At 66.7% G+C, this 56013-nt stretch carries 51 protein-coding genes and 3 tRNA genes (2 of these 54 cut by a window edge); 23 read left to right on the forward strand and 31 right to left on the reverse strand.

What is annotated here, in order from left to right; all coding sequences use genetic code 11:
* Positions 1–6, forward strand: a tRNA-Pro gene (locus INQ43_RS04940) (it extends 71 nt beyond the left edge of the window).
* Between the two features lie 119 nt (positions 7–125).
* Here the strand turns inward: INQ43_RS04940 and dxs are convergent.
* The 6 genes from dxs to INQ43_RS04970 form a co-directional block, all read right to left on the reverse strand.
* Positions 126–2045: a 1-deoxy-D-xylulose-5-phosphate synthase gene (gene dxs, locus INQ43_RS04945; RefSeq protein WP_194037285.1), complete on the reverse strand. Its 1920-nt coding sequence runs from the start codon at positions 2043–2045 to the stop codon at positions 126–128.
* Between the two features lie 86 nt (positions 2046–2131).
* Positions 2132–3229 carry a hypothetical protein gene (locus INQ43_RS04950; protein ID WP_194037286.1) on the reverse strand — a complete coding sequence of 366 codons (1098 nt, stop codon included), beginning with the start codon at positions 3227–3229 and terminating at the stop codon, positions 2132–2134.
* Positions 3230–3358: 129 nt separating this feature from the next.
* Positions 3359–4066 carry an HNH endonuclease gene (locus INQ43_RS04955; RefSeq protein WP_194037287.1) on the reverse strand — a complete coding sequence of 236 codons (708 nt, stop codon included), beginning with the start codon at positions 4064–4066 and terminating at the stop codon, positions 3359–3361.
* Between the two features lie 76 nt (positions 4067–4142).
* Positions 4143–5933: an acyl-CoA dehydrogenase C-terminal domain-containing protein gene (locus INQ43_RS04960; RefSeq protein WP_194037288.1), complete on the reverse strand. Its 1791-nt coding sequence runs from the start codon at positions 5931–5933 to the stop codon at positions 4143–4145.
* Positions 5934–6025: 92 nt separating this feature from the next.
* Positions 6026–6490 (reverse strand): LEA type 2 family protein, encoded by a 465-nt coding sequence (locus tag INQ43_RS04965; RefSeq protein ID WP_194037573.1) that lies wholly within the window; start codon positions 6488–6490, stop codon positions 6026–6028.
* 157 nt (positions 6491–6647) lie between these two features.
* Positions 6648–6723 (reverse strand) — tRNA-Phe (locus INQ43_RS04970).
* 94 nt (positions 6724–6817) lie between these two features.
* Between INQ43_RS04970 and INQ43_RS04975 the strand changes: the two genes are divergently transcribed.
* On the forward strand, positions 6818–7327 hold the full coding sequence (locus INQ43_RS04975; RefSeq protein ID WP_228062622.1) for a DUF6491 family protein: 510 nt from the start codon (positions 6818–6820) through the stop codon (positions 7325–7327).
* A gap of 24 nt (positions 7328–7351) precedes the next feature.
* Here the strand turns inward: INQ43_RS04975 and INQ43_RS04980 are convergent, their stop codons facing one another.
* From INQ43_RS04980 to ftsY, 4 genes are read right to left on the reverse strand one after another with little or no spacing between them, the layout of a single operon-like run.
* On the reverse strand, positions 7352–7627 hold the full coding sequence (locus INQ43_RS04980; protein WP_193986712.1) for an oxidative damage protection protein: 276 nt from the start codon (positions 7625–7627) through the stop codon (positions 7352–7354).
* Entirely contained in the window at positions 7605–8702 is a 1098-nt protein-coding gene (gene mutY, locus INQ43_RS04985) for an A/G-specific adenine glycosylase (protein WP_194035359.1), read from the reverse strand. The genes INQ43_RS04980 and mutY overlap by 23 nt, the downstream gene beginning before the upstream one ends.
* Complete coding sequence (locus INQ43_RS04990; RefSeq protein ID WP_194037289.1) at positions 8699–10042, reverse strand: hypothetical protein; 1344 nt, start codon at positions 10040–10042, stop codon at positions 8699–8701. Before INQ43_RS04990 ends, mutY begins: the two co-directional genes overlap by 4 nt.
* A gap of 10 nt (positions 10043–10052) precedes the next feature.
* Complete coding sequence (gene ftsY / locus INQ43_RS04995; RefSeq protein WP_194037290.1) at positions 10053–11366, reverse strand: signal recognition particle-docking protein FtsY; 1314 nt, start codon at positions 11364–11366, stop codon at positions 10053–10055.
* A 67-nt stretch (positions 11367–11433) separates the two neighbouring features.
* Between ftsY and rsmD the strand changes: the two genes are divergently transcribed.
* The 7 genes from rsmD to INQ43_RS05030 all read left to right on the forward strand — a co-directional run bounded on the left by rsmD (position 11434) and on the right by INQ43_RS05030 (position 16996).
* Positions 11434–12123, forward strand: coding sequence for a 16S rRNA (guanine(966)-N(2))-methyltransferase RsmD (gene rsmD / locus INQ43_RS05000; protein ID WP_194037291.1), 690 nt, complete (start codon positions 11434–11436; stop codon positions 12121–12123).
* Positions 12120–12623 carry a pantetheine-phosphate adenylyltransferase gene (gene coaD / locus INQ43_RS05005; protein ID WP_194037292.1) on the forward strand — a complete coding sequence of 168 codons (504 nt, stop codon included), beginning with the start codon at positions 12120–12122 and terminating at the stop codon, positions 12621–12623. The genes rsmD and coaD overlap by 4 nt, the downstream gene beginning before the upstream one ends.
* 53 nt (positions 12624–12676) lie before the next feature.
* Positions 12677–13180, forward strand: coding sequence for a hypothetical protein (locus tag INQ43_RS05010; RefSeq protein WP_194037293.1), 504 nt, complete (start codon positions 12677–12679; stop codon positions 13178–13180).
* 68 nt (positions 13181–13248) lie between these two features.
* A complete protein-coding gene (locus INQ43_RS05015; RefSeq protein WP_043958503.1) occupies positions 13249–13503 on the forward strand; it encodes a YfhL family 4Fe-4S dicluster ferredoxin in 255 nt (84 codons plus the stop codon).
* Positions 13504–13507: 4 nt separating this feature from the next.
* Positions 13508–15265 (forward strand): gamma-glutamyltransferase, encoded by a 1758-nt coding sequence (gene ggt, locus INQ43_RS05020; RefSeq protein WP_194037294.1) that lies wholly within the window; start codon positions 13508–13510, stop codon positions 15263–15265.
* Positions 15266–15347: 82 nt separating this feature from the next.
* A complete protein-coding gene (locus INQ43_RS05025; RefSeq protein ID WP_194037295.1) occupies positions 15348–16238 on the forward strand; it encodes an MBL fold metallo-hydrolase in 891 nt (296 codons plus the stop codon).
* Positions 16235–16996, forward strand: a complete 762-nt coding sequence (locus INQ43_RS05030) for a TMEM43 family protein (RefSeq protein WP_194037296.1) — start codon at positions 16235–16237, stop codon at positions 16994–16996. The genes INQ43_RS05025 and INQ43_RS05030 overlap by 4 nt, the downstream gene beginning before the upstream one ends.
* Positions 16997–17073: 77 nt before the next feature.
* On the opposite strand, the gene INQ43_RS05035 is transcribed toward INQ43_RS05030, so the two are convergent.
* The gene (locus INQ43_RS05035; RefSeq protein ID WP_194037297.1) at positions 17074–18573 is read right to left on the reverse strand and encodes a catalase; all 1500 of its coding nucleotides are present in this window, start codon (positions 18571–18573) and stop codon (positions 17074–17076) included.
* Positions 18574–19114: 541 nt separating this feature from the next.
* Complete coding sequence (locus INQ43_RS05040) at positions 19115–20614, reverse strand: aminotransferase class III-fold pyridoxal phosphate-dependent enzyme (protein ID WP_194037298.1); 1500 nt, start codon at positions 20612–20614, stop codon at positions 19115–19117.
* 233 nt (positions 20615–20847) lie between these two features.
* On the opposite strand from INQ43_RS05040, the gene queA reads away from it, so the two are divergent.
* The 5 genes from queA (at position 20848) to secF (ending at position 26353) form a co-directional block, all read left to right on the forward strand.
* On the forward strand, positions 20848–21909 hold the full coding sequence (gene queA, locus INQ43_RS05045; RefSeq protein WP_228062623.1) for a tRNA preQ1(34) S-adenosylmethionine ribosyltransferase-isomerase QueA: 1062 nt from the start codon (positions 20848–20850) through the stop codon (positions 21907–21909).
* Positions 21906–23015: a tRNA guanosine(34) transglycosylase Tgt gene (tgt, locus tag INQ43_RS05050; RefSeq protein ID WP_194037300.1), complete on the forward strand. Its 1110-nt coding sequence runs from the start codon at positions 21906–21908 to the stop codon at positions 23013–23015. The genes queA and tgt overlap by 4 nt, the downstream gene beginning before the upstream one ends.
* Positions 23016–23106: 91 nt before the next feature.
* The gene (gene yajC, locus INQ43_RS05055; RefSeq protein ID WP_193986739.1) at positions 23107–23445 is read left to right on the forward strand and encodes a preprotein translocase subunit YajC; all 339 of its coding nucleotides are present in this window, start codon (positions 23107–23109) and stop codon (positions 23443–23445) included.
* 61 nt (positions 23446–23506) lie between these two features.
* The gene (gene secD / locus INQ43_RS05060; protein ID WP_194037301.1) at positions 23507–25372 is read left to right on the forward strand and encodes a protein translocase subunit SecD; all 1866 of its coding nucleotides are present in this window, start codon (positions 23507–23509) and stop codon (positions 25370–25372) included.
* Between the two features lie 15 nt (positions 25373–25387).
* Positions 25388–26353 (forward strand): protein translocase subunit SecF, encoded by a 966-nt coding sequence (gene secF / locus INQ43_RS05065; protein WP_194037302.1) that lies wholly within the window; start codon positions 25388–25390, stop codon positions 26351–26353.
* Between the two features lie 114 nt (positions 26354–26467).
* On the opposite strand, the gene INQ43_RS05070 is transcribed toward secF, so the two are convergent.
* Entirely contained in the window at positions 26468–27298 is an 831-nt protein-coding gene (locus tag INQ43_RS05070; protein WP_193986744.1) for an inositol monophosphatase family protein, read from the reverse strand.
* Between the two features lie 107 nt (positions 27299–27405).
* Between INQ43_RS05070 and INQ43_RS05075 the strand changes: the two genes are divergently transcribed.
* From INQ43_RS05075 to INQ43_RS05085, 3 genes are all read left to right on the forward strand, one after another.
* Positions 27406–28194 carry an RNA methyltransferase gene (locus tag INQ43_RS05075; protein ID WP_194037575.1) on the forward strand — a complete coding sequence of 263 codons (789 nt, stop codon included), beginning with the start codon at positions 27406–27408 and terminating at the stop codon, positions 28192–28194.
* Positions 28195–28270: 76 nt separating this feature from the next.
* The gene (locus tag INQ43_RS05080) at positions 28271–29200 is read left to right on the forward strand and encodes a phosphate/phosphite/phosphonate ABC transporter substrate-binding protein (RefSeq protein ID WP_194037576.1); all 930 of its coding nucleotides are present in this window, start codon (positions 28271–28273) and stop codon (positions 29198–29200) included.
* Positions 29197–31365: an EAL domain-containing protein gene (locus tag INQ43_RS05085; RefSeq protein ID WP_194037303.1), complete on the forward strand. Its 2169-nt coding sequence runs from the start codon at positions 29197–29199 to the stop codon at positions 31363–31365. The genes INQ43_RS05080 and INQ43_RS05085 overlap by 4 nt, the downstream gene beginning before the upstream one ends.
* Before the next feature lie 5 nt (positions 31366–31370).
* Here INQ43_RS05085 and INQ43_RS05090 read toward each other — a convergent pair whose 3' ends face one another.
* A complete protein-coding gene (locus tag INQ43_RS05090; RefSeq protein ID WP_194037304.1) occupies positions 31371–32012 on the reverse strand; it encodes an exopolysaccharide biosynthesis protein in 642 nt (213 codons plus the stop codon).
* Positions 31996–33336, reverse strand: a complete 1341-nt coding sequence (locus INQ43_RS05095) for a hemolysin family protein (RefSeq protein WP_194035757.1) — start codon at positions 33334–33336, stop codon at positions 31996–31998. The genes INQ43_RS05090 and INQ43_RS05095 overlap by 17 nt, the downstream gene beginning before the upstream one ends.
* 331 nt (positions 33337–33667) lie before the next feature.
* Here INQ43_RS05095 and INQ43_RS05100 point away from each other — a divergent pair, with 331 nt between their 5' ends.
* Positions 33668–34294, forward strand: coding sequence for a DUF47 family protein (locus INQ43_RS05100; RefSeq protein ID WP_194037305.1), 627 nt, complete (start codon positions 33668–33670; stop codon positions 34292–34294).
* A 10-nt stretch (positions 34295–34304) separates the two neighbouring features.
* Positions 34305–35432, forward strand: coding sequence for an inorganic phosphate transporter (locus INQ43_RS05105; protein ID WP_194035376.1), 1128 nt, complete (start codon positions 34305–34307; stop codon positions 35430–35432).
* Positions 35433–35489: 57 nt separating this feature from the next.
* Here INQ43_RS05105 and INQ43_RS05110 read toward each other — a convergent pair whose 3' ends face one another.
* Positions 35490–35900, reverse strand: a complete 411-nt coding sequence (locus INQ43_RS05110) for a hypothetical protein (RefSeq protein ID WP_194035377.1) — start codon at positions 35898–35900, stop codon at positions 35490–35492.
* Between the two features lie 35 nt (positions 35901–35935).
* On the opposite strand from INQ43_RS05110, the gene INQ43_RS05115 reads away from it, so the two are divergent.
* Both INQ43_RS05115 and INQ43_RS05120 read left to right on the forward strand, forming a co-directional pair.
* The gene (locus INQ43_RS05115; protein ID WP_194037306.1) at positions 35936–36268 is read left to right on the forward strand and encodes an MGMT family protein; all 333 of its coding nucleotides are present in this window, start codon (positions 35936–35938) and stop codon (positions 36266–36268) included.
* Positions 36269–36350: 82 nt separating this feature from the next.
* Positions 36351–37007, forward strand: a complete 657-nt coding sequence (locus INQ43_RS05120; RefSeq protein ID WP_193986755.1) for a rhomboid family intramembrane serine protease — start codon at positions 36351–36353, stop codon at positions 37005–37007.
* Positions 37008–37101: 94 nt separating this feature from the next.
* Here the strand turns inward: INQ43_RS05120 and INQ43_RS05125 are convergent, their stop codons facing one another.
* On the reverse strand, positions 37102–39111 hold the full coding sequence (locus INQ43_RS05125; protein ID WP_194037307.1) for a M13 family metallopeptidase: 2010 nt from the start codon (positions 39109–39111) through the stop codon (positions 37102–37104).
* A 62-nt stretch (positions 39112–39173) separates the two neighbouring features.
* Here INQ43_RS05125 and ispG point away from each other — a divergent pair, with 62 nt between their 5' ends.
* Positions 39174–40442, forward strand: a complete 1269-nt coding sequence (gene ispG / locus INQ43_RS05130) for a flavodoxin-dependent (E)-4-hydroxy-3-methylbut-2-enyl-diphosphate synthase (protein ID WP_194037308.1) — start codon at positions 39174–39176, stop codon at positions 40440–40442.
* Positions 40420–41271: a phosphatase PAP2 family protein gene (locus INQ43_RS05135; RefSeq protein ID WP_194037309.1), complete on the forward strand. Its 852-nt coding sequence runs from the start codon at positions 40420–40422 to the stop codon at positions 41269–41271. The genes ispG and INQ43_RS05135 overlap by 23 nt, the downstream gene beginning before the upstream one ends.
* A gap of 6 nt (positions 41272–41277) precedes the next feature.
* Here INQ43_RS05135 and INQ43_RS05140 read toward each other — a convergent pair whose 3' ends face one another.
* The 14 genes from INQ43_RS05140 to INQ43_RS05205 form a co-directional block, all read right to left on the reverse strand.
* On the reverse strand, positions 41278–42147 hold the full coding sequence (locus INQ43_RS05140; RefSeq protein WP_194035759.1) for a DMT family transporter: 870 nt from the start codon (positions 42145–42147) through the stop codon (positions 41278–41280).
* 47 nt (positions 42148–42194) lie between these two features.
* Positions 42195–43235: a UDP-N-acetylmuramate dehydrogenase gene (gene murB / locus INQ43_RS05145; protein ID WP_194035381.1), complete on the reverse strand. Its 1041-nt coding sequence runs from the start codon at positions 43233–43235 to the stop codon at positions 42195–42197.
* Positions 43232–44290, reverse strand: a complete 1059-nt coding sequence (locus tag INQ43_RS05150) for a quinone-dependent dihydroorotate dehydrogenase (protein ID WP_194037310.1) — start codon at positions 44288–44290, stop codon at positions 43232–43234. The genes murB and INQ43_RS05150 overlap by 4 nt, the downstream gene beginning before the upstream one ends.
* 2 nt (positions 44291–44292) lie before the next feature.
* Positions 44293–44556, reverse strand: coding sequence for a DUF4190 domain-containing protein (locus INQ43_RS05155; RefSeq protein ID WP_228062625.1), 264 nt, complete (start codon positions 44554–44556; stop codon positions 44293–44295).
* 86 nt (positions 44557–44642) lie between these two features.
* A complete protein-coding gene (locus INQ43_RS05160; protein ID WP_194037311.1) occupies positions 44643–46175 on the reverse strand; it encodes an aldehyde dehydrogenase family protein in 1533 nt (510 codons plus the stop codon).
* A 104-nt stretch (positions 46176–46279) separates the two neighbouring features.
* Positions 46280–46356 (reverse strand) — tRNA-Arg (locus INQ43_RS05165).
* 58 nt (positions 46357–46414) lie between these two features.
* On the reverse strand, positions 46415–48253 hold the full coding sequence (locus INQ43_RS05170; RefSeq protein ID WP_194037312.1) for a hypothetical protein: 1839 nt from the start codon (positions 48251–48253) through the stop codon (positions 46415–46417).
* Positions 48250–50475 carry a hypothetical protein gene (locus INQ43_RS05175; protein WP_194037313.1) on the reverse strand — a complete coding sequence of 742 codons (2226 nt, stop codon included), beginning with the start codon at positions 50473–50475 and terminating at the stop codon, positions 48250–48252. Before INQ43_RS05175 ends, INQ43_RS05170 begins: the two co-directional genes overlap by 4 nt.
* Positions 50472–51686 carry a BatA domain-containing protein gene (locus INQ43_RS05180; protein WP_194037314.1) on the reverse strand — a complete coding sequence of 405 codons (1215 nt, stop codon included), beginning with the start codon at positions 51684–51686 and terminating at the stop codon, positions 50472–50474. Before INQ43_RS05180 ends, INQ43_RS05175 begins: the two co-directional genes overlap by 4 nt.
* Positions 51683–52588 (reverse strand): DUF58 domain-containing protein, encoded by a 906-nt coding sequence (locus INQ43_RS05185; protein ID WP_228062626.1) that lies wholly within the window; start codon positions 52586–52588, stop codon positions 51683–51685. The genes INQ43_RS05180 and INQ43_RS05185 overlap by 4 nt, the downstream gene beginning before the upstream one ends.
* An 11-nt stretch (positions 52589–52599) precedes the next feature.
* Positions 52600–53598, reverse strand: coding sequence for a MoxR family ATPase (locus INQ43_RS05190; RefSeq protein ID WP_194037315.1), 999 nt, complete (start codon positions 53596–53598; stop codon positions 52600–52602).
* Between the two features lie 15 nt (positions 53599–53613).
* Positions 53614–54300, reverse strand: a complete 687-nt coding sequence (locus INQ43_RS05195; protein WP_228062670.1) for a DUF4159 domain-containing protein — start codon at positions 54298–54300, stop codon at positions 53614–53616.
* Between the two features lie 72 nt (positions 54301–54372).
* Positions 54373–55707, reverse strand: coding sequence for a TldD/PmbA family protein (locus INQ43_RS05200; protein ID WP_194037317.1), 1335 nt, complete (start codon positions 55705–55707; stop codon positions 54373–54375).
* Positions 55708–55741: 34 nt separating this feature from the next.
* Positions 55742–56013, reverse strand: the 3' end of a protein-coding gene (locus INQ43_RS05205) for a TldD/PmbA family protein (protein ID WP_194037318.1). Its footprint extends 1363 nt past the window's final position; only the last 272 of its 1635 coding nucleotides appear in the window; the start codon falls outside the window, past its right edge; the stop codon is at positions 55742–55744.

The following is a 56013-nucleotide window of genomic DNA, read 5'->3' on the forward strand; positions in this document are numbered from 1 at the left end:
CGACCAATTCCTGTGATTTGCCAGAATGCTCGCGGAGATTTCGCGGGCATTCTTTTTGCGCGATTGAACGGCACGCCTCTGCCCGCCGGGGATGGACGGCGCGGCCCCGCCGCGGCCAGGAAGGCTCAGATCGCCGCGGTGCGCGGCGGCGCGCTGTCGATGTCGTGCCAGCGCTGGACGATTGCAGCGCGGATGCCTGCGACATCCAGACCGGCCTCGGCCAGGAGTTCCTCGCGGCTTCCGTGCGGCTGGAACGCATCCGGCAGCCCCAGGTGCAGCATCGATACGCTCAGGCCCTCTGCCGCCAGCAGCTCGGCGACACCGCTGCCGGCGCCTCCGGCCACAACGTTGTCCTCCAGCGTGACGAATCCCTCGTGGTCTGCCGCAAGCTGCAGGATGAGCGCCCGGTCAAGCGGCTTGACGAAGCGCATGTTGACCACGGTGAGCCCCAGTGCCTCGCCGACCTCTTCCGCTGCAGGCAGCAGGGAGCCAAAGGCGAGCAGGGCGATACGCGAGCCGCGCCGGCGCAGTTGTGCCTTGCCGATCTGCAGGACATCCAGACTGGATTGCACGGCAACGCCCGGACCGCTGCCGCGAGGATAGCGAACGGCAGCGGCGCCATTGAAGCGGAAGCCGGTGGACAGCATCTGGCGACACTCGTTCTCGTCCGCCGGCGCCATGACCACCATATTGGGCACGCAGCGCAGGTAGCTCAGGTCGAGGTTGCCCGCGTGCGTTGCACCATCCGGTCCCACAACGCCGCCGCGGTCGATCGCAAACAGCACGTCGAGTTCCTGCAGCGCCACGTCATGAACCAGCTGGTCGTAGCCGCGTTGGAGGAAGGTCGAGTAGATCGCGACGATGGGCTTGGCGCCCTCGCAGGCCATTCCGGCCGCCAGGGTGACGGCGTGCTGCTCGGCGATGGCGACGTCGAAATAGCGCTGCGGATACTCCTTGCTGAAACGCACCAGGCCGGAGCCTTCACGCATCGCCGGGGTAATCCCCATCAGCTTGTCGTCGGCGGCGGCCATGTCGCAGATCCAGTCGCCGAAGACGTCGGTGTAGGTCACCTTTTTCGCGCCGGCCTTGCTGACCATTCCGAGCTCTGGATTGAACGGACCGACCGCGTGATAGCCGATCTGGTCGCCCTCGGCGCGCTCGTAGCCCTTGCCCTTGGTGGTGATGATGTGGAGCAGCTGCGGGCCCTTCATCCCCTGCAGGGTCTTCATGATGCCAACCAGGGCTTCCATGTCGTGGCCATCGATCGGGCCGGTGTAGTGGAAACCGAGCTCCTCGAACATGGTCGAGGGGACGAACATGCCCTTCCACTGCTCTTCCCAGCGTTTGACGAACTTCGCCGCCGGGCGGTTCTTGTCGCCAAGCAGCTTCTTGCCGCCCTCGCGCAGCGCGTTGAGGGTGCGGCTGCCGGTCAACCGTCCGAGCATGCGGGTCACGCCGCCGACGTTCTCGGAGATCGACATCTGGTTGTCGTTGAGGATGACCAGCAGGTTGGGTTCGATGCCGTCGGGTTCATCGCCCATGCCGCCGCCGTGCGCCAGCGCCTCGAAGGCCATGCCGCCGGTGATCGCACCATCCCCGATGACGGCCACTACCTTGCGCTCGTCGCCGGCGCGCTGGAGGGCAAGCGCCATGCCCAGGGCGGCCGAGATGCTGGTCGAGCTGTGGCCGACGCCGAAGGTGTCGAATTCCGATTCGCCGCGCTTGGGGAAAGGCGATACGCCGTCCTTCTGCTTGACGGTCTGGATCACGTCGCGACGACCGGTAAGGATCTTGTGCGGATAGGTCTGATGGCCCACGTCCCAGACCAGCCTGTCGGTGGGGGTGTCGTAGAGCCAGTGCAACGCCACCGTCAGCTCGATCACGCCCAGGCCTGCGCCAAAATGTCCGCCGGACTGCGCGACCTGCTCGATCAGGTACGCCCGCAGCTCATCGGCGATGGCTGGCAGTTCCTGCTCCGGAAACTCGCGCAGGTCGGCGGGCACCTGGATGCGCGAGAGGCGGGGGTAGCGTTGCGGATCGATCATCAATACGGTGTCGGACGGTGGTACGCCATTGTCCCGCCCGGGTCGCGGCGGGGCAAGGCGACCCGGCGCTGCGCTGCCGGTGGAGTTCAGCGGCCGCGGAAGCGTCCAAACAGGCCGGTGGGCTTGCGCGGCTCGGGTTCGGGTTCGGGCGGGCGTTCCACTTCGGCGAAACCGGTGGCCAGATTGGCATTGACGAAATCGGTGACGTCACCGACCGAGACGCCGCTCGCGTCGGCAATCTCGTCCAATGCCGCCGCGCCCTTCATCATCACCGTGGCGATACGGAAGTGGCGGGGAAATTCGCGTTCGGTTTGCGGCCACTTCAGCATCAGGAAGCGGGCTTGCGGGTCAAAGCCGGGGAGGAGCTTTCCGCCGCCGGACATGAGGCCACCAAACCAGAGCAGGCGTGACAGCGGTTGCGCAGCGCCGAGCCCCGCGACCTCCTTTTCCCAGTCGTTAATGACGGTGAAATCCGCGGAGTCCGTATCGGTGGTGACGTGCGCACCCAACGGCTTCAAGGTTGCCGGTCCGAAGTATTCGCGCCGGTCCAGGTCAAGCAGCAGCTTGAGCCCCTCTCGCTCGAAACCGACCTGGCCGGTAATACGGCCGGATGCAAGCCATTCGGTGAGCGTTCGCGGTTCGACTGGTGCCGGTGCAGGGTCCACCGGCGGAGTGTGCAGCGCTGGATTGGTCGCCGCTGGCATGATCGCCGCGGACGCCGCGCTGGCAGGTTCGGAAGGGTCGTTCAGCTCATTGGTCACAACCCGGGCAGCGTCAAGGCCGTCGCGCGCACTGGTCTCTTCGTCGGCGGGGACCTGCTGTTCTTTCGGCAGCTGATCCTGCGGCTGGGGCGCAGGGCTGAGACCGCTGGGCACAGGCTCGGCATGCTCGGATGCGCCGTTGACGACTTCAGGCGCCAGCTCCACGAGAAGCCGCTGCACCGATGCCGCGTCGAAGGGTTGCGCAAGGCGATAGTCGGCCTGGGTACGAGGCGCGGAAGTCAGCCCGATCACCGTTTTGCCGGCCGCGTGCAAACGCAGCCAGCTCATCGGGCCGTACATGCTGTCCATGTCGACGATCACATGGTCCGCCGTGTCATTGGCCAGCAACTCCCACGCTCCGGCGAGTTGGGAGTTGGCAATGGAGAAAGCCACCTTGAGCGACGCTTCCGTGGCCGGATCCATGCCGGTCAGGCCAAGTGTGAGGGCCATTGTCGAGTCCATGTCTTAACAATCACCCAGTGTCGCGGAGCATGGTACGGGCGTCAATGAAGCGTCCGGCGTTGGCCGAACGCAACTGCAGCGACCACGAATTCAAGCAGGTTGCGAACTCGGGACGAGCAGGCGGTCGCGGGCGTGTTTTTTCGGCAGCTGGCTCTTCAGGAATGCCATCTGGTCGGCAAGGATGTTGCGGTTGGACAGGATCAGGTGTTCGACCCAACTGGGCCGGTAGGGCACTGCGAGCAGTGGCATGTTCGCCTGTTGCGGCGTCCGGCTGCCCTTGCGCGAGTTGCAGTGGAAGCAGGCTGCGACGACGTTTTCCCAGACGTCGCGACCGCCGCGTGAGACCGGTTTCACGTGATCGCGGGTCAGGTGTGGACGGCTGAATTGCCCGCCGCAGTAGAGACAGAGGTGGGCATCCCGGGCAAAGAGCGCGGCGTTGGTCAGCGTCGGGGTCGGGTTGGCCGCGCGGGCGCTGGCGTGACCGCGCGCCGCCACAATCGGATGCAGGCGCAGGATGCTGGCCTCGCCGCTGCGGCGGTTGAGGCCACCGTGCACCGTCAGGCAGGGATCACCCAGGGTCCAGGCAACCGCATCGCGCGCGTAAAGGCAGGCTGCGTGCTGCCAGTTCATCCAGTCCAGCACCCGTCCGTGCGCATCAAGCGAAAGCAGGCGCACGGAATTGAGCTTTTCCAGCGCATGGCGCGGGGCAAGCGCCGAGACATCCGGGTCCCACCGGCGCTCAGACGTGGCGGGAGTTCCGGGCCCGGCCACGCGTTGCATCACTGTGTCGGTCTCCATGAGAAATCGAGCATATACCCGAACCGAAGCGATTTGTCTGCAGCGATTTCCCCGGCCCCGCAGCCGAATTCCGTCCTCAGGCGTCGAAGTGTTCCGCGTCGAGAGTCATCAGGGAGGCGCTGCCGCTGCGGATTGCCGCTGCGTGGGCAAGCGTCCGCGGCAGGATGCGGGCGAAATAGAACTTCGCCGTTTCGCGCTTGCCGGCCTTGAATGCGTCCGAACTGCTGCCCGCCTCACTGACGGCAACGCTGCGCGCCCACCAGTACGCCAGCGCCACATAGCCCGAATACATGAGGTAGTCGTAGGCGGCCGCGCCGATCTCTTCCGGATCGCGGCTGGCTTTTTCGACCACCTCCATGGTGAGCTGCTGCCACTGGGCGGCGTGCTTCTGCAGCGGGGCGATGAACTCGGCGACTTCGGGGTTGTCGGCATGCTCGGTGCACAGCTGCTGGACCATGCCCAGCATCACCTTGAAACCCGCACCTTGCAGTTGCAGGATCTTGCGGCCGAGCAGGTCGATTGCCTGGATGCCGGTCGTGCCTTCATAAAGCGTCGTGATGCGGGCATCGCGGGCGAGCTGCTCGACGCCGTTCTCGGCGATGTAGCCATGGCCGCCGTAACACTGCACCGCATTATAGGTGCACTCCACGCCCCATTCGGTGAGGCAGGCCTTGACGATCGGCGTGATGAAGCCGACCAGATCGTCGGCCTGCTTGCGCTGTGCCTCGTCGGGCGAGTTGTGGGCGACGTCGATCTGCAGTCCGGCGTGGTAGCTCATCGCGCGGCCGCCTTCAACGAGGGCCTTGCAGGTCAGCAGCATGCGGCGCACGTCGGGGTGGACGATGATCGGATCGGCCGGCTTGTCGGGGAACTTCGGTCCGGACAGCGAGCGCATCTGCAGGCGTTCGCGGGCGTAGGCAAGGGCGTTCTGGTAGGCGCGATCGGACAGTCCCAGCCCCTGCAGCCCCACGGCGAGGCGGGCAGCGTTCATCATGGTGAACATGCCGCTCATGCCCTTGTTCGGCTGACCGACCAGGTATCCCTGGGCGCCGTCGAAGTTGATCACGCAGGTCGCCGAGCCGTGGATGCCCATCTTGTGCTCGATGCTGCCGCATCGCACATGGTTGGGCTCGCCCATGCTGCCGTCGCGCCCCACGCGAAGCTTGGGCACGACAAACAGGGAAATTCCCTTGCTGCCGGCCGGGGAGTCGGGCAGGCGCGCGAGGACCAGGTGGACGATGTTCTCGGTCAGATCGTGCTCGCCGGCGGTGATGAAGATCTTGGTGCCGGTGATTGCGTAGCTGCCGTCCTCGTTGGGTTCGGCACGGGTCTTCAACAGTCCCAAATCGGTGCCGCAGTGCGGTTCGGTCAGGCACATGGTGCCCGTCCAGCGACCCTCGACCAGTGGCTTGAGGAACACCTCGCGCTGCCAGTCCTCGCCGTGATGCACCAGCGCTTCGGTCGCGCCGTGGGAAAGCAGAGGGAAGTTGCCCCAAGCAAGGTTGGCGGCGTCGATCATTTCCTTCTGCGCGAAGCCCACTGCCTGCGGCAGGCCCTGGCCGCCGAACTCGGTGGACGCGACCAGACCGGTCCAGCCGCCGTCGACATACTGCGAATAGGCTTCCTTGAAGCCCGTCGGGGTCGTCACATCGCCAGTCGCCTGGTCAAAAGTGCAGCCTTCGCGGTCGCCCACTTCATTAAGCGGCGCCAGCACTTCCTCGGAAAAACGGGCGCTCTCGTCCAGCACCGCGTCAACCAGCTCGCGGCTGGCGTCCTCAAAACCCAGGCGCTGGAATTCTGATTCCGCGCCCAACAGATCGAACAGGACGAAACGCATATCCCGCAGGGGGGCTTTGTACTGGCTCATGCCGGCCTCGCTTTATTTGAGGAAAGTGGGGTGGCGTCGTGCGGGTGCCGGATCTGCCGGCGCAGCCGGACGACGCAATATCGGGGCATCATTCAGCGCAGCACCCCGGGCAGACCTGGGGCAGGGCTGAGTGCGCTGGAGCGCTTGACCTTGAACTCCCGCTGGCGTTGCTCGTCGGGCGTTGCGGTCACGGTGCCGTCCAGCGAGTACTGCACGCCTTGGCGCCCTGCGAGTCCGTCGGCCACAGCCAGTTTGGCGGCGACCGTGGGCGAAACCACGACGCTGATGACGTCCGCAGATTCCGGTCCGATGGTCAGCGCAGGCTGCGCGCTCAGCGTGCCCGCGTCCTGTTCGGCGATTTTCATCGCGAACTGGAAGCTGTCAAAGCGCATCGGGATGCTGCTGAAGTTCTCGATGCGCAGATCAGCCGTCCAGCTGCCATCGGCGAGCACGGTGAGCTGCTGGATCCGGGCCGAGGGCTCTGACACCCGGCGTACCGGTCCACTGGCGCACGCGACCAGGGTCGCAACGCAAACCAGCCAACCCGCCCACCGCATCCCGCGTGTTGCCCGCATGTCGACCGCTCCGTCTTGAGTGCCCCGAGCATACTACGGCGCATGGTGCGGGCGCCGCAAAGTCCGGACCCCCGGAAACGCGAAACCCCGCATCGGCTGTGGCCGTTGCAGGGCTTGGGTCTTGCAGTGCCACCTAAACTGGTGGCCGGGGAGGGAATCGAACCCCCGACACGGGGATTTTCAATCCCCTGCTCTACCAACTGAGCTACCCGGCCATGTCACGGGCTGGCCGTGAAGGAGCGGAACTATAGCGGGGCAGTCGCTTGCCTGCAAGCCGCGGTGGTGGTGGTCGATCACGCTTCACGGACGATGAAGGCCGGTGACGTGATCATTGCTGTTCACAGGCCCGCGGCGAAGCGGGTCGCTGCCGAATCGGAGTCGGTCATGAGGAATCTGTTGTTTGCCATTGTGATTTCGCTGGTTGTGGGGGCGTGCGCGTGCGCGAGCGCGGGCTCACGCCTGACCGATGACCAGCGTCTGGAGATCCACCGCGCGCATGCGGGCGCGCCGGTCCGCAGCTTCCAGAATTTCGGCACCCTGTACAGCTGGACGGCGCTCGGTGACAGCGCACTGACGGTGTGGACGCGTCGCCACCAGGCGTATCTGCTGGAACTTGATGGCCGCTGCCCTGATCTGGATTTCTCACACACGATTGGCTTCAGCGCGCAGGGCGGGACCGTGTTCGCCGGCATGGACAGCGTGGTCGTGTTGGACCGTCAGAATGCCAGTTTTCCGTGCCGGATCAGGGAGATCCGCCCGGTAGACACCAAGGCGGTGGAGAACGCCGAGCGCCGTGCGCGAGAGAGTTCGACGCGTTGAGCATGGCGTCATCCGCCAGCCGGCTCAGTCCTGTTCGGGCGGGACGTAGCCGGCCACCTGGGTGACGTTGCCTTCGAACAGGAACGCGAGCATCTGTTCCTGCAGGAACCTGCGGTGCGCCGGATCCATCGGGGACAGGCGGTTCTCGTTGATGAGCATGGTCTGGTGCGCCAGCCATTTCGCCCATGCGGGTTTGCCGATGTGGGCGAAGACGCGCTGGCCGGCCTCGCCGGGCCAGGGCGCGAAGTCGAGGCCTTCGGCGTCGCGCTTCTCGAATTCACAGTAGACGGTACGGGTCATCGGATTCCTCGTGGGATGGTCGGCCGCCTTCCAGCAGGCGGCGGATGGGCGCGGGGATGCCCAGCGTGGCCAGATCTGCCGGTGCGACCCAGCGCGAATGGTTATTGTCCTGCACCGCGCTGCGCAGGGCGACTCCGCGCCACCGCCGGGGCAACAGGTCCAGCTTGTAGTGGCTGAAAGCGTGGGCGATCGGTGGCAACACATCCCCATCGCCGTTGGCGCCGTCGATATGAGCGCGCAGGAAGTCCGCCACCGTGGCGTCATCGTCGGCTTGCGGCAGGGTCCACAACGATGCCCAGATGCCAACGGGAGGACGTTTTTGCAGCAGGACGCGGCCGTTTTCGTCCTCCAGCCACATGATCCATGCTTGGCGGTGCGGCACGGCCTTCGCGGGTTTGCGTGTTGGCAGCTCCGCGGTGCGGCCATGAAGGTAGGCGGCGCAATCCGCGGACAATGGGCAGGAGCCGCATGATGGGCGGGCGCGGGTGCAGATCGTCGCACCCAGATCCATCTGCGCCTGGGTGTAGTCGGCCAGGCGGTCATGGGGCAGGTGCTGCTCGGCAAACACCCACAGCTGGCGCTCGACCGCAGGCGATCCGGGCCAGCCGTCCACGCCGTGGAATCGCGCAAGGACCCGTTTCACGTTGCCATCGAGAATGGCGTGGCGGTCGCCCCAGGCCTGGGCGAGGATGGCTGCGGCGGTGCTGCGGCCGATGCCCGGCAGCGCGACCAGGGCGTCAAGGTCACGGGGCAGTTCGCCGGCGTGCGCAGACATGCACTCCTGCGCGGCCCGGTGCAGGTTGCGCGCGCGGCTGTAGTAGCCAAGCCCCGACCACAGCGCGAGGACGTCATCCATCGGTGCGGCGGCGAGGGCCTGCAGGCTGGGCAGGGCGGCGACGAAGCGCTCGAAGTAGGGCGCGGCGGTCTTGACCTGGGTTTGCTGGAGCATCACCTCCGACAACCAGACCCGGTAAGGCGAGCGCGGATGCTGCCACGGGAGATCGTGGCGGCCGTGATCGTCGAACCAGTGCAGCAGGCGACTGGCGAAGCTGTCTGCCTTGACGGTCGCCTTCATCGGCCCGGTCCGGAATCCGGAATGCGATCGGGTTCCGGCAGCCCGTCGCTGCCCTCGTGGTCGCCGTCATCGATTTGTAGTCGCACGCCGGTCAGGGTCGCGCCGGTGACTTCAATCCGTGGCGTCGTCAGGGTTCCGGTGAGGGGCGGCAGCGGGGTGCCGACGGCCAGCTGCGCGATCCAGTCGGTCAGCTCGGGCAGCCGGAATTGTCCGTCGAAGCGGGTTTCGTCCCGGCTCAGTTGCAGGTTCAGCGGGTCGGACAAGTCGGTAGCGCCGGCGTAGTCCACGGTGAACGGGAATGGAGAGACCGATTCCCCCAGCGGTGCCGGCAGTGCCGGCCATTGCGCGGGCCAATCGGCAACTTGGCCTGAGAGGTGAAGCGCAAGCGCATCGCCGAGCGCGAGGGAACCGGTAGCGTCGACGCTCTCCGGGACCTTGTCCTGCCCACGGACGGCTGCAGCCAGCGGCGACACTTCCAGCTCGCCGCCGCGATAGCGCACGCGGCCGGACATGCCCAGCGCAAACGCAATCGTGGGCTCTTCGTCGGAGGACTCGCGAAGCCAGCGTGCGTGGACGCCCAGCCGGGTTGCATCCAGGCCGATTCCGTCCGCGGCGTCGCGCAGGACTCCCGACAGGTTCAGCGCCAGCGGCATCCGCGATTGCCCGCTTCGAACACTGGCGATGCCCGCAATGGCGGCACCGGCGCCGATCGCCGGTCTGGTCAGGGCCGACTGCAAATCGAACGGGGCGGTCGTGGTGGACATGAGCAGACGCCCGGTCAGGCGCGCAGCAAGTGCTTGGCTCGCCGATACGTGATCGGTGGCAATACTCAGACGATCCACCGACCAGCCATCGCCCGCCACAAGACCGCGGGTGATGCGCAGGCCATCGGTCAGCGTGGGAATGCGCAGCGGCCCGCCCTCTGGCCGGGTTGCCAACCAGTCCTGCAGCGCGCTCAGATCGAGCTGCGGCCCATCGAACTCGACCCGGCGGATGGTCAGGTCCTCGCCACCGGCCCACAGGGTTGCCCACGGCAATGCCAGATAAGCGCGCTCGGCGGTGAGCAGGGCCGTCGCGCTGCCGGGCTGGCGAACGTCAAGTCCGCGAACAGTCAGCATCGGCGTTCCGCGCAGGCGGTATTCACTTGTTCCCGATGCGGTGATCTGCAGTCCGAGCGAGGTGCCGACCTGATCCAGTATCAACGCACTGAGCCGCGCAGGACGCGAGATCCAGCCGATCGACGCGACGAGGCCCAGAAGCACCACCACACCGACGATCGCGGCGATTCGACCGCCGCGTCGCCAAGGGGAGCGGGGCGCGGGAGTGGCTTCCGCGGGCATGGCGCGCGCGTCAGCCGCCGAGCGTGTCCGGCAACAGCGCGTCGACGAACGCCTCGGCATCGAAGACCCGCAGATCCTCAAGCTTCTCGCCGATGCCCGCATAGCGGATCGGAATGCCGAACTCGCGCGCCAGGGCGAACACGACGCCGCCCTTGGCGGTGCCGTCCAGCTTGGTCACCACCAGCCCGGTTACGTTTACCGCCGCGTGGAACTGGCGCAATTGCGAGAGCGCGTTCTGGCCGGTCGTGCCGTCGATGACCATCAGCACCTCGTGCGGGGCGGCGGAGTCAAGCTTCTGCATGACGCGCTTGATCTTTCCCAGCTCCGCCATCAGGCCCTGCTGGGTGTGCAGCCTGCCGGCGGTGTCGGCGATCAGCAACTGGGTGCCGCGCGCCTTGGCCGCCTGCAGCGCGTCGAATGCCACCGAGGCGGCATCGGCATTCTGGCCCTGGGCGATCACCGGCACGCCGTTGCGCTCGCCCCATGTCTGCAACTGGGCGACCGCGGCCGCACGGAAGGTGTCGCCGGCCGCAAGCATCAGCGAGTGCCCCTCGCCTTTGAAGCGGCGCGCCAGTTTGCCGATGGTCGTGGTCTTGCCGACGCCGTTGACGCCCACGGTGAGGACAACGAACGGTTTGGCGGCGGCGTCGATCTTCAGCGGCACGGCAACGGGTGCAAGCAGGTCGATCAGGTCCTGGCGCAGGGCCTTCAGCAAGGCTGAGGAGTCGGCGAACTCGCGCGCTTTCATGCGCTTGCGCAGGTCTTCCACCAGATCGGTGGTCGCCGTCACCCCGACGTCGGCGATGATCAGTGCGGTTTCGATTTCGTCCAGCAGGTCATCGTCAAGGCGCGGGTTGCCCTGGAACAGACCGCCGAACGTGCGCGCGAACGCTGTGCCGCGCAGTCGTTCGCGCCAGCCGCCTTTCGCCGGAGCGTCGGTCCGGCCAACGGCCGCGACGGAGGCGCTATGGGCGGGCTCAGCGGTATCCGCATCTGCTGTTGGTGTCGCGACGGCCTCAACCGGGCGCGGCGCGTGCGAAGCGGGCCGGACTGGCGGCGCGGGCGGCACTGGCGGCACAGGCGGCACAGGCGGCGGCTCTGGAGTCGGCGGCTGCACGGGTGGTGCAGTCGGTGCGCGCGTCTCTAGCGGCGTCGGCGCCGCAGGGGCAGGCGCGGAACTCGCCTGCGGCACGTCGTTTTCCACTCTCTCAACATCACTTTTTTCCTGCTGCGCCCCCGGAAACGCCGCAGCGAGCTCCTCGGTGCTGTAGCGACGCTCGGAGGGTGCGGAACCGGGCTTTTTCCGGCGAAAGAAGCTGGCCATCGACAGTAGGATTCACGAATGCGCGAGAATGGCGCCCATGCTAGCACCGGCCTGATTTCGCGACCCCATGAAGAAGCCCGCCCGTAACGCTCCGCGCTCCGTCGCCAACGGTCCCGGCCAAGTCCGTGTGATCGGCGGGAGATGGCGTGGCAGCAAGCTTCCCGTCGCTGGTGCGGCCGGCCTGCGGCCAACCCCGGACCGGGTCCGCGAGACACTGTTCAACTGGCTCGCGCCGGTGCTCGATGGCGCCAGCGTGCTGGATCTGTTCGCAGGCAGTGGCGCCCTTGGCCTGGAGGCGCTGTCGCGTGGCGCTGCGTCGGCGGTACTCGTTGAGCGGGATCCCGTGTTGGCTGCGAGCCTGTTGGCGACCACGCAGCGACTGCAGGGCGGCCAGGCGGCCACGGTGGTGCAGGCCGATGCCTTGCATTGGCTGCCGGCCCAGCCACGCGCCAGCTTCGACATCGCTTTCGTTGACCCTCCTTTTGGCAATGGCTTGCTGGCGCCCGCACTGGCCGGTTTGCTGCCTTTGATGAGGGATAGCGCCTGGCTGCACGTTGAAGGCCCCGTGGACGAGCCGGTGACGCTGCCCGGCGGATGGAGCCTGCACCGCGAAGGCAGGACCCGGGAAGTCCGACATGCCCTTTATCGCCATCGCCCGGTACTGACGGCAGGCGACGGCAGCCCCGCCGGCGTTGATACACTCCGGGTTGATCCGGCCCACCCGGACGTCCCTCATCTGGAGCGTTTTGCCCAATGACCCCGGCCCGACACCGCACCGCCGTCTATCCAGGCACCTTCGATCCGATCACCAACGGCCACATCGATCTGGTTGATCGCGCCGCGCCGCTGTTTGATCGACTGGTGGTGGGCGTGGCGGAGAGTCCGTCCAAAAGCCCCGCGCTGCCGCTGGCAAAGCGCGTCGAACTGGCCCGCGAAGCGCTCGGCCATCACCCCAACGTCGAGATCTGCGGATTTGATTCGCTGCTCGCGCATTTCGTTTCCGGCATCGGTGCCGGAGTCGTGCTGCGCGGCCTGCGCGCCGTGTCGGACTTTGAGTACGAGTTCCAGATGGCCAGCATGAATCGCCATCTGATCCCCGACGTGGAGACGCTTTTCCTCACTCCCGCCGAGCAGTACAGCTTCATCTCTTCATCGCTGGTCCGCGAGATAGCCCGTTTGGGGGGCGATGTCTCCGGTTTTGTTCCGCCCGCGGTTGCCGAGGCGCTTCAGCGCGAATGGCAACGCAGCACCGCCTGATCGCCGGCGCCTCGCCGACGTCATATTCCAACCAAAAAAGAATGGGGAACGCCATGAACACCACCGCCCGCCTGATGCTTGTCGCCCTGCTGTCGCTGCCTTTGCTGGCAGCCTGCGACAAGGCGCCCACCGAGAACACCGAAGAAGCCGCGGTCGCACTCGCGCCTCTTTCGGCCCCTACCACCACCGATGACAACGAGTGGGGCACCTACCTGTCGGCGGTGGTCACCCGCAATATGGGTGAGGTGACCTCCAGTCCCTATCTGTACTACCTGCCCAGCAGCGACAGCGAAGGTTTCGAGGGCGCCCACGAGCGTCTGCGCGAGGAAATCGAGAATGCGATGCAGCGCGGCATCGTTGAGGGCAATCTGGTCGCTTTCGGATCGCCCGAGTCGGCAATGATGGCGGACATCATTGTTGGCGCCTTCGAGAAGGTCGGCCCGGGTTCGATGAAGGGTGTGCGTCTGCTCTTCATCGGCGCGCCCGCCGACAGCGAGCGTGTCGAGCAGGCGGTAACGCCGGCCGGTGTCGATTACGTTTTTGTCGAAGCCAGGTAATCGGCCTGGTTTCATTGCGAGTAACAGCGCGTGGTGGGGCTTGCCCCATCCGCGCATTGCGGTAGCCCATGTCTCTCAAGATCAACGAGCTTTGCGTCAACTGCGATGTCTGCGAACCGGCATGCCCCAACGAGGCCATCTCGCAGGGTGAGGAGATCTACGTGATCGACCCGGCGCGCTGCACGCAGTGCGTGGGCCATTTCGATGAGCCGCAGTGCGTGGTGGTGTGTCCGGTGGAATGCATTGACCCGGATCCCGATTTTCCCGAAACAACCGGCCAGCTGCTGGCCAAACTGGCCCGGTTGCAGCAAGAACAGGAGTGATGTGATGCGAATTGCGACGCGAACCGCAGTGGTAACCGGTTTCCTGGCGCCGTTGCTGGCGTTCGCCATCGGCGGCTGCGCGACGACCGCGGACTCTTCGCCTCGCGCGGCATCGGTGTCTCGCACCACGCCAGCGACCGCGGCGACTCCGCCTGGCGCGGCGATCGCAAGCGCGCACTCGCTGGCCACCGAAGCCGGCGCGCAGATCATCAATCAGGGCGGCAACGCCTTTGATGCGGCGATTGCCGTGTCTGCCGCACTCTCGGTGGTCGAGCCGATCAGCTCCGGGATCGGCGGTGGCGGATTCTTCCTTTTGCACGACGCGAAAACCGGCCGCGACGTTTTTGTCGATGCCCGGGAGACCGCGCCCGAATCGGCGACACCTGAGGCGTATCTGGACGAGAAGGGCGAGCTCAACCGCGACCGTGCCACCAATGGGCCCTGGTCGGCGGGGATTCCCGGCCTGCCCGCGGCGCTGGTGCATCTGGCCGATGAGTACGGCCGCCTGCCGCTGGCCACCTCGCTTGCGCCCGCTATCCGGCTTGCCCGCGAGGGTTTCCCCGTCTACGGCCGGCTCGAAAAAGGCTACGCAACCCGCAGCAAGGTGATGGAGCGCTATCGCGGTACGCGCGAGGTATTCCTGGCCAATGGGCGTGCCCCCCGGACAGGCGACATCCTCAAGCAGGAAGACCTGGCGCAGACGCTGGAGCTGCTGGCCCAGCGTGGCCATGCCGGCTTCTATCAGGGCCAGGTCGCCGATCAACTGCTGGCGGCGGTGGCCGAGGAGGGCGGCCGCTGGACTGCTGCCGAGCTGGCCGGCTACCGGATCCGCGAGCGCGAGCCGATCAGCTTCGACTACCGCGGCTGGAAAGTGGTCACCGCGCCGCCGCCGTCATCGGGCGGGGTCGCCCTGGCGGAAATGCTGCAGGTGCTGCAGCCGTGGAACCTCTCCAAGCTCGATTCCGCGCAGCGCACCCATCTGATCGTCGAGGCGATGCGCCGCGCCTACCGTGACCGCACCCTCTACATGGGCGATCCGGATTTCGTCGAGATGCCGATCGCGATGCTGACCGACCCGGCCTACGCCGCCGGCCTGCGGGCGACAATCCATCCCGACAAGGCGACGCCCAGCGAGCTGCTTTCCGGCCAGCCGACGCCGATGGAGGATGACGAGACCACCCATTTCTCCATCATCGATACCGACGGCAACATCGTCTCGGCGACCCAGACCGTCAACCTGCTGTACGGCTCGGGCATGATCGCGCCGGGTACCGGCGTGCTGCTCAACAACGAGATGGACGACTTTGCGCTCAAGCCCGGCACGCCCAACGCCTTCGGCGTGATGGGCTTTGACGCCAACGCGGTTGAAGCGGGCAAGCGCATGCTCAGCTCGATGACCCCGACCTACATCGATTCGCCCGACAAGCTCGCGGTGCTGGGTGCGCCGGGCGGCAGCCGGATCATTACCGAGGTGTTGATCGGCATTCTCGGCTACGACGCGGGCATGACCGCACAGGCGGTGGCGGCCGAGCCGCGCATCCACCACCAGTGGATGCCCGACGCCATCTCGGCCGAACCCGGCGCGCTGGACGCCGCGACCGTCAAGGCGCTGAAGAAAATGGGCCATACCGTGAATGCCGGCGAGGGCACCTGGGGCAACCTGCAGACCGTCGCCTGGGACAAGCGGACCGATGAGCTGTCCGGCGGTACCGACCCGCGCAACCCGGTGGGTGAGGTCGAGGTGGTGCTGGACCGGCCCTGAGTGGCGCCTGCTTTCGCCCATCGTGTCGATCACCGATGATGGTTGGTGAGGCAGCCGTGGCTGCGCAACGATGGAGTCGACGATGAAACTCTGGTCGCTGATGGGCAACAGCCAGAAGCTCGATGGCGGGGCCATGTTCGGCAACGCGCCGCGCGCGATGTGGAGCAAGTGGGTCGAGTCCGACGAGCACAACCGCATCGACCTTGCCTGCCGCGCGTTGCTGGCCAGCCCGCTGGGTGGCAAGACGGTCCTGTTCGAGTCGGGCATCGGAGCGTTCTTCGAGCCCAGGCTGCGCGAGCGCTACGGGGTGGTCGAGGATCGCCATGTCCTGCTTGAGTCACTGGATGCCGCGGGTTTCAAGCCGGAGGACATCGACGTCGTGGTGCTGTCGCACCTGCATTTCGACCACGCCGGCGGTTTGCTCGCCGCCTGGGAGGAGGGCCAGCCGCCCCGTCTGGTTTTCCCCAACGCGAGCTATGTGGTGGGGCGCGAGCACTGGCAGCGCGCCATCGAGCCGCACCCCCGTGACCGCGCCAGCTTCATTCCCGAGCTTCCCGGCCTGCTGGAGGCGACCGGGCGGCTGGAGCTGGTCGACGGCGAGTTTTCCGACACGCTCGGGAAGGACGTGCGGTTCCATTACAGCGATGGCCACACCCCCGGGCTGATGCTGGCCGAGATCATCGGTCCCGAACGCGTCGATGGTCAGGACATGGGTGGCCTGGTGTTCTGCGCCGACCTAATTCCCGGCCGGCCCTGGGTGCACGTGCCGATCACAATGGGGTATGACCGCAACGCGGAGCTGCTGATCGACGAGAAAAAACACTTCCTGGCGGACATGCTGGAACGCAACGTCCATCTGTTCTTCACCCATGACCCCGGCTGTGCGCTCGCCCAGGTGACCCGCGACGAGCGTGGCCGCTACCGCACCGAGCATGAGGTGGCCGAACTGCACGCGAGGACGCTGGCTGCATGAGCCTGCGGCGCCTGATGGTCGTCCTTGTCCTGGCAGGCGCGGCAGCCTCCGCGTCGGCCGACGAGGCACCGCGCAGCGACCCGCAACCGGCTGCGCCAATGGGCGAGCCGGTATCCGCCGCCCCAATCGAGGACACCGACTTCGGCGTGCGCACTCGCCAGTTCGGGCTCGAACGACGCGTGGAGATGTATCAATGGCAGCGCGACGGGCGCGGTGGCTATCAGCAGGTATGGAAGCCGGCGCTGGTGGACTCCTCCGCTTTCGAAGACGGTCATGAAAACCCGCGCAGCTTCCCGCTGGAGAACCGTATCTGGTGGGCGCGCGATGTCAGCATCGACGGCAAGCCGGTGGAGCTGTCGGTGATCAAGGCGCTGGGCCAGTGGCAGGAATTCCGCCCCGGTTTCACCCGCCTGCCGGCGAATCTGGCGGCGACTTTCCAGCCTGAAGGCGATGGGCTGGGAAGTGCCCTGAACCCGCTCGATCCCAACAACGGCGACATCCGCATCCACTGGCGCGCTCTGCACCTGCCGCCGCTGGCCGGAAAGGTGCAGCTGCGGGGTGGGAAGTGGCATTTGGTGGCTGCTGCCCCGTCGAAAGACCCGGTCAGTGCCACGCCCGTCGCGACCGACCCTGCACCAGCCGGGGAGCCATTGCCCAAGCGCGGCGAGGTTCGCCTGATCGGCAAGCTGATCCTGGCTGCGGTGCTTGCGCTCGGCGTCTTGCTGGTTGGCCGATATCGCCGTCGACGCCGCGCCTGACGCCGAGCCGGCGCGACGTGCTGAAACAAAAAACCCCGGGCCGGCGCCGAAGCGCCCAGCCCGGGGTCGGGTCCGGCTCAGCCTTCGCCCATGCCTTCGGCCGGCTCGGGTGCCATGCCGCTGCGCACCTTGTCCTCGATCTGCTGGCCGGTAGCCGGGTCGACGTTCTTCCAGTACTCGAACGCCCGCTCCAACACCGGACTGCGCACGCCGCCCAGCAAGCTGCCGGCGACCTGGTCGACGAACTGCGCGCGCTGGGCGTCATTCCAGACCTCGCGGACCAGCGTGCCGGGCTGGCCAAAGTCGTCGTCCTCGGCGTGCAGGGTGTAGGCGCTGCGGACCATGTCTCCGTCGGTCTCCCAGCCGTCGGGCATCGGACCGGTTTCGTCGGCCCAGCTGCGCTCGCCGCTGTTGGGGGCGTAAACCGGCGCGTTGCCGCTGTGGTGGTAGGCCATCTGGCCATCGAACATGTAGGTGTTCACCGGCACCTTGGGCTGGTTGACCGGCAGCTGGTGGAAGTTGGTGCCGATGCGGTTGCGCTGCGCGTCGGCGTAGGCGAATGCGCGGCCCAGCAGCATCTTGTCAGGCGAGAGGCCGATGCCGGGAACCGTGTTGCCGGGCGAGAACGCCGCCTGCTCGATCTGGGCGAAGAAGTTCTCCGGATTGCGGTTCAGCGTCATCGTGCCGACTTCGATCAGCGGATAGTCCTTGTGCGACCAGGTCTTGGTCAGGTCGAAGGGGTTGAAGCGGTAGTCCGTTGCCTCGGCATACGGCATGACCTGCACGGACAGGACCCACTCCGGGTGCTCGCCGCGCTGGATCGCATCGAACAGGTCACGGCGGTGGTAATCGGCGTCGCTGCCGGACATCTCGGCGGCCTCGGCGTTGGTGAAGAACGCCATGCCCTGGCGGGTGTGGAAATGGTATTTGACCCAGAACTTCTCGCCGGCCGCGTTGATCCACATGTAGGTATGCGAGCCGTAGCCGTTCATGTGGCGCCAGGTCCGCGGCAGCCCGCGCTCGCCCATCAGGTACGTGACTTGGTGCGCGGATTCCGGGTTGTTGGTCCAGAAATCCCACTGCATGTGGTTGTCGCGCAGGCCCGAGTCGGGCAGGCGCTTCTGGCTGCGGATGAAGTGCGGAAACTTCATCGGGTCACGCACGAAGAAGATCGGCGTGTTGTTGCCGACCAGGTCGTAGTTGCCCTCGTCGGTGTAGAACTTCAGCGAGAAGCCGCGCACGTCGCGCCACGTGTCCGGACTGCCCAGTTCGCCGGCCACGGTCGAAAAACGCGCCAGCATCTCGGTCGACGCGCCGGGCTGGAACAGCGCCGCGCGGGTGTAGCGCGACACGTCGGCGGTGGTCTTGAACACCCCGAAGGCGCCGGCACCCTTGGCATGCGGCCGGCGCTCAGGGACGTTTTCGCGGTTGAAATGCGCCATCTGCTCCAGAAAGTGCACGTCATGCAGCAGGATCGGGCCGTTCGCGCCGACGGTCAGCGAATTGCGGTCGCTGGGTGCTGGGCTGCCGGAGCCCGTGGTCGATCCGGTCGCGGTCTTGTCGGGTCGGTTACTCATGAGGAGACTCCTGGCGTAAATTGCGGGGGGGGGGCTGAATCTGTGACGGGGAGTTGCACTTCGTCCCGTTCGTTCCAGTCTGCCTCCGCCGCCGGACACTTGCCAGTTGATTGGATGGAATGGTTCGATAGCGCCGGTCTCTGGCGAGTGCGTGAATGAAATGCGTCGGCGGAGCAGCAGGTGGCGCCGGGGGTGGATGCCCTTGCTGCGAATGTCCCCCGGCACCGATGAAGCCGGTGCCTCCTCCTTTATTTCGCCGCAAGGGCATTCACCCCCGCCGTTCCAACATCGCTGGCGGTTGTAAAAGCGGATACCCGCCAATCCAGGGGTGAGCTGGATGCCTTCGGGGCGAAATAAAGGAGGAGGCCGCCGCCGCAGGCGGAGGCCGGGGGACATTCGCCCGGAAGGCATGCAGCTCACGCCCCCCTCCCGCCGTTGCGGTCGCCACCGGGAGTCTGGGAAAGAACAACAAAAAGCCGGGTTTCCCCGGCTCTTTGTGTGCTTGATCCGCGCGATCGCCCGCGAGTCGTTTTGCGCGACGTCAGTTGCTGGCGCGCGGACCTTCGCGCAACGCCCGACCGACCATGTTCACCAGCAGTTCGATCTCGGCGCTGGTGCTGGTGAAGGTCGGGGTGAAGCGCAGCGAATTGGCGCCGCCGTGGATCACGCCGATGCCGTGCTCGCGCAGCCATTCCTCGGTCGAATTGCTGCCGAAGCATTTGAAGTCGTTAGAGAGCTCGCACGAAAACAGCAGGCCGGTGCCTTGAACCTTGGTGATCATGCCGCCCAGCTCGGACTTGAGCGCTTCCAGCTTCTCCAGCGCTTCGGCGCCATGGGCACGGATATTCTCCTGCAGTTCCGGGGTGACCATCTCCAGCACCGCGCAGGCGGTATCCAGCGCGCGCGGGTTGGTGGTCATGGTGTTCCCGTACAGGCCCTTGCGATACGCGCTTGCGGCACGCTCGGTCACGGCCAGCACGGACAGCGGGTACTGGCCGGCATTGAGTGCCTTGGAGTAGGTCTCCATGTCCGGGGCTTCCACGCCCTCGAAGCCTGGGTAGTCGATGATCGACAGCACGCCGTTGGCACGCAGCCCTGCCTGGATCGAGTCGACCAGCAGCATCGAGCCGTGGTTGCGGGTCAGTTCGCGGGCGGCCTTGTAGAATTCGACCGGAACGCTGCGCCCCGGGTCGCCTTCGCCCATCACCGGCTCCAGGAACATCGCTTCGATGAACCAGCCCTTCGCCTCGGCGTCGGCAAATGCCTGCTTGAGCGCATCCATGTCGTAGGGCTCCACGACGATCACGCTGTCCTCCCCGCGGTAGCTGGCCAGGTACTGCTCGTAGGCCTTGCGGGTGGAGTTGGAATACAGCGCCGGTCGATCCGTGCGGCCGTGGAAGCCGCCCTTGACCACGAGCCGCTTGATGCTGTGCCCGGCGCGCTTGCCACCGTCGTCGGTTACGGTCTTGGCGTTGGCGTCGGCGATGCGCGCGGCCAGGGTGACCGACTCGGAGCCGGAGTTGAGGCACATGAAGTGGGTGAACGGACACTCGCGCTCGACACCGATCGCCTCGCGCAGCAGCGTGCTCAGGCGCAGTTGGGAGATGCTCGGGGTCATGATGTTGGCCATCGCCTGCGGCTTGGCCATGGCGGCGATCACCTGCGCAGGCGCGTGGCCGAAGCCGAGCATGCCGTAACCGCCCGAGTCATGGATCACCGCGCCCTTCAGGGTCACGATCCACGGACCGCGGGCGGCGAGGGCGACGTACGGGTTGACCGCGTCGTCCTGGTAGAAGTTGATGAAGCCGGCCTGCAGCTTCTCCATCTGGCTGGCTTCGTCCAGATCCAGAAGTTCGGCGAAACGGTTCTTTACCTCGGCGTACTCGGTCAGCGCAGCATCCACCGCTTCGCCCAGCTCGGCGTTGTCGGCGAACTGCGCCAGGACCGCATCATCCAGACCGACGGTGCGGCGTGAGCCGCCGTGGGCGCGCAAGGGCGCAAGCTTGCCGGCGATGGCGTTTGAGTGGGTGGTGCTGGGCATCGGTGTTGCTCCTCCACAGGGTTGATCGCAGTGGCAAGCCACCGCAAACAAAAATGCGCGGGCGCGCCGCGCAAGAGATTTACGTTGTATTTCAATCAGTTAGCCGATTCTAACACGGCGCGGAGATCGGCATAACCCCCGGGCTCTATACGGCGTATCGCTACACTATGCGATTTGCCGCAGGCCTCGTGTCCCGTCCTGCCATCTCGCCTGCACCCGTGAATCCACACGTCTTGAAAAAGTCCGACTTCGACTATCCATTGCCCCCGGAGCTGATCGCGCAGGCGCCGCTGGCGCGGCGATCGGCCAGCCGCCTGCTGCTGGTCCCGACGGCGCCGGCGGCGTTTTCCGACCATGTGTTCAGCGAGCTCCCGGCGCTGCTGCAGCCCGGAGACCTGCTGGTGTTCAACGACACCCGCGTGATCCCGGCCCGCCTGTTCGGCGCCAAGAGCACGGGCGGCCGCGTCGAGATCCTGATCGAGCGGCTGCTGGAGGACGACTGCGCCCGCGCCCAGTTGGGCGTCAGCAAATCCCCGAAGCAGGGCGCACGCATCCAGCTCGACGCAGGCGGTGAGGCCGAGGTCCTCGGCCGGGACGGGGAGTTCTACCGCCTGCAGTTTCATCTTGGCGAGCCGGTGGACGCCTATCTGGAGCGGGTCGGCCGCCTGCCCCTGCCGCCGTACATCCAGCGCGAGCCCGACGCGGAGGATCTGGAGCGCTACCAGACCGTATTCGCGCGCGAGACCGGCGCGGTGGCCGCACCGACGGCCGGGCTGCACTTCGACCCGGCGTTGCTCGAGGCGCTAGCCGCGCGCGGCGTCGAGTTCGGCCACGTCACCCTGCACGTGGGTGCTGGCACCTTCCAGCCGGTCCGCGTCGACGACCTGGCTGACCACGTCATGCATGCCGAGCGGCTGCACGTCGATACAGCGCTGGTCGGGCAGGTCGCCCGGGTGCGGGCAGCAGGTGGCCGCGTGATCGCGGTGGGCACGACGGTGGTGCGCGCACTGGAGACGGCGATGCAGCCGGGCGCGGAGAATCCCGACGGCGAGTTGCGGCCCTATATTGGCGAGAGCCGGCTGTTCATCGTCCCGGGCTACCGGATCCGCGCGGTCGACGCGATGATCACCAATTTCCATCTGCCCGAAAGCACGCTGCTGATGATGGTGTCGGCGTTTGCGGGCCGCGACCGGGTCTTCGCCGCCTATGCGCACGCGGTCGCGGCGCGTTACCGGTTCTTTTCCTACGGCGACGCGATGTTGCTGTTTCCCGATCCTGGAGCAACACGGCAATGAGCCGCATGGCATTTGAACTGCTGGGTACCGACGGCGCCGCGCGTCGCGGGCGTCTCCGTTTCCCGCGCGGCATCGTCGAGACGCCGGCCTTCATGCCGGTGGGCACCTACGGCACGGTGAAAGGCATCTATCCGCAGGCAGTGCGCGAGCTGGGTGCCCAGATGGTCCTGGGCAATACCTTCCATCTGTTTCTGCGCCCGGGCCTGGAGGTGATCGAGGCGCACGGCGGGCTGCACGGCTTCATGCGCTGGGATGGCCCGATCCTGACCGATTCGGGCGGCTTCCAAGTGTTCTCGCTCGCGCACAAGCGCAGGATCACCGAGGCGGGCGTGACCTTCGCCGCGCCGATCGACGGCCGCAAGGTATTCCTCGGTCCCGAGGAGAGCATGCATATCCAGAAGGTGCTCGGCTCGGACGTGGTGATGATCTTCGACGAGTGCACGCCGTACCCGGCAACCGAGGAGGTCGCGCGCACCTCCATGGAGCTCAGCCTGCGCTGGGCGGAGCGCTCGCGCAAGGCGCATGAAGGCAACGACGCCGCGTTGTTCGGCATCGTCCAGGGCGGCGTCCACCATGAGCTGCGCACGCGCTCGGCGGCCGGTCTCACCGGCATTGGATTTGACGGCTACGCCATCGGCGGGCTGGCGGTGGGCGAGCCGGAAGACGAGCGCAACGCCATGCTGGAGCACACCTGCCCGCAACTGCCGCCTGATCGTCCGCGCTACCTGATGGGCGTCGGCCGGCCGGAAGACCTGGTGGAAGGCGTCGCCCGCGGCATCGACATGTTCGATTGCGTCATGCCGACCCGCAACGCGCGCAACGGCCATTTCTTTACCGCGACCGGCACGGTGCGCATCCGCAACGCCAAGTACGAGCATGACCTGGGGCCGATCGAGGAGGGCTGTGACTGCACCGCCTGCGCCGGTGGTTTCAGCCGCAGCTACCTGCGCCATCTGGACCGCTGCAACGAAATGCTCGGACCGATGCTGGGCACCGCGCACAACCTGCGTTACTACCAGCGTTTGATGGCGCAGATGCGCGAGGTGATCGCCGCGGGAACTTTCGCGGCATTCCGTGAGTCCTTCTACGCGGCGCGCATGCCATAAGCGGCGACGCGCCATGCCCGCGTCGCCCGCGTGGGTGTTTGCAAGCCATGACATAATCTCCGGCTGTTTTTCGTCCTTACGGAATATCGACATGAACCTGCTTGATCTGGTGATCGCTCCCGCCCATGCCCAGGCCGCCGCTGCTCCTGCGGGTGGGATGGGAATGTCCCTGCTGTTCCCGGTCCTGCTGATCGGCGTGATGTACTTCCTGATGATCCGTCCGCAGATGAAGCGCGCGAAGGAGCACAAGGCAATGCTTGGCCAGCTGGCCATGGGTGATGAGGTGCTGACCAACGGCGGCGTTGCCGGCGTGGTCACGGCTCTGGGGGAGAACTTCGTCACCGTGGAAATCGCCGACAACGTCCGCATCCGCGTGCAGCGTGGCTCGATCGCCAACGTGCTGCCCAAGGGCACCTTGAAAGCCGCCTGATCGCGGTCGCCATTTTTTTCTAGAAGCAGGGGCGGCCGGACGGCCGCCGCGGGGGTAATCGATGCTCACTTACGCGCGCTGGAAATACGTCGTCCTGGTGCTGGCCATCCTGTTCAGTACGATCTACGCGTTGCCGAACCTGTACCAGAAGGATCCCTCGGTGCAGGTCACCGCCAACCGCGGCGCCCCGATCGACGAGGCGCTGGTCCAGCGCGTGTCCGAAACGCTGCGCAAGTCCGGGATTGCCACCAAGCAGGTCGCCATCGACGGCGACAACCTGCTGGTGCGCCTGACCGGCACGGACGACCAGTCCAAGGCCGCGGATGCGCTGGCGCCGGTGCTGGGCAACGATTACGTCACTGCCCTGAACCTGGCATCGACCGTCCCGCCGTGGCTGGACAACATCGGCGCCCACGGCATGCTGCTCGGCCTCGATCTGCAGGGCGGTGTCCACTTCCTGATGCAGGTCGACCAGAAGGCGGCGCTGGACAAGCATCTGGATGCGATCGTCGAGGACGTGCGCGTGGTCCTGCGGGACGGACGCGTGCGCTACGAGTCGGTCACCCGGCGCCCGGACAACTCGGTCAACGTGCGTCTTGTGGACGCGGCCGACGCGGCTGCGGCGCGCAAGAAGATCCTGGCCAGCCAGCCAAACCTGCGCCTGGACGGCAATGGACAGGTCCTGACCCTGCAGATCCCGGAGCCTGAACTGCAGCGGATGATGACCGACGCGCTGAACCAGAACCTGGGCACGCTGCGCAACCGCATCAACGCCCTGGGCGTGGCGGAGCCGCTGATCCAGCGCCAGGGCAACGACCGCATCGTGGTCGAGCTTCCCGGCGTGCAGGACACCGCGCAGGCCAAGCGCGTGATCGGTGCGACCGCCACCTTGGAATACCGCGCGGTGGTGGAAGGCGATGCGTACGACGCCGTGGCCACCGGCAACGTGCCGCCGCAGGCCAAGGTCTATTACCGCCGCGAGCTGGGAATCGACGGCAAGCCGGTACCCATCCTGCTCAACAAACGGGTGATCGCCTCGGGCGACCAGCTGGTCGGCGCGACCTCGGGTCTGGACCCGCAATCGGGCACGCCGTCGGTGTCGGTCAAGCTGGACAGCTCCGGTGGCCAGCGCATGTTCGACTTCACCAGTTCCAGCGTGGGCAAGCCCATGGCGGTGGTGTACATCGAGCGCATCCCGCAGGTCCGCATGGTCGATGGCAAGGAGATCCGCAGCACCAGGGTCAGCGAGGAGGTCATCTCGGTGGCCAACATCAATGGCGTGTTCGGCAAGGATTTCCAGACCACCGGCCTGGAAAGCATGAAGGAGGCGACCGACCTTGCCCTGCTGCTGCGCTCGGGCTCGCTGGCGGCGCCGATGGATTTCGTTGAAGAGCGCATCGTCGGCCCCAGCCTGGGCCGGGAGAACATCGAGCGCGGGCTGAAGGCGGTCATCTTCTCGTTCGCGTTCGTGCTGGTGTTTTTCCTCATCTATTACCGGATGTTCGGCCTCATCACCTGTGCCGCGCTGCTGCTGAACATCCTGATGCTGGTGGCGGTGATGTCGCTGTTCGGCTTCACCATGACCCTGCCGGGCATGGCGGGTATCGCGCTGACGGTGGGCCTGTCGGTGGATGCGAACGTGCTGATCAACGAGCGGATACGCGAGGAGCTGCGGCTCGGTGTGCCGCCCAAGTCCGCCATTGCGCTGGGCTACGAGAAGGCCACCAGCACCATCGTGGATGCCAACCTGACCACCTTGCTGGCCGGCGTGGCGATGTTCGCCTTCGGCACCGGGCCGGTGAAGGGCTTCGCGGTGGCACTGATCATCGGCATCATCACCTCGATGTACACCGCGGTGTCGGCGTCGCGCGCGATGGCAACGCTGCTCTACGGCAGTCGTCGCAAGCTCAAGTCCATTGCGATCTGACCGCAGGAACCGATCATGAAACCATTCACCCTCATCCCCAATGTCACCAACATCGACTTCCTGCGCCTGCGCGGGGCGTCGTTCGTGATCTCCATCGTCCTGCTGGCGGTATCGGTGGGCGCGATCGCGTTCAACGGGTTCAACTTTGCGCTGGACTTCACCGGCGGTACGGTGACCGAGCTGCGCTTCGAACAGCCGGTGGACGTCAATGACGCGCGCAAGCGCCTGGCTGATGCGGGCTACGGCAGCGCTGAGGTGCTGACCTTCGGTTCGGGCAACGATCTGCTGGTGCGCCTGCAGTCCGGCGAGGAAGGCGCGGACGGCGATCTGGAAACCAACGACCGTACCGCCCGCCAGATCACCAACGCGGTATCCACCCCGGACAACCCCGGCACGGTGATGCGCAGCGACTTCGTCGGCCCGCAGGTCGGCAAGGAACTCGCGCTCAACGGCATCTGGGCGTTGATCTTCGTGGTCGTCGGGTTCCTGGTCTACATCTCGACCCGGTTCGAGCGCAAGTTCGCGATCGCCGCGGTGCTGACCTCGTTGCAGGACTCGGTGATCGTGGTTGGCTGGTTTGCCCTGAGCGGCCACGAGTTCGACCTCACCGTGCTGGCCGGCATCCTGTCGGTGGTGGGCTTCTCGATCAACGACACGATCGTGGTGTTCGACCGTATCCGCGAGAACTTCCGCACGATGCGCACCAGTCCGTCCGCGATCATCAACGCCTCGATCAACCAGACGCTCTCGCGCACCATCATCACCTCGGTGGCTTCGTTCCTGACCGTGTTCGCTCTGTACATCTACGGCGGTGGGTCGCTGCAGGGCATGGCGGAGGCGATGATGATCGGTGTGGTGATCGGCACGATGTCCTCGATCTTCGTGGCCTCGCCGCTGTTGACCATCGGTTTCCTGAAGGTCACCAAGCAGGACCTGATGCCGAAGGCCCGCGACGAAGAGGCGCTGGCCCGCAGGCCGTGAGTCTGTAAACGCCGCAATCAAGAAAGGCCGCGCTGGAATGCGCGGCCTTTCTTGTTGGTCCGATCTGCTGGTCCGATGGAGCGGGGCCGGTCTGCTCCGCGTCCGCCCGCTGAATCAGTCGAACGTGGCGGCGTAGCCGGTATTGAGGATGCGCTGCTGCAGCAGGCCGGCCACCTTGAGGTTGCCGGCAATCAGCGGCCGGGGATTGATGCCGCGGCTGTCCATCGGGCCCGTGCTGCGATCGCGGAAGTCGCTGACCTTGCCGCCGGCCTCGCGCACCATCAGTGCACCGGCGGCGATGTCCCAGGGCTTGATCCCGGCTTCGAAGTAGGCGTCGGCGCGTCCGCAGGCGACGTAGGCCAGATCGAGCGCGGCCGAGCCGGAGATGCGGATGTCCTGGATTTCGGTGAACAGGGTGTCCAGCGTCGTCAGCTGCGCGCTGGCGCGCTTGCGCTCGCGCGGCGGGAAGCCGGTCAACACCATCGCCCCGTCCAGGTCCTTGCGGTCGGCGACGCGGATGCGCTTGTCGTTCAGGGTGGCGCCACTGCCGCGGCTGGCGGTGAACAGCTCGTTGCGCAGCGGATCGAAGATCACCCCATGCACCGGCTCGCCGTTCTCGACCAGGGCGATGGACACGCAGAAGTGCGGGATGCCGCGCAGGTAGTTGCTGGTGCCGTCCAGCGGGTCGATGACCCAGGTCGAGCGCGCGGTGCCGCTCTTGGGCGACAGCAGGCCGCCTTCCTCGCCCAGGATGGCGTAATCGGGCGTGGCGCGGCGGAATTCCTTGATGATCTCCTTCTCGGCCAGCTCATCGACTTCGCTGGCGAAGTCCATCCGGTCCTTCTCCACCACGTTCAGCGCATCCAGCTTGTGCATGTGCCGTAGCAGTACATTGCCGGCGGAGCGGGCGGCCTTGACCATGAGGTTGATGGCGGGTTTCTGCATGGCAAAACGGCCTCGAGCGGGGAGGTGGGGGAATGGGCGAAGGGAAAGAGCAACCGGCGATGGACGAACATGGTTCGTTGCCGGCCGCGCAGTTTACCATTGCCGCCATGACCGCCGACCATCCGCACGTTCCGCCTGATCCCTCCCTGGCACAGCGCATCCGCATCGTCCTGGTCGGTACCCAGCATCCGGGCAATATCGGCTCTGCGGCGCGGGCAATGAAGACAATGGGACTGGACCGTCTGGTGCTCGTCGCGCCGCAACGCGCGCCCGACGTGGAGTCCTTCGCGCTGGCGGCCGGTGCAAATGATGTGCTGGACGGCGCGGTCATCTACGACACGCTGGCCGAGGCCGTTGCCGATTGCCGGCTGGTGCTGGGGTGCACGGCGCGCAGCCGCCGGATCAGCCTGCAGGAGCTGATGCCCCGAGAGGGTGCCGAGCGGGCGGTTTCGATCGCCGCCGAGGCGGAAGTGGCGCTGGTGTTCGGTCGCGAGCGCACCGGCCTGGAGAACCATGAGCTGCAGCTGTGCCACGCGGCGATCCATATCCCGGCCAATCCGGACTACAGCTCGCTGAACCTGGCGGCCGCGGTGCAGGTCATCAGCTACGAGCTACGGCTTGCGCTGCTGGCGAGCCCTGAGGCCAATTCCCCCACGCCAGCAGTGTCCGCCGAGCGCAATCCGCCCGCCTCGCACGCACAGTTGGAGCACTTCTTCGCCCAACTGGCCGAGACCCTGGATGCGATCGACTTCCACAAGGGCAGGTCGCCAGACTCGGCAATGCGCAAGCTGCGCAGGCTGTTCTTACGCGCCGATCTGGAGGATCGGGAATTGCGCCTTCTGCGTGGAATCCTCGCCGATGCCAGCCGCATGGCAATGTTGGCCGGACAACGCTGATCATGCCCTGTACGCTCATCAGTGGGGCGTGGGGGAGCGAATGCAACTGATTCCAGAGCAGGACGGGCGCGGCCGCATGGCCGCCATCACGCGGCGGTTGGGCAATCTGTTTCTCGCAGCGATTCTGGTCGCTGGCCTCGGTATGCCAACGGCTTGGGCAGGTGACGCCGATATCCTGGTGCTGGGTCGCATCAGCGATGACCCCAGTACCCATTACGAACAGCTCAAACCATTGCTTGATTACGTCGTGCCGCGCATGGCGGAGGTCGGAATCCGCGAAGGTCGCATCCTGATGGCCAAGGATCCCCAGCAGATGGCCAGCTACCTGCGTCGCGAGCGCGTTGACTGGGTCACCGAGACCGCGGGATCGGCGGCGATGCTGGCCGAGCGCGCCGACGCGCGTCCGCTGCTGGTGACCGAGCGCGACGGGGAAAGCCGCTACCACAGCGTTTTTTTCGCCCGCACCGACAGCGGAATCACCGACATCGAGGCGTTGCAGGGCTTGCGCATCGCGTTCCAGCGGTCCACATCGACAAGTGCCTACTTCATCCCCGCCGGTCAATTGCTGCGCAGTGGCGCCGAGCTTGAGATCCTCATGTCGCCACTGGACACCGTCAGTTCCGATGCACTGGCATACCTGTTTGCGCGTTCGGAGCTGAACATCGCGACCTGGGTGCACAAGGGCCTGGTGGACGTCGGGGTGATGAGCAACCTTGACTGGGAGAATCCGCGACGCATGCCTGCGGCCTTCAAGCAGGACATGCGGTTGATCGGTCGCAGTGAAGAGTTCCCGCGTGCGCTGGAACTGGTGCGCAAGGACCTGGATCCCAAGGTGCGCACGCGTCTGCGCGAGGTCCTGCTGTCGGCCGCAGACGATCCGCAGGCATCCGCCGCGCTGCACGAGTTTTTCGGCACCACCCGTTTCCTGCCGGTGGATGAGGAGGCGCGACGGGAGCTCGCGGAGGTGCAGGCGCTGGTTCGCCTGGTCAGGGAAAAGGTTGAATGAAGGCAATTCTTTCCGGTCTTTTCAGCGGATTGCAGGCGCGGGTACTGGCCATGTTGCTGGCCGTGCTGGTGGTGTTTGGGGCTTTGACCGCCCTCATGCTCCACCGTCAGGCGCAGACCCAGCACGAGGTCGAGCGCGTCAGCAACGCTGCGATGCAGGAGGTCGCGGAAGAAAACCTCAAGCAGCGCGGCGAGAACATGGTTGGTCCCCTGGCCGAGCTACTGGTCAACCCGCTTTATTACCACGACCTGGACGGCATGGGCGCCCTGTTGCAGGGAGCCCTGAAGCAGCACTGGATCCGCTACGTCTACGTGTTCGATCCCCAGGGCAACGTGCTGCACGATGGCAGCGAATCCATACCCGGTTACGGGCTCGCGATGGAGGATGCGCTTGCACCGGCTGCCGTCGCGGCGCCCTCGTTGATCACCCAGTTCAGCGACTCGGTCATGGATGTCTCGGCGCCGATCATGATCGGCCGGGAGCGCCTGGGAGGAGTCCGTATCGGATACGACCTCGATGCGATGCGCACGCTGCAGCAGCGCGCTTCGCTCCAACTGGGCACTCGGCTGAAGGCATTGGCAGAGCAACAGTTGCTGTGGATGTTGCTGCTTGGCATCGCATTGATGGCGGTCGGTGGCGCGGTCCTGTGGGCGATCCAGCGCTGGCTGGTACGGCCGATCCGCAGTCTGGCCGACGCCGCCCGCAAGATCGAATCCGGCCACTACGACGTGCTGACCTCCGACAGTGCGCGCAAGGACGAGTTGGGCGAGCTGATCCGCGCCTTCCGCCACATGAGCCAGAGCGTCGCCCGGCACGACCGCGATATCCGCACCATGGCCTACACGGACGCGCTGACCGGACAGGCCAACCGGCTCGCGTTCCGCGAGGCGCTCGATGAGCGACTGACCAGGCTGCGCGGTACCGGCCGCCAGCTGGCGTTGCTGTTCGCCGATATCGACGATTTCAAGCGCGTCAACGACACCCTTGGCCATGACGTCGGCGATGAGGTGCTGCTGGAGGTATCGCGCCGGATCCGCGAGGTGGTCCAGCGCCTGGGAGGGCCGGGCGCCATGCTGGCCCGCTTCGGGGGCGACGAGTTCGTGATCCTGGTGGAGGCGTCCAGTCCCGGCATGGACGTCCGGGCGACGGCGACCGCGCTCGGCGATGCCCTGGTGGAAGAGCTCGGCGCACCGCTGGCGCTGCGCGAGCGCGAGGTGTTCCTGGGCATATCGATCGGCATCAGCATGTATCCCGATGACGCCGCCACCGCTGCGATGCTGATGAAGAATGGCGATATCGCCATGTACCAGGCCAAGCTGGCCGGCAAGAACTGCGCGCGCTACTACGACAACGTCATGAACCAGGCGGTGGAGCGGCACGTGCGGCTGGAGACGGAATTGCGCGGGGCGTGGGACCGCGGCGAGTTGAGCATGGTGTACCAGCCGGTATTCCGGGTCTCCGATAATGCGGTGGTGGGCGCAGAGGCTTTGCTGCGCTGGCACCATCCCGAGCTTGGGGAAGTGCCTCCGACGGTGTTCATCGATGTCGCCGAGAAGACCGGGCTGATCGAGATGATCGGCCCGAAGGTCATGGTCGCGGCCTGCCGCGACGCGGCGCGCTGGCCGTCAGTGGATGGTGGAGCGCCGCCATTCGTGTCGGTCAACGTCTCGGCCCGCGAGCTGCGCAGCGGCGACCTGCCGCGCAGCGTGGCCAAGAGTCTGGACTACAGCGGTCTGGATCCGGGCCGCCTGCTGGTGGAGTTGACCGAGACGGCCATGATCGGTGATGAAGCCCATGCCGGCAGACTCCTGCAGCAACTGCGGGCAACCGGCGTGCGGGTCTGGCTGGACGACTTCGGCACCGGCTTCTCCGGCCTGAGCCATCTGCGGCGGGTGCCAGTGGATGGGGTCAAGATCGACCGCAGCTTTGTTGCCGACATCCTCCACGATGCCGATGACCTGGCACTTACCACGGCGATCATCGCGATGGCGCGCTCGCTGGGAATCACCGTGATCGCCGAGGGGGTTGAGAACCGCGCGCAATATGAGCTGCTGCGCGAACGTGGCTGCGATCTGGCGCAGGGCTTCAGCCTGGCCTATCCAATGAGCGCCGACGAATTCATTGAGCTTTGCAAGCGGACGAGGACGGATGAGCTTCCGGTTTGAACGCTTCAGCCGTGGATCCACTGCGCGATCATCGTTGCCAGCTGACCCGAGATCAGGCTGAAGAACACCACCGCTGCCGTTCCGGCCAACCAGGCCACGATCATCAGGTAGCCGTCGCGCTCAAGCAGGGCGAGCGCGAACAGCAGCAGCAGCACCCCGAACAGGTAGTTGGTGAACGGGATCGGCAGGCACAGCAAGCACCCCAGAGCCACCAGCAGCAGGCCGGTGACGAAGTTGGCCAGCCGTCGCTCGAGCATCGCCGGCGCACGCGGCCGGGAGAGACGCTCCAGCCGTTCCAGCCACGGTGCGATGCGGTCACGGAAGCGGCCAATGGTCCGCCGTGCCGGTCCGCGGCGGGCGACAAAGCCCGGCAGCCACGGCACCCTCAGTCCGACCATAAGCTGCAGGCCCAGCAGAACCACCAGCAGCCCACTGGCGCCGCCGATCCCGGGTATCGGCAGGAACGACGGCAGGATGGCGATGAATACCAGCATTCCAAACGAGCGCTTGCCGAGCCCGCCAAACATCGTGCCCAGCGGCAGGATTTCTTCCGGATCGCCCACCGTGAACGACTCCAGGAGTGCGCGCGTGCCGACGCCGTCCCCGGAAGCCGCAGGACCGCCAGCGTCGCTATCCGCTGGTTTCATCGTTTTCAGGATCCTGCACGGGCTCGCTCTGCAGCAGCAGCTTGTCGATCCGGGGACCGTCCAGGTCGATCACCTCGATCCGCCACCCAGGCCAGGCGAACTGCTCGCCGACGTTGGGAATGCGGCCGAAGTGGGCTATCACCATCCCCGCCGCGGTGTGGAAGTCGTGTTCTTCTTCGCCGGGCACGGAACCGGACACCAGCTCATGAAGATCCTCCAGATGCAGGCTGCCATCGATCAGCCACGAGCCGTCGGCGCGCTGCACCACCGGTCCGGCGGTCTCGTCGTGATTCTCGCTGCTGCCGTTGCCCATGCCTGCCTGGACGCGCCCGATGACAGCGCCCATCACGTCATTGAGTGTCACCAGTCCGGTGACATCCCCGTACTCGTCCACCACCAGCGCAATTGATTGCTGCTCCTCGCGGAAGATCTCCAGCAGCTTCATCGCGTGGGTCGATTCGGAGACGAACAGCGCCTCGCGCATCTGGCCGAAAAGGTCGATCGGCACGCCGGGCATCAGGCCGCGCAGCAGTGATTTGGCCTCGACCACGCCGATCACGTCCTGGTCGGTGCCGCGCAGCACCGGGAAGCGGGACACCGGCGAGGTGCGCATCGTCTCCAGGTTGTCATCCAGCGGCGCTCCCGCGTCCAGCCAGGTGATCCGGGTGCGTGGGGTCATCAGGCTGTCGGCGGTGCGATCACCCAGTCCGAGGACCCGATTCATCATCTTGCGCTCGTCGGCATCGATCACGCCCTGCTCGTGGCTCTCGCTGACCAGCAGGCGGATTTCCTCTTCCGTCACGTTCGACGCCTGGGTTTCGTCCAGGCGCATCAGTTTGAGCATGCCCTGGGTACTTACCATCAGCAGCCAGACGGCCGGCGTGGCAATCCAGGACACCCAGTGCATCGGTGCGGCGACAAAGCTGGCGAGCTTCTCCGGTGCAAGCAGGGCCAGCCTCTTTGGCAAAAGCTCGCCCAGGACAATGCTGAGGTAGGTGATCAGCCCTACCGCGATGACCAGGCCGATCGTGCCCGCATAGTCGGCCAGGAACGGCAGTTGCAGCGCCAGCCACGCGCCGATGGCCGAGCCGATCGCCTCGCCACCGAACATGCCGGTGAGGATCGCGATCAGCGTGATCCCGACCTGCACGGTGGAAAGAAAGCGGTCCGGGTGCTCGGCCAGGTCCAGCGCCTTGCGGGCGCGCCGGCTGGTGACCGCCATGTGCCGCAGCCGCGCCTTGCGCGAGGTGACAACCGACATCTCCGACAACGCAAAAAATGCGTTGAACGCGATGAGCACCAGCACGATCCCGAACTTCAGCATGCCGCTGGCCTCGTTTGAGTGGGGCAGCGCACCGCTGGGCCACGGCGGCACGAGGGCGCCGTGGAGCATGTAGACGGAGGTTTTGGATCGTCGCCCATGGAGCGCAGGAGACCGTATTGACGCGTCCAAGCGACGCCGCCGGATTTTAGCAGGTAGGCCATGCCGGCCATGGAACGATCAATGACTGGGCGTGAAGCCGGTGAAACCGTCATAATCGCACCCCCCGGGTTGCCGCCCGGAACGCAACGAAGAAGCCCGGCGCGGTTTTTGCCGGATTTCGGCTCCCTCCACCACGACGCGTTGCCCTACGGCACGACGAGGTATTGCACCGATGTTTTCCCTGCAGACGATGTTCGGCCAAGGCAACCAGTTCTACGACCTGCTCGAGCAATCCGCCGTTGCCGCCCATGACAGCACCAAGGCGCTGCACGAAATGCTCAAGGAGGACCAGCGCGAACCTGCGCTGGATGCGTTCAAGCTGGCCCGTCAGCGCGAGCGCGACGCGTCCGAGAAGATCAGCCAGGAACTGGTGGACAGCTTCATCACGCCGATCGAGCGTGAGGACATCGAAGCGCTCAGCTCGGCCCTGCACAAGATCAACAAGCAGGCGGAGAAGTTTGCCGACCGCTACACGCTGGCGGTGCAGCACCTGGAGCACATCGATTTCGCCCCGCGCGCCGCGATGCTGGAGCAGGCGGCGAGCGTCGTGGTGAAGATGGTCAAGCAGCTGCGCAAGATCAAGCTGGGGCCGATGAAGGCGCTCAATGACGAGCTGCGCTCCATCGAGAACGAAGCCGACCGCCTGATGCTGGAGCTGTACCGCGAGATCTACTCAGGCGACCTGGAACCGTTGCAGATGTTCCTGCTGAAGGAATTCTTCGAGATCCTGGAGAAAGCGATCGACCGCTGCCGCGAGGCCGGCGTGGTGGCGTACGACATCGTCCTGAAGAACTCCTGAGGCGCCGCGCATGTTGACCCTGGTCATGACGGTGGTAATCGTCGCGCTCGTGTTCGAGTACATCAACGGCTTTCACGACACCGCCAACTCGATCGCCACCGTGGTTGCCACCAAGGTGCTTTCGCCGGCCCAGGCGGTGGCGATGGCCGCGAGCATGAACCTGATTGGCGCGCTCGTCGGCACCGCGGTCGCCAAGACGATTGCCTCCGGGCTGATCGATATCGGCGTGGTGGAGGTGGGCGCGCAACTGATCCTGTGCGCACTGCTGGGCGGAATCATCTGGAACCTGATCACCTGGTGGATCGGCTTGCCATCGTCCTCCTCGCACGCCCTGATCGGCGGACTGATCGGCGCGGCCCTGGCCGCCGCGTCCAACAATTTCGACGCGATCATCTGGTCCGAGCCTGCCGAGCCGATCTACCACAGCGCCGGCGTGCTGTGGAAAGTGGTTGTGCCGATGTTCAGCTCGCCGATCCTGGGCTTCGTTGCCGGCTTCCTGCTGATGGCCGTGTTGTTTGCGGTGATTTCCGGCATGGCCAGCAGTGGCGGTTTCCTGGCGCGCATGGCGCGGCCGCGCTGGGTCAACGGTTTCTTCGGCAAGGCCCAGATCGTCAGTGCGGCTGGCATGGGTTTCGCCCACGGCATGAACGATGCCCAGAAAACCATGGGTATCATCGCCCTCACCCTGGTGAGCGCACAAAGCACGGGCGTACTCGACAATCTCCCGGGCTGGCTGGCATTCCTGCACCCCTCGCCGGGCGCTTTGACCGACGGCGATATCGACCTGTGGATCAAGTTCGCCTGTGCGCTGGTGATGGCCGCCGGCACCGCGGCCGGGGGCTGGCGGATCATCAAAACGCTCGGTCACAAGCTGGTCAAACTGCACCCGATCCACGGTTTCGCCGCCGAGACGAGTGCCGCCTCGGTGATCCTGGCGGCGTCCTCGCTGGGCATCCCGGTGTCGACGACCCACAACATCTCCGCCGCGATCATGGGCGTGGGCACGGCCAAGCGCCTCAACGCGATCAAGTGGACGATCGTGGAGCGGATGATCTGGGCGTGGATCCTGACGATTCCGGCCGCCGGAGGAATCGCGTGGCTGGCGTTCCGCGGCCTGGCGGCATTGGGCTGGGCATAGTGCCCGCGGCTTGTGCCCTGGGGTGCACCTCGCTGGAGGACGCCCCTAGAGCACTTTCTAGAGCACGTCGCGCTCGCCCGAGAGTGCGCGTTCCATGCGATCGCTGGTGCCGCCGATGTCCAGCACCAGGCGGTGGACCTCGGCACCGTCCAGACCTTCAAACGGGCGGTTCTCGCACAGCTGCAGGTACGCATCCCCGCCCATCTCACCGATGGCCAGGTAGCCGACCCGGCTTTGCCAGTTGAATTTCAGCGCACGCGTGACGTCGACACCGTCGGCGACGGCCACCGCGCTGCTGACGCGCAGGTACGGACGCCCGTCCTCATCCTGCAGCTCGGAGAGGAAGATCGTCTGGTAGCGGGTCCCCTGTTCCAGCGAGAGCTCGATGCTGGCGACGCCTTCGTCCTGCAGGACGACATTGAAACCGGCACCGGTCAGGTGCTGGCGGATCGACTTGAAGGTGTGCATGGCGGACTCCAACGGGGGACGCCTATGCTACCGCGATGGAAAACCCGGCCCATAGGCGCGTGATCGCGGCGATCCGTGCGATCCCTTCCGGCCAGGTGGCCGGCTACGGGGAGGTTGCGCGCCGTGCAGGGCTGCCGGGGCGGGCGCGGATGGTCGCGCGGCTGCTGGCGGACAACGATGATCCCGGCTTGCCGTGGCACCGCGTCGTTCGTGCCGACGGGCGCATTGCCTTTCCGGCAGGCTCGGACTTGTACCTCGAGCAATGCCGGAGACTCAGGGCGGAGGATGTTCAGGTGGAGGCGGGGCGGGTTCGCGGCATGCGTCCGCCACCCTCTTTGGACGAGCACCTGTGGGGAGATCCCGGCTGAGGTGGGAGGTTTACTTCTGGCAAACCTGTCCCTTGCAAGCCCTTCCAGCAGCTACCATTGCGGGACTTTGTAAGGAGCTGCAATGTTTTCCAATCTTCCCCCGGTCACGCGCGCGCTGCTGATCGCCAACGCGGTTGTGTTCCTGCTCCAGAACGTCCTCGGGGAAGCCGCGCTCTCGGCCTTCATGCTGTGGCCCATCGGCGGCGGGGAAGGCCTGTATCCGGGCCGCGAATTCCTGCCCTGGCAGTTGCTCAGCTACGGCTTCATGCATGGCAGCTTCACCCACCTGTTGTTCAACATGGTCGCGCTGCTGATGTTTGGCGCGCCGCTGGAGCACACCTGGGGCGAGCGGCGTTTTCTGACGTTCTTCCTGGTCTGCGTGGCTGGCGCGGCCGTGTGCCAGCTGGCGGTGGGCGCGTGGACGATGTCGCAGGGCGGCATGGCGTACCCAACGGTGGGCGCCTCGGGCGGTGTGTTTGGCCTGTTGCTGGCCTACGGGATGCTGTTCCCGAACCAGCGGGTAATGCTGCTGATCCCGCCGATCCCAATGAAGGCCCGGACGCTGGTGATCGTCTACGGTGCGATCGAGTTGATGCTGGGCTTCAGTGGTTACCAGCCGGGCGTGGCGCACTTCGCCCATCTGGGCGGCATGTTGTTTGGCTGGCTGTTGATCCGCTATTGGCGCGGCCAGCCGCCGTTCGGGCGACGGGGTCCACCGCGGCCGCGCGTGGTGCGCTGAGCGCGGCCGGCAGGATCCCGGTAGCACAACGGAAAACGGCGCGTCTGCACGCGCCGTTTTCGTTTCTGTCCCGCCAGGCGGCGGGACAGAGCGCCTACTTCTTGCGCTTTTCCGCTGCCGGCTCCGGGCGGAGCACGATGCGATCGTCCGCTTTGAGCTGCATTGGTGTACCCGCCTTGCAGCCATAGGTCGTGCCGAAGGCGGCCATGTTCATCAGCGGGCCGTTGGTCCGCCATTTGCCCGGCGCATGCACGCCGTGCTTGGCGAGCTGGGCGGCCGACTCCGCGCTCAGGTGCTGGGGCCACAGTCCCGCCCAGCCTTCAAAGAATGCCTCGCGGGCTTTCTTGTCGGCGTCCGGCACGGCCTTGTTGTAGGCCTCCCATGCGAGCTGGACACCGGCGATGTCGGCGATGTTCTCGTCACGGGTCGCCATTGCGTTGACCTTGACGCCACCGAGCATCGGATAGTCGAAGCCGCTGTACTGCGCCACGACGCGGTTGCCCATTGCTTCCCAGGTGGAGGCGTCCTGCGGGGACCACCAGTCACGCAGGCTGGTGTCGGCGGCGATATGCCGGCCACGCGAGTCGAACCCGTGGCTGATCTCGTGGCCCACCAGCGCGCCAAAACTGCCGTAGAGGGTCGCGTTCTGCGCCAGTGAGCCCAGCAGCGGCGCCTGCAGCGCAGCAGCAGTGACGATCAGCCGGTTCTGCGCCAGATCGTAGGTGAGTGCCGGTTGTTGCGGCAGCACGTCCCAGCGACGGTCTGCGTTGTCCGCGCCGATGCGACGCATTTCCTCGCGGTGGCGCCAGGTGGACGCAATAAGCATGTTGCCGCCGAAGCTGCCGCGTCCCATCGGCTGGATGGTGAAGTCCAGGTCACGGGCCGGCACGCCCAGTTCGATCGTCATCTTCGCCAGCTTGGCGGACGCTTCAGCCCTGGCCTGATCGCTGATGCGGGTGTCACGGGCCAGCGACTCTGCCAGCGCGTTGCGGACCTGGCCGGCAATCAGCATGGCCTGGTTGCGGGTTTCTGGCTTCAGGTAGCGCGCGGCGTATTCGTGACCCAGCATCGGACCGGCGGCGTGGTTGATCGCATCCAGTACCTGCTGCTCGCGCGCGGGTTGAGCCGCAGTGCCGGCGATCACTCGGCCGTGGAAATCGAAGTGGGCGTCGCGCCAGGCCTTGGCCAGATACGGGGCCATCGAGTCGCCTACGCGCCAGCGCAGGTAGGCACGCCATTGCTCGGGCTTGAGCTCGCCGATGAGCCGGTCCACCTCCGCCAGGCGCGCAGGGGTGGCGATGGACACCGTGGGCGTGCTGACGCCCTGGGCTTCGAGGAACTTGTCGAGCTCAAGGTTGGGGTACTGGGCCCCCAGGCTGGCGGTATCGACCGCGCCGTAGTTACTGCGCGGGTCGCGCAGTTCAGCCAGGGGGCGGGATGCCTTCGCCAGGCGTGTTTCAAGGTCGATGACGAGCTGCGCCTGTTTCGCCAGTTCCTTGTCCTTCACGCCGGTGAGCGCGAGGATCTTCTCGATATAGGCGCGGTACTGCCCCATGACGGCCTGGGTCGGCTCGTCGGTGCGCAGGTAATACGCTGGATCAGGCAGGCCTGCGCCGCCCTGGCTGAAGTAGCCGATGTGGCGCGACAGGTTGGCCAGGTCGATGTCGGCACCGAAGTGGAACGCCACCGGAATGCCCACCTGGTGCAGCGCGGCGATGGCCGGAGCGATGCTCTTGCTGCGCTTGATCGCGACTATCCGGTCCAACAGCGGCGCCAATGGCTGGGCGCCATCGGCTTCCACGCCCGCCTCGTTCAGGCCACTGGCCCAGAAATCACCCAGCAGCTGCTGGACGGGGCCCTGCGGCGCCTGCATGGCGCTGTTGAGCAGCTCGATCTGCTCCTGACGGGCGCGCGTCTCGAGCTGGCCGAGGGCGGAAATGGAGTCCGCGCCTGCCGGCAGCGGGTTGGCCATCAGCCAGCCGGCATTGGCGAAGCCGTGGAAGTCGGTGCAGGCATCGGCCGCATCCTGCGCACTGACGGAAGGCGAGGCGAGACCGGCGGTCAAGCCGATCACGAGGGCACAAAACAGGGGTCGCAGGGTCATCGGGTAGTCCTTCCAGATTATCCCCGGCAGTCTATCAAGGTGGCGGGCAGTACAATGGCCCGATGAGCCAACACGTCGACTTGCCCTGCCTTGCCCCTGCCTTCGGTCCGATGCCGCGCCGCGTCACCCGCGCGGTCAGCATCGGTGGTGTCACCGTGGGCGGCGGGGCGCCGGTGGTCGTGCAGTCGATGACCAATACCGACACCGCGGATATCAATTCCACGGTGAAGCAGGTGGCCGATCTGTGGCGTGCCGGCTCGGAGCTGGTCCGTATCACGGTGAACAACGCCGAGGCCGCCGCCGCGGTGCCGCGCATCCGCGACAAGCTGGCGATGATCGGCGCGCCGGTGCCGCTGATCGGCGACTTCCATTACAACGGCCACCAGCTGCTTACCGCCGAGCCGGCGGCCGCGGAGGCGCTGGCGAAATTCCGCATCAATCCGGGCAACGTCGGGTTCGGCAAGAAGCGCGACACCCAGTTTGCGACCCTGATCGAGCTGGCAATCCGGTACGGCAAGCCGGTGCGCATCGGCGCCAACTGGGGTTCCTTGGACCAGTCGCTGGCGCGCGAGCTGATGGACGAGAATGCCTTGCGCGCGCAGCCGTGGGACGCCGGCCGCGTGCTGCGCGAGGCGCTTCTGCGCTCGGCGCTGGATTCGGCGGCGCGTGCGGTGGAGATCGGGCTGCCGGCGGACCGGATCGTGCTCAGCGCCAAGGTCAGCGGCGTGCAGGAACTGGTCACCGTCTATCGCGAGTTGGCCGCGCGGGGGGATTACGCCCTGCACCTGGGGCTGACCGAAGCGGGCATTGGCAGCAAGGGCATCGTCGCCTCCAGCGCCGCCCTGGGCGTGCTGCTGCAGGAAGGCATCGGCGACACCATCCGCATATCGCTGACCCCCGAGCCGGGGCAGTCGCGGACCAACGAGGTGATCGTCGCCCAGGAGCTGTTGCAGACGATGGGCCTGCGTGCGTTTACGCCGATGGTCACGGCGTGCCCGGGTTGCGGCCGCACGACCAGCACCTTCTTCCAGGAGCTTGCGCAAAAGGTGCAGGAGCACGTCCGGGCGAAAATGCCGGAGTGGAAAATCACCCATCCCGGCGCGGAGAATCTGACGCTTGCGGTGATGGGCTGCATCGTCAACGGACCGGGTGAATCGCGCCACGCCAACATCGGTATCTCCCTGCCGGGGACGGGTGAGGCGCCCTCGGCCCCGGTGTTCGAGGACGGCGAGAAAACCGTGACCCTGCGCGGCGAGCACATTGCCGATGAATTCCTCGGCCTGATCGATGCGTATGTCGAGCGCCACCATGGCGGCGCAAGGGGAGCCTGACCCGCCGGCAAGCACGCCGGCGGAGCGTACATCTGCTGGAGCCGATGGGCGCAGCCAGGACATTGGCGACGCACGCTTTCCATCCGACGAGGTCGGATTGCCCGATGAGACCGCGCCGCCCGACGAGAGCGCCCCGGAGATCGTGCGTCGGGAACAACGGCTGCTGGCGCGCATCGCCCGGGATTTCGGCTGGCCGCTGGTGCTTGTTTTCCTGACCCTGCTGCTGCCGCTGTGGGGGTTTTCCGAATTGGCCGGTGAGTTGCGCGCCGGTGCGGTGTTCGGCTTTGACGAGCCGATCCTGCGCGGCCTCCGCGCGATGGCAAGCCCAGGTGCAGACCGGTTTTTCGTCGCGGTCTCGAAGCTCGGCTATCTCTACGGCGTGGTGCCGGTCGACATCGTCCTGATCGCGGGATTGTTTTTACGCCGCAACGTGCGCGTCGCCACGTTTGCGTCGATGGCGGTGGTGGGCTCAGCGCTGCTGAACCTCTCGGCCAAGCGCATCTTCAGCCGCGACCGGCCGTCGCTGTGGGAATCGATCACGCCCGAACTCACCTCGAGCTTCCCCAGCGGGCACGCGATGGGCTCGGCGACGCTGGCCGCGGTCGTGATCGTGCTTGCCTGGCACACCCGCTGGCGCTGGCCTGTCATTGCCGCAATGTCGGCCTTCGTCCTGTTGGTGGGGACGTCTCGGGTGTACCTGGGCGTGCATTACCCCTCCGACATCCTTGCGGGTTGGGCCGTGGCCAGCGCCTGGGTGGCGGCCTGCCACCTCGCGGTATACCGGCTGCACGCGCCCACCTGGCCGCTCCACGGCCGACGCATGGACTGATCGGCCTCAGTTGCCTGGCTTGGCCGCGATGGTCGGCGCGGTGCTCGCCGCCCTGCGGGCCAGGCTGGCTTCGCGGTGCGCGATGTAGCCATTGGCGCTGAAGATGATCGCCGCACCCAGCAGGGTCCAGCGGTCCAGCGCCTCGCCGAACAGGAAGTAGCCGAAGACCACCACGATCGGCAGCTGCATGAAGCTGATCGGAATCAGCGCCGAGACTTCGCCCAGCTTGAGCGCGCGGGTCCACAGCATGTGCCCGCCGGTGCCCAGCACGCCGGCCAGCACCACCCACAGCCAGACGATGCCGTGCGGCCATTCCCACACCCACAGCGCCGGCAGCAGCGACAGCGGCACCCAAAGGATCGTCGTCAGGATCACGATGCGGTCCGCGGGCTCGGTGTACGCCAGCTGCTTGATCTGGATGGCGACGATGCCGCTGATGATCGCGGCCGAGACCGCGACCAGCGAGCCTGCGCTGAACTCGGTCGTGCCCGGGCGCACGATCACCAGCACCCCGATGAAGCCCAGGATGACCGCGCTCCAGCGGCGCACGCGCACCTGCTCCCCCAGCCAGAGCACGGCGGCGATGGTGACGAACAGCGGCGTGGAATACGACAGCGAGACCGCCTGTGCCAGCGGCAGGTGGCCGATCGCCCAGAAGCCGCAGAACATCGACAGCGTGCCAAGCACGCAGCGCACGATGTAGCGCGGCATCTGCTGCGTCCGCAGCAGTCCGGGCCCGTGCTTGAGCAGCAGGGGCAGGGCCGCGAGCATGCCGAAGAAGCTGCGGAAGAAAGCGATTTCGAAGGTGTGCAGCGACTCTGATGCCAACCGGATCGTGATCACCATCAGGGCGAAGAATGCGGTGCTGCCCAGCATCAACAGCGCCGCGCGGGTGTGGATGGAGATCGGTGGTTTCGGTGCTGTCACCAGCTCGCGCCGATCAGTCGCGGTTCCGGCTCCAGGGCGACGCCAAAGCGTTTGCGCACCGACCCCGCTATCTCTCGGGCGAGCTCGTAGAGCTCCAGCCCACTGGCCGCGCCGTGGTTGACCAGCACCAGCGCGTGGGACCCCGAGACGCCCGCGTCGCCCCTGCGACGGCCCTTCCAGCCGCAGGCATCGATCAGCCATGCCGCGGATACCTTCCTCGTCGCGTCCGAGCCGGTGGCAAACGTCGGCATCGACGGGTTGGCATCCTGCAGGGCGTTGGCCTGTGCAGCCGGGAGGATGGGATTCTTGAAGAAGCTGCCGGCGTTGCCGATCAAAGTCGGATCGGGCAGCTTGCCGCGGCGGATGGCGACGACCGCGTCAGCGACATCCTGCGCCGTGGGGTTGGAAACGCCAGCTGCCTCGAGCTGCGCGCTGATCCCGGCATAGCTCAGGCGCGGCTCGAAATCACGCGGTAGGGCGAACTCGACCGCGGTGATGATCAAGCGACCGGACTCACGCTTGAACAGGCTGTCGCGATAGGCGAACGCGCAATCGGCGGCGCTCAGATGATGCCACTCGCCGGTGGCCGGCTCGAACGCCTCCACCCGGTGGATGAACTCGCCCACCTCGACGCCATAGGCGCCAATGTTCTGGATCGGCGCCGCGCCGACGGTGCCGGGGATCAGCGCCAGGTTCTCCAGTCCGCAAAGGCCTAGCGCGAGCGACTCCATGACCAGTGCGTGCCATGTGGTTCCGGCGTCGGCACGCAGGATCGCCGCGCCATGGATTTCTCGCGCGACCACCACGCGGTTGCCGGTCAGTGCCAGCAAAGGCGCTTGCGGATCGCCGACGAACAACAGGTTGCTGCCGCCGCCAATCACCAGTGGCGGGTGGTCGCGGAAATCGGCTGAAGCCAGCACGTCGGGGAGGGCGGAGGCGTCGTCCACTTCGGCCAGAAAAGGCGCCAACGCAGGCACGCCGAAGCTGTTGCGCGACTTCAGCGGCACATTGCGGAACAGTCGTACGGAATCGCTCATGCAGCCGGCGGCAACGGTCCGCCGCTGGGCGCGAACTTGCGGCGGCGGATCGCTTCCACGCACTCCTTGATCAGGCCCGGGCCGCGATAGACCAGGCCGGAGTAGCACTGCACCAGGGTGGCGCCCGCGGCCATCTTGGTCACCGCATCGGCGCCGCTGAGGATGCCGCCGACACCCACCAGCGGGATCGACTCGGGCAGGCGCGTTCGCATCATCCGCAGCACGGTGGTGGAACGGCCCATGAGCGGTTTCCCTGAAAGTCCGCCTGTCTCGTCGGCACCGCGCACGCCTTCCACCGCAATGCGCGAGACCGTGGTGTTGGTCGCGATCACGCCATCGACCTGCATCTCCGTCAGCACGCGGGCACACGCCTCGATATCCGGGTCCGACAGATCCGGCGCGATCTTCACCAGCATCGGGATCCGACGGCCGTGCTTGGCGCCGAGGCGTTCCTGCTCCTCGCGCAGGGTGCCGACCAGTCGCCGCAGGGTCTGTTCCTCCTGCAGTTCGCGCAGCCCGGCCGTGTTTGGCGAGGAGATGTTGACGGTCACGTAGTCGGCCAGCTCATACACGCGCGACAGACAGTACATGTAGTCGCCGTCGGCGATGTCGTTGGGGGTGTCCTTGTTCTTGCCGATGTTGATGCCCAGCAACGCGCCCTTGCGATCGGCCCGTTCGACATTGCGCACCAGCGCGTCCACACCGGCGTTGTTGAAGCCCAGCCGGTTGATCACCGCCTTCTGCGACGGCAGGCGGAACATGCGCGGCTTCGGATTGCCGTCCTGCGGGCGCGGCGTGACGGTGCCGATCTCGACGAAGCCGAAGCCCAGCGCCATCAGTGCATCGATGTGCTCGCCATTCTTGTCCAAGCCGGCGGCCAGCCCGACCGGGTTGGCGAAATCCAGCCCGAAAGCGCGTGTCGTCAGCGGGGCAGGAACTTTCGACAGCAGCGAGGCCGCGCCCGATCGCCATGCGACATCGAGCGCGCGCAGACCAAGGTCATGCGCGCGCTCGGCATCCATGGCGAACAGCAGCGGGCGGGCCAGACCGTACACATCTACCCCCAGTTGGAGGCAAGCGCGAGGAACGCCGCGAGACCACCGAACAGCAGCAACACGCCGATGATCGACACGATCGCCAGCGCGACCATCGCGTAACCGAGCACCAGGCCGCTGACCGCCAGTCCATCGCCGTCGACCAGGCCATTGGCGGCTTTGATCTCACTGCGTGCCATATGCCCGGTGACGATGGCCACGATGCTGGCCACGAACGGCAGCAGCGTCCAACCCAGTATTCCGGCGACCAGGCTGATGACGGCCATGCTGCTGGTCCGGCGGACCTGGTGCGTCGGTGGCGGAAGCGGGGCGGAGACGGATGTGTTCATCGACGGTGCTCGGTGGGTCGGGCTTACAGGTCGAACTTGATGCCCTGCGCCAGCGGCAGTTCGTCGGAGTAGTTGATGGTGTTGGTCTGGCGACGCATGTAGGCGCGCCATGCATCCGAGCCGGACTCGCGACCGCCACCGGTCTCCTTCTCTCCGCCGAACGCGCCACCGATCTCTGCGCCGGAGGTGCCGATGTTGACGTTGGCGATGCCGCAGTCCGAGCCCCACGCCGACAGGAACTGCTCGGCCGCCTTCAGGCTCTCGGTGAAGATCGCCGACGACAGGCCCTGCGGCACGTCGTTCTGCATCTCGATGGCCTCGTCCAGGGTGCTGAATTTCATCACGTACAGGATCGGCGCGAAGGTTTCGGTCTGCACCACCTCGGAGCTGTTGGCCAGGCCGGTGATCAGGGTCGGCAGGACGAAGTTGCCCTTGCGGTCGATCGCCTCGCCACCGGACTCGACCTTGCCGCCGGCCGCCTTGGCCTTCTCGATCGCGGCAAGGAACTCCTTGACGCCTTCCGGGCTGTTCAGCGGGCCCATCAGGTTGGACGGGTCGGTCGGATCGCCGATTTTTCCTTCCACCTGCTTGTAGGCGGTGACCAGCTTGGCCAGCACGTCGTCATAGATCGACTCGTGGATGAACACGCGGCGGGTCGAGGTGCAGCGCTGGCCGGCGGTGCCGACCGCGCCGAACACGATCGCGGGGATCGCCAGCTTCAGGTCCGCGCTGGCATCGACAATCATCGCGTTGTTGCCGCCCAGCTCCAGAAGCGAACGGCCCATGCGGCGGGCGACGCGCTCGCCCACGTGGCGGCCGACCTTGGTCGAACCGGTGAAGCTGATCAGGTTGATGCGCTTGTCGTCGACGAAGTGCTGGGCCAGCTCGGTGCCCGCGTCGTTGAACAGGAAGAAGATGTCGGGGAAGCCGCCCTTGCGCAGGGCCTCGTTGCAGATCTTGATCGAGGCGATCGCCGACAGCGGAGTCTTGGGCGACGGCTTCCAGATGGTGATGTTGCCGCAGACCGCCGAGACCAGCGCGTTCCACGCCCACACCGCGACCGGGAAGTTGAACGCCGAGATCACCCCGACCACGCCCAGCGGGTGCCACTGCTCGTACATGCGGTGGCCGGGGCGCTCCGAATGCATGGTCAGGCCATACAGCTGGCGCGACAGGCCGACGGCGAACTCGCCGATGTCGATCATTTCCTGAACTTCACCGTCGCCTTCGGGCTTGGACTTGCCCATCTCCAGCGCGACCAGCGAACCCAGCGCGTCCTTGTGCTCGCGCAGCGCGTCGGCGCACAGGCGCACCGCTTCACCACGGCGCGGGGCCGGCGTGCTGCGCCATACCTTGAAGGCGGCCTGGGCGCGCTCGACGATCGTGTCGTAGTCGGCCTGCGTGGTCGCATGCACCTTCGCCAGTGACTCGCCGTCGGTCGGGCTCAGCGGCTCCAGCGTGCCTGCGTTGCCGGCCTTGGCCCATTCGCCATTGCCGAGGTACGTGCCGGATTCGGTGTCGTTCAGGCCGAGCGCAGTGAGGACGGGATGGGTCATGAAGATCTCCAGTTGATCGAACAGTGGTGAGGCCGCGCCTCAAGCCGCGGATTGATCCGGGCGGGGCACGCGGCGATGCCGCGAAACGTCTCGCAGACGATGAATGGTGACCCCGACACGATTCGAACGTGTGACCTGTCCCTTAGGAGGGGACCGCTCTATCCAGCTGAGCTACGGGGCCGTAACAGCCTATTTTCGCATGAACCGGTGCCGGGGTGGCGCGACGCGCGGTGACCTCGCTATCGCTTCGGCCGATCACTGCGTGCCCGTGTTTCAGCGCTGTTGTTTGCCGGGCGAAACAGCCAGCGGGAGCGTTCCAGCCACCAGCAGGCGCCAGCCAAGGCGAGCCACGCCAGGAACCAGGGCCAGCGGGGGCCAGGTCGTGAGGATGGGTGTCGGGCAGAGGATTCGGTGGAAACTGAGGATCCGCCCGCGCCAGCCGCAAGCATCAGAGTCGCCTGACGCAACGCGTTGGCGGTCATTGCCGGGTTTTGTCCTGCAGACGGAAGCAGGAACAATTGCGTGTGCTCAGCGTCGCGCAGCTCGTGCCAACCGGGGGCGTTTGCCCAGAACCCGGCGCAGTCGGCGTCGCCGCTGGCCGGATCGATGTGCAGGGTGACGGAGTCACCGGCAGGCGACAGCACCTGCGTGCCTTCGCCGATGGCACAGATCACGCTGCGCTGGTACGGCGCGGCAGCTTCAATCGTGACCGGGGATGTGGTCGCGACGCTGGCGCGGGCGAGGGTGCTGAAGGCGCTGCTCCACATCTCGCCGTGGACGTCCTGCCGTCCCGCCATGACCAGGCGGTAGCTGTCGACCAGCGGCCATACGCCGACGCGGCCTCGCCCGTGCGCCACCCAGAACCCAAGCGGCTCCCCGGCGCCGTCAGCAAGCAATTCGATACCGTCAGCAGCCGTCACGCGCACGACGCGGGTAAGGCTTGGGAGCGCGTCGGCGGCGTCGCCCGGCACGACCCATTCCCCGCCGAGGCGGACCCCGGGGTCGGGGTTGGTGCGGGCGACTTCGAAGCCCAGCTCCGCCAATCGCTGGCGGTCGGCGTCGCCCGGCGGCCCAGCCATCCGCAGCAACAGGCCCAGTCCCCGGTCGAGCGCAGCGGCGAGGACCTCGTGTTGATCGCGGGTGAGGGTGCCCCAGCTGCGGTCGTCGAGTACGAGCAGGTCGAATTGATCCAACGCCGCGGCATCGAATCGGCCGGGTGCGGTGCCGACCTGGGTGCCGGCGCCCAGGCTGATGCGGGTGTCGAGTACGGCTCCCGCATCGAGCGCCCAGCGGCGCAGGTACTTGAGTTCCGGCGATGGCCCACCGGCCAGTACGAGCACCTTCAAGTCGCGTGGGGGCGCCACGTCAACCGGTACCGGAGCCTCGTCGATGGTGTCGCCTTCGGTGTTCAGCACCAGCACTCGATAGGCCGTCAGGCCGGCGCTGCGTGCGCTGGCATGCAGCGTGAACTGCCCGTCGTCGCTGAGCTCGCTGCGATCCAGCGGGCGATCGGCGGGGTCGCGCAGTTCGACCGATCCGCCAGTGACTGCTTCCGCCCGTCCGCTGACGGCGAACCGTCGTCCGGCGGCCACGCGCTGCGGGGAGTGGATTTCGACCAGACCCGATGGCTGCGGCGCTGCGCGGAACTCGATTTCCAGCCCGGGTGCTGCGTCGCGGTCGCGAGCGACCAGCCCGGCGCCCAGGACACGGATGCGTTGGGTCGCCGGATGGGTGCGCAATGCGCTGGCGAGGTCGGGAAAACGCTCGGCGTCGGCGGGCATGCTCGTGCCGGCTTCGGGCAACGCCACGGTGCGGTCGCCGACGACACGCTGCGCGGTGACCTCGTCGGCACGCGCAGTCAGCACGACCAGGGTCCCCGGCTCATGCGGGACCGGTGGCGGGAACAGCACGAAGTAGAGCAGGCCGGCGCTGGCAATTTGGGTGAGTAACAGCACTGTCGTGCGAAACGGATGGGGTCGCGACTCCCGAGGCAGCCGTGTTCGGACCCGGAGGGCGCGAGCGCTGCCCAGCAGCACCGCGAGCGCAAGAATTCCGATGACCAGCAGTTGCGGGCTCATTGCCGGCCCTCGCGTTGCAGTGCGTCCAGATAGGCGTCGCCGGACTCACCCGCGGACGACCGCTCCGACGCTGCGGCGGGTGGCCGTGTCACCAGCGGCCACAGCGCACCGCGCAGGCGCGCACGGCATTCGCGGCAAGCCGGGTCGCGGCGTACTTCGGCGATGGCCGCTGCCAGCTGCAGCGGATCCGCGTCAGCGACATCCTGCGAGTCGACCCAGCGTGCGAGCTCGTCGAGGTCGAGGTCGAGGTCGGGGATGGCGGCGCCTGGCGTGGGCGCCAGCGCACGCCAGGCATCCACGGCGGTCGGATCGGGCGCGGTTGCCTGATGCAGTGGATCGCGACGACTGACAATGCCGCTGCGGTCACCGCTCAGGCGCCGGCCGGGATCGATCGGCGGCACTTGGCTGCCCACGCGCGGCAGGTAGATGCGCTCGGCTTCCTGCACCTGCTTGATGAGTTCCAATGCCCGGTGTGCGAAGGGCAGCGCGCGGTCCGGCTCACCCTGGCGAAGCTTGAGTTCTGACTGCCACATCTCGTTGAGCGCGGATCGCAACAGTTCGCGGGTTGCGGGATCCAGCAGGGTCGCCGCCTCCGCATGGTCGTGGGTGTGGCCGAACTGCTCGAGCACGGCGGCTTCCTCACCAAAGGTCGGCTGGCGCTGGATCCCCCCGGCGTGGTCGTGCCCGTCTGCGTCTTCGGCCACATGGGCGGGATCCGGCGCTGGTGCCGGCGCCGGTGCCTCCGATGCGACTTCAATCGGCAGGTCGGTCTGGTGCACGTCCTGGGCGTCGTTGGTGGGAAGCAGTTGCGGCGTGCCTCCGGTTTCCGCTCCGAGGAACTGGCCGTATCGAAGGCGAAGCAGCCGCTGGTCCACGCCGATGCGGTCTGACCGTTCCAGGTAGCGGTCGGCCGCCAGCCGCGGCTTCTCCTTCAGCAGCGCCTCCGCGTCGATGATGATCTGGCGCTGGCTACGGAAGTAGGCCGGCATGACCCGCTTGACCTGGCCGTCCAGGTCGGCGGACTCGACCACCGGCGGCGCCGGCCAGCGCAGGATGTAACTGGGGCTCACAACGGTGTGCGGCGACGGCGTTCGCCGGTCACTGACGCTGAGCCGCACGATCAGGTCCTCACCGGCGACCATGCCCAAAGGGGCGAGCGCGATCTGGTGGGCATAGCGCATCTGCTTGGGGCCGCCTCGACCGCGCAAGGTGATCGTCTGCTGGCGGGTGGTGATGTTCTCGCCGCTGCCGACGGTCCGGGTGATGCTCAACTCGGCGGAGGGAGACAATCCGTAGTCATCGCTGGCCTCGAATTCGAGCGCCCATTGGCTTTGCCCGGACGCCGCCATCGTCAGGGTTTGCAGCGGTTTCAGCACGCGCAACTCGGGTGGCTTGTCGAGGATCACGTCGATCCGGTTCTCGCCGGCCTGTGCCGCCGGCAGCGGATGCTCCAGTTGCAGGTGATACAGGGCAGGGCGATCGATGCGGCGACGGCCAACCCAGGCGTCCGTGTCGCCGTCGCGCTTGAGCGCGAGTCGCTCGCCGTCGTGGAAAACCAGTTCGACCTGTCGCGGCATCGGCGCGAAGCGCAGGGTCCATTGCAGGACGGAGCCTTCGGGTACCGTCGCGGCGAGGGTATCGATATTGGTTGCAGCCACGCCGGTGTAGGCGGGCGGTTGGATGTCGATGCTCACGCCAGTCAGCTGCGCGGGACGGTCGGGCGACGCGCGCTCGGGGCCGGGAGTGCTGGCGGTTGAGGATTTCTGCTGCGGCTCCGGATAGAGGACCACCGCGCCTGCGAGCGCGGCGGCGAGCGTGCCCCAGAGCAGCAGGCGGCGGCGTCGCCACGGCTCCGGCAGGTCGATCGGCGGGCCGTCCTGCACCCGTTGCCGCAGGCGCTGCTGTTGCAAATGCTCCAGGGGGTTGGTTGCGGTCCGATGCGGGAACAGCAGGTCCGCGCTGTCTTCCATGTCGCCCCGCCGTGCGTTGAGCGTCCGCGCCAGCCAGCGTTCGTCGAACGCGCGTCCCACCTGCCAGGCGTGCCAGCCCGCGACCAGCGCGATCGCCGCAAGCACCAGGATCGACCAGGCCGCTGCATTGACCCGCCAGGCGACGGCGGCTGCAAGCAGCAGCCACGGCAGTGCCGACAGTGCGGCCTGGATGCGGGCGCGCCGGGCCGCAGCCTCACGTGCGCGGCGCAGTCGGGTGTCGGCCGTGCTCATGCAGCCGTCCTGCGACGCGGGCCATTGGCCATCCATCGCTCGATGAGGAACAACAGGGCGATCAGCGCGGCCAACGGCGGCGCAAGCGGACGGGGGGCGTCCGGGTAAGGCGTGGCGCCCAAGCGCGGGGCGTGCGCCTTGGCATCGACCCAGGCCGGATGAGGCGGTGCCTCGGCGAACAAGGCAGCCAGGTGCTCGGGAAAGTCCGGCTCCAGCAGGATCGGCATCCCGGCGGGAGAAAGTCCGTGCTCCAGCTGCATCAATCGGCCGCGTCCCAGACGGGTGCCGCGCGCAAGCGGGCCGGTGGCATCGCGCCAGATGACGGGCGCACCCTCCAGATCCGGTGCGATGGCACCGTCTGCAAGCAGGGCATCGCCGCCCCCGGCAACCCACTGGCGAACCGCATCCGGCAGCGGCCCGGGTACCAGCCACGCCAGACGGGACCCCGCGAGGGGCGTGGAATCAGTCGCGACGGTCACTGCCGCCTCAGCGTCGTCCTCAGCCGCCGAACCGCCGCCGCGCGCCACCTGCCATGCGGCGCCGGCGGCGCGCAGATACTTGAGCCCTTCCGGGTGCTCCGGCGCGTAGCGGACCATCAGCGTCGGTATGGGCGGCCGGGTGTCGGTGGCGTCAGGCGGTGCGGACGGCGGTACGGCGTCGGCGACAACGCGCCAGTCGACCGTGCGGCTGAGGACGGGCCGTTCGGCATCGGCGCCTGTGATCACCGGCGGCACCAGCACGGTCAGTGGCGTGCCGACGGGCAGGCTCGCGTCGAATTCGCGTAACAGGCTGGACACGGACGCCTGGCGATCGCTTGGCAGCCCGGGCGCTTCGACGCCGGCATCGTCCATCGTTGGAAAGCCGGGCGCCAGTCGTTGCCAACGCGCGTCGGTCAAGCCACTGTCGTGGCGAAGGAAAGTCACGTCGACCCCAGGCGCCACCAGCACACGGGGCGTGCGGTCCGGGCGCCCGAACAGTACCGGCTCGGCGATCAGCAAGGCCAGGGCCGCCAGCATCAGCAGGCGCAGCAGCAACAGGGGGATTTCATCGAGGCGATGCCTGCGTCGCGGCTGCGGTTTTGCCTGCAGCCAGCGCAGGGCGGCGAACACCACCACGCGCTGTTCGCTGCGCCGGGCCAAGTGCACCAGCACCGGCAGCAGCAGCGACGCCAACGCCGCCAGCCCCAGCGGCAACATGAGCGACAGCGTCATGCCACGCGGCCAGCGCTGAACAGACGTCGCAGCGGGAGGTCGAGCGGTTCGTCGAGCACGTATTCCACGTGCCGGATACCGCCGGCGGCTAGGCGTTTGGCAAGGGCGGCGCGCGCCGTGGCGAAGCGGGCGATGAAGCCATCGCGTGCAGCGGCACCGTCGGCGATCAACTCCTCACCGGTTTCCGGATCGCGGAAACGATGGCCGCCAAGGAACGGGAAGTCACGCTCCTCTGTGGTGAGGATCTGCAGATTCAATACTTCACGGCGGGCCGCGGCAAGGCGCTCGGCCAGGCGTACGACGTCCTCATCAAAGGTGTCGCCCAGGAACACGACCAGGCTGCGGGCAGCCACGTGCTCCCATACCGGTCGCAGCTGCGCTTCGTCCGGCCACGCGCCGGCAGCCGCCAGACGGCGGAGTTCCAGCACGCATCGATCGCGATGGCGCGCGCCGGCGCCCAGCCCGGAAGCCCGCAAGCCCTCGCCGCCGATCATGGCCAGGCCAAAGCGGTCGCCCTGTCGCAGCGCCACTTCGATCAGGCACGCGGCCAGCACCTTGGCCGCGTCAAGGCGGGACCATCCGGGGCGCGCGCCGTCCTCCTGCGCCATCGACGCGCTGGTGTCGATCAGGATCCACAGGTCCAGCGGGCTGTCACGCTCGGATTCACGGACAAAGAAGCGGTCCGAGCGCGCATAGAGTTTCCAGTCCACCTGGCGCAGCTCGTCGCCGGGCTCGTACGCGCGGTACTGGGAAAACTCCAGCCCGGCGCCACGGTTCTGGCTTTGGTGCAGGCCGAAGCCCTGCGCGCCTGCCGCCTGGCGCGCAGAGATCTGGATGCCTTTCAGCCGCGCACGCAGTTGTGGCGGAATCAGGTCGGGCACGGCGGCAGGTGAGGTGGCCACGGGATCGCGACTCAGCGTGGCGCCAGCGGGACGGCCCTCAACAGCGCTTCGATGACGTCATCGGTGCTTTTCTGTTCGGCCTCGGCAGTGAACGACAACAGCAGGCGATGGCGCAGCACCGGCGCGGCAAGCGCAAGCACGTCCTCGCGGGTCGCGGCCAGGCGTCCATGCAGCAAGGCGCGCGCCTTGGATGCGAGCACCAGCGACTGTCCTGCACGCGGGCCGGCGCCCCATTTCACCCACTCCCGCACTTCGCCGGGCGCGCCTTCATTGGGGCGGGTGGCTCGAACCAGGCGGATGATCCAGTCCAGCAGGTCGTCACCCAGATGGACCTCGCGCACACGCGCCTGCAAGGCCAGGATCGCGTCGCCGTCCATCACCCGGGGCACTTCGGCGTGGTGGGTGCCGGTGGTCTGGACGAGGATGTCGCGTTCCTCCGATTGGGTGGGGTAGGCGACCCGCACATGCAACAGGAAGCGGTCGAGCTGGGCCTCCGGCAAAGGGTAGGTGCCGGCCTGCTCGATCGGGTTCTGGGTAGCCAGCACAAAGAACGGCGAGGGCAGCGGATGGGTGACGCCCGCATAGGTGACGGTGCGCTCCTGCATCGCCTCCAGCAGCGCGGCCTGGGTCTTGGGCGGCGTGCGGTTGAGCTCGTCCGCCAGCAGCAGGTTGGTGAATACCGGTCCTCGCTGGAACTTGAAACTGCGATGCCCGGTGCCGTGGTCCTCCTCCAGGATCTCGGTGCCGATGATGTCGCTGGGCATCAGGTCCGGAGTGAACTGGATGCGCCGGAAGCCCAGGTCGAGCGCCTGCCCCAGCGAGCGCACCAGCAGTGTCTTGCCCAGCCCGGGCACGCCCTCAAGCAGGCAGTGGCCACCGGCGAGCAGGCCAATCAGCAACTGTTCGACCACCTCGTCCTGGCCCACGATCGCCTTCGCGATGGCGGCGCGCAGGGTGTCCAGCCCGGCCAGTTCGGACTGGATGTCGATTTCCGTGGGGGCGTCGTTCATGGGGATCCCGTTGGTTCAGGCGGTGAGTGCGTAGATCACGATGTTGACTGCGAGCTTGGTGTTGTCCTCGGCCAGAAAGCGCCGGTTGCGCCAGTCGTAGTCCCACTCGCAACCGTAGTCCTTGTTGCTGTAGAGCACGCCGAGGCGGCCGTTGACCTCGATGCCCTTGAGGTAGTCGTGGACCAGGTCGTCGCCCCAGCCGTTGAGCTCGAAGGTCGTGGCGGGCGGGCCGTCCTTGAACATGAAGAAGCTGCGGTACAGGGCATGGCTGTTGGGCAGCTTTTTCATCGCCGACTTGCCGAAGATCGAGGCCATCTGCGCCTCGAACGATCGGGCGAACAGGCCGTCGATGTCGTGGTTGCAGTCATCGACGAAGACGAACCCGCCGTTGCGCACGTATTGCTCGAAGTTGCGACGCTCGGCCGGGTTGAACTCGACCAGCTTGTGTCCTGCGAGGTAGCAGAACGGCGCCATCAGCATTTTCGGATCGGCCAGGTCGAGCACGTGCTCCTTCGGGTCGACGCGAAGGCTGGTGTAGTCGATCAGCGAGGTCAGCACATTGGACGGCATGCGTTCGTCGACGTCCCAGTCACCCGACTCGTAGCGCAGGCGGGTGAACCAGAAGTCGTAATTCGTGCTCTGCGCGCGGGTGGCGAACGGTAGCGGGCCCAGCAGGGCGGCGGCCGCGGCCGCCCCGAACATGCGCAGGAAATGCCGGCGACCGGCGACGCTGCTCATCCCGTCAACACGGGCGATGAAGCGCCGCGAACACCGCTAGACCGCGTCCGAGAGCGACGTGAAGGTGAAGTCGCGCAGCTTCATCGGAGGGATCATCATCACTATGTCCGACTCATCGCCGGCCACGCGGACCGGCCTTCCAAGCTCGTCGATGTTGTTGAGCATGATCACCGGCGACTCGTTGAAGCGGAAATTCTTGACCGGGTATTTGATCTCGCCGTTCTCGATGTAGAAGGTGCCGTCGCGGGTCAGGCCGGTCAGCAACACCGTCTGCGGATCGACCATGCGGATGTACCAGGTCCGGGTGACCAGGATGCCTCGCTGGGTTTCCCGCACCAGGTCGCCGGTGGACTTGGTCCCGCCCGCCACCAGCAGGTTGCCGGGCCGGCCCACCGCACGCTTGCCCTGCTGCCTGGCCCAGAAGCGCGAGTACTGCAGGTTGGCGATCTTCCCGTCCTTGACCAGCGCCATCTTCTCGCGCGGAAGGCCCTCGTCGTCCCAGGGCAGGACCGCGGCTTCGGGGTTCCACGGGTCCGAGCTGATGTTCACGCGCGGGTCGTAGACCTGCTCGCCGAGCTTGTTGCCGCCGCCCTTTTTGGACAGGAAGCTGCGGCCCTCGTCGGCCTGGCGCGCATCGAAGAACCGCATCATGAACGACACCAGGCCCGCCGCGGCAGCCGGCTCCAGGATCACCGTGTACTTGCCCGGCTCCAGCGCCTTGGCACCCGACGAACTGCGCGCCTTGCGGATCGCGGTCTGGATGTCGTTGCCGACGTTGAAGTCGCTGACATCGGCCAGGTTGCGTCCGACCCAGCCCGAACCGGTGCCGTCCTCGGTGCGCACGGTGCAGGTGTAATCCATCGCCGCGGCCTTCTGGTAGGCGAAGTTGCCCTTGCTGTTGGCCATCGCGGAGAAGCGCTGGCCATCGTTGAGGAAGCCGGCGGCAACCAGATTCTCCGCCTTGCTGGGCGCAATCGAAGCGGCCGCGACCTGGGCCCGGTACTCGGGCGTGATCGCCGCTGTCGCCGCGTTGAAGGTCGGGCTTGGCTTGTACTGCTGTTTGTCGACGGCGGGAACGAACTCGGGGTTTTCCGGGGCCAGCTTGGCCAGCTCTTCGGCGCGCTGCACCACGCGCTTCAACGCCGCGTCGTCGAACTCGTTGATCGTCGCAGTGCCGACCCGCTTGCCGAACGCCACCTGCACGCCCAGATCGGTGTTGCTGACCACGCCGCTGGTGGAGATATTGTTCAGCGCGAAGCGGACGTTGCCGTCGATCGCGCCGGTCAGTGTCGCCGTGCACTCGTCGGCCGTCGACAGGGCGATGACCTTGTCGAGGATCGCCTTGGCTTCCTGTTCGGTGAACATACCCATCTGTGCAACTCCTGATTGGTGCGTGCCTGGCTTCTCAGCCGAGGTTGCGTGCCGTGTTGATGACGTTGATGCCGTCGAAGCGGGTGGTGCTGGATCCGTGTGAGACGGCCGATACCTGCGAGGGCTGGCCCTTGCCGTCGAAGAACGACCCGCCAAGACGGTAGTCGCGCTGATCGCAGGTGGCCGAGCACGCGTTCCAGAATTCCGGCGTGCGGATCTGGTACGCCACGTCCTCGATCATGTGGGTGACCTGGCCGTCCTTGATCTCATAGAACAGCTGGCCGCCGAACTGGGCGTTGTAGCGCT

This window comes from Lysobacter sp. H23M47, from assembly GCF_015209765.1.
GTDB lineage: Bacteria > Pseudomonadota > Gammaproteobacteria > Xanthomonadales > Xanthomonadaceae > Novilysobacter > Novilysobacter avium.

Excerpts from the sequence above, each read along its gene's own strand:
- dxs (WP_194037285.1), bottom strand. The coding sequence starts at position 2,045 with ATGATCGATCCGCAACGCTACCCCCGCCTCTCGCGCATCCAGGTGCCC.
- INQ43_RS04950 (WP_194037286.1), bottom strand. The coding sequence starts at position 3,229 with ATGGATCCGGCCACGGAAGCGTCGCTCAAGGTGGCTTTCTCCATTGCC.
- INQ43_RS04955 (WP_194037287.1), bottom strand. The coding sequence starts at position 4,066 with ATGGAGACCGACACAGTGATGCAACGCGTGGCCGGGCCCGGAACTCCC.
- INQ43_RS04960 (WP_194037288.1), bottom strand. The coding sequence starts at position 5,933 with ATGAGCCAGTACAAAGCCCCCCTGCGGGATATGCGTTTCGTCCTGTTC.
- INQ43_RS04965 (WP_194037573.1), bottom strand. The coding sequence starts at position 6,490 with ATGCGGTGGGCGGGTTGGCTGGTTTGCGTTGCGACCCTGGTCGCGTGC.
- INQ43_RS04975 (WP_228062622.1), top strand. The coding sequence starts at position 6,818 with ATGAAGGCCGGTGACGTGATCATTGCTGTTCACAGGCCCGCGGCGAAG.
- INQ43_RS04980 (WP_193986712.1), bottom strand. The coding sequence starts at position 7,627 with ATGACCCGTACCGTCTACTGTGAATTCGAGAAGCGCGACGCCGAAGGC.
- mutY (WP_194035359.1), bottom strand. The coding sequence starts at position 8,702 with ATGAAGGCGACCGTCAAGGCAGACAGCTTCGCCAGTCGCCTGCTGCAC.
- INQ43_RS04990 (WP_194037289.1), bottom strand. The coding sequence starts at position 10,042 with ATGCCCGCGGAAGCCACTCCCGCGCCCCGCTCCCCTTGGCGACGCGGC.
- ftsY (WP_194037290.1), bottom strand. The coding sequence starts at position 11,366 with ATGGCCAGCTTCTTTCGCCGGAAAAAGCCCGGTTCCGCACCCTCCGAG.
- rsmD (WP_194037291.1), top strand. The coding sequence starts at position 11,434 with ATGAAGAAGCCCGCCCGTAACGCTCCGCGCTCCGTCGCCAACGGTCCC.
- coaD (WP_194037292.1), top strand. The coding sequence starts at position 12,120 with ATGACCCCGGCCCGACACCGCACCGCCGTCTATCCAGGCACCTTCGAT.
- INQ43_RS05010 (WP_194037293.1), top strand. The coding sequence starts at position 12,677 with ATGAACACCACCGCCCGCCTGATGCTTGTCGCCCTGCTGTCGCTGCCT.
- INQ43_RS05015 (WP_043958503.1), top strand. The coding sequence starts at position 13,249 with ATGTCTCTCAAGATCAACGAGCTTTGCGTCAACTGCGATGTCTGCGAA.
- ggt (WP_194037294.1), top strand. The coding sequence starts at position 13,508 with ATGCGAATTGCGACGCGAACCGCAGTGGTAACCGGTTTCCTGGCGCCG.
- INQ43_RS05025 (WP_194037295.1), top strand. The coding sequence starts at position 15,348 with ATGAAACTCTGGTCGCTGATGGGCAACAGCCAGAAGCTCGATGGCGGG.
- INQ43_RS05030 (WP_194037296.1), top strand. The coding sequence starts at position 16,235 with ATGAGCCTGCGGCGCCTGATGGTCGTCCTTGTCCTGGCAGGCGCGGCA.
- INQ43_RS05035 (WP_194037297.1), bottom strand. The coding sequence starts at position 18,573 with ATGAGTAACCGACCCGACAAGACCGCGACCGGATCGACCACGGGCTCC.
- INQ43_RS05040 (WP_194037298.1), bottom strand. The coding sequence starts at position 20,614 with ATGCCCAGCACCACCCACTCAAACGCCATCGCCGGCAAGCTTGCGCCC.
- tgt (WP_194037300.1), top strand. The coding sequence starts at position 21,906 with ATGAGCCGCATGGCATTTGAACTGCTGGGTACCGACGGCGCCGCGCGT.
- yajC (WP_193986739.1), top strand. The coding sequence starts at position 23,107 with ATGAACCTGCTTGATCTGGTGATCGCTCCCGCCCATGCCCAGGCCGCC.
- secD (WP_194037301.1), top strand. The coding sequence starts at position 23,507 with ATGCTCACTTACGCGCGCTGGAAATACGTCGTCCTGGTGCTGGCCATC.
- secF (WP_194037302.1), top strand. The coding sequence starts at position 25,388 with ATGAAACCATTCACCCTCATCCCCAATGTCACCAACATCGACTTCCTG.
- INQ43_RS05070 (WP_193986744.1), bottom strand. The coding sequence starts at position 27,298 with ATGCAGAAACCCGCCATCAACCTCATGGTCAAGGCCGCCCGCTCCGCC.
- INQ43_RS05075 (WP_194037575.1), top strand. The coding sequence starts at position 27,406 with ATGACCGCCGACCATCCGCACGTTCCGCCTGATCCCTCCCTGGCACAG.
- INQ43_RS05080 (WP_194037576.1), top strand. The coding sequence starts at position 28,271 with ATGGCCGCCATCACGCGGCGGTTGGGCAATCTGTTTCTCGCAGCGATT.
- INQ43_RS05085 (WP_194037303.1), top strand. The coding sequence starts at position 29,197 with ATGAAGGCAATTCTTTCCGGTCTTTTCAGCGGATTGCAGGCGCGGGTA.
- INQ43_RS05090 (WP_194037304.1), bottom strand. The coding sequence starts at position 32,012 with ATGAAACCAGCGGATAGCGACGCTGGCGGTCCTGCGGCTTCCGGGGAC.
- INQ43_RS05095 (WP_194035757.1), bottom strand. The coding sequence starts at position 33,336 with ATGCTGAAGTTCGGGATCGTGCTGGTGCTCATCGCGTTCAACGCATTT.
- INQ43_RS05100 (WP_194037305.1), top strand. The coding sequence starts at position 33,668 with ATGTTTTCCCTGCAGACGATGTTCGGCCAAGGCAACCAGTTCTACGAC.
- INQ43_RS05105 (WP_194035376.1), top strand. The coding sequence starts at position 34,305 with ATGTTGACCCTGGTCATGACGGTGGTAATCGTCGCGCTCGTGTTCGAG.
- INQ43_RS05110 (WP_194035377.1), bottom strand. The coding sequence starts at position 35,900 with ATGCACACCTTCAAGTCGATCCGCCAGCACCTGACCGGTGCCGGTTTC.
- INQ43_RS05115 (WP_194037306.1), top strand. The coding sequence starts at position 35,936 with ATGGAAAACCCGGCCCATAGGCGCGTGATCGCGGCGATCCGTGCGATC.
- INQ43_RS05120 (WP_193986755.1), top strand. The coding sequence starts at position 36,351 with ATGTTTTCCAATCTTCCCCCGGTCACGCGCGCGCTGCTGATCGCCAAC.
- INQ43_RS05125 (WP_194037307.1), bottom strand. The coding sequence starts at position 39,111 with ATGACCCTGCGACCCCTGTTTTGTGCCCTCGTGATCGGCTTGACCGCC.
- ispG (WP_194037308.1), top strand. The coding sequence starts at position 39,174 with ATGAGCCAACACGTCGACTTGCCCTGCCTTGCCCCTGCCTTCGGTCCG.
- INQ43_RS05135 (WP_194037309.1), top strand. The coding sequence starts at position 40,420 with ATGGCGGCGCAAGGGGAGCCTGACCCGCCGGCAAGCACGCCGGCGGAG.
- INQ43_RS05140 (WP_194035759.1), bottom strand. The coding sequence starts at position 42,147 with ATGCTGGGCAGCACCGCATTCTTCGCCCTGATGGTGATCACGATCCGG.
- murB (WP_194035381.1), bottom strand. The coding sequence starts at position 43,235 with ATGAGCGATTCCGTACGACTGTTCCGCAATGTGCCGCTGAAGTCGCGC.
- INQ43_RS05155 (WP_228062625.1), bottom strand. The coding sequence starts at position 44,556 with ATGGCCGTCATCAGCCTGGTCGCCGGAATACTGGGTTGGACGCTGCTG.
- INQ43_RS05160 (WP_194037311.1), bottom strand. The coding sequence starts at position 46,175 with ATGACCCATCCCGTCCTCACTGCGCTCGGCCTGAACGACACCGAATCC.
- INQ43_RS05170 (WP_194037312.1), bottom strand. The coding sequence starts at position 48,253 with ATGAGCCCGCAACTGCTGGTCATCGGAATTCTTGCGCTCGCGGTGCTG.
- INQ43_RS05175 (WP_194037313.1), bottom strand. The coding sequence starts at position 50,475 with ATGAGCACGGCCGACACCCGACTGCGCCGCGCACGTGAGGCTGCGGCC.
- INQ43_RS05180 (WP_194037314.1), bottom strand. The coding sequence starts at position 51,686 with ATGACGCTGTCGCTCATGTTGCCGCTGGGGCTGGCGGCGTTGGCGTCG.
- INQ43_RS05190 (WP_194037315.1), bottom strand. The coding sequence starts at position 53,598 with ATGAACGACGCCCCCACGGAAATCGACATCCAGTCCGAACTGGCCGGG.
- INQ43_RS05195 (WP_228062670.1), bottom strand. The coding sequence starts at position 54,300 with ATGTTCGGGGCGGCCGCGGCCGCCGCCCTGCTGGGCCCGCTACCGTTC.
- INQ43_RS05200 (WP_194037317.1), bottom strand. The coding sequence starts at position 55,707 with ATGGGTATGTTCACCGAACAGGAAGCCAAGGCGATCCTCGACAAGGTC.